The sequence below is a fragment of the Burkholderia sp. AU31652 genome (assembly GCF_002223155.1).
In the GTDB taxonomy this organism is placed as follows: domain Bacteria; phylum Pseudomonadota; class Gammaproteobacteria; order Burkholderiales; family Burkholderiaceae; genus Burkholderia.
On the sequence record NZ_NKFG01000003.1, the window covers coordinates 452,732 to 507,873 of the forward strand.

Below are 55,142 nucleotides of genomic sequence, written 5' to 3' on the forward strand. Positions count from 1 at the left end.
GATGGAAAGCAGATGGGGGCTCGAGATCGAGCGCTTGATGACGAAAGCGTCCTTGGGGCCGACGGACGTGAACAGCGCGGCGCCAAGCAGCAGGCCTTCGGTGAAGGCAGAGGTGTCGAGCACGAGCGGGCCGACAACCTCTTAAGCTGAACCGGTGAGGGTTACGATGAACGAAACGTTAAGGGGCGCCCGGGGGCGTTGTCAATGCCCACTCGGGCCGCTGCCCGAGCGTGTCGAACAGCCGGACGATCTCCGCCTTCACCTTCTGCACCGCGTTGCTGACGAGCGCCGTATCGTGCCAGCACAGCGACAGGTCGCGCGCGAACAGCCGGTGCGCGACCGTCGACAGCTTGAGCTTGCGCTCCTCGATCTCGACGTGCGCGGCCGTCCACGGCAGGATCGTCACGCCGAGCTGCGCCATCACGGCCGCGAACAGCAGGCCGGTCGAGCTCGCCTCGAAGCTGATCTCGTACGACAGCCCGGCCTCGCGCATCGCCCAGTCGACGCGGTTGCGGATCGTGTTCGGCGCGCTCGGCAGCACGAGCGGCATCCGCGCGATCGCGTCGAGCGGCACGGGATCGTCCGGCACCGGGAACCCGGGCCACGTGATCAGGTACAGCGTTTCCGTCAGCAGCCGGTGAACCGCGATGCCGCGCGTGTCGACCGCGTCGACGACGATCGCGAGATCGAGCCGCGTGCGTTCGAGCAGCGTGTCGAGATCGGCGCTCGGCGCCTCGATCAGCTCCAGCATGATGCCGGGAAAGCGGTCGCGCACCGCGCGGGCGAGCGGGATGGCCAGCACGCGCGCGGTGCTCGACGGCATCCCGACCGTCACGCGGCCCTGCGGCGTGTCGGCATCGCGGCGCAGCAGCTCGCGCGTGCCGTCGGCCTGGCGCAGCAGCTCGAGCGCATGCTGGTACAGCGTGCGGCCGGCGGCGGTCGGCGCGACGCCGCGCACGCTGCGTTCGAGCAGCTGCATCCCGAGATCCTGTTCGAGATTGCGCATCTGCTGACTGACCGCCGGCTGCGCGACATGCAGCGCCTCGCTCGCATGCGTGACGTTGCCGCATTCGACGACCTTCACGAAATAGCGCAACTGCCTCAAGTCCATCGTCGCCCCTCCCGATTCGAGCCATAAGCGAATCCGATCGAGCGAGATGAATATCATATTTTTCCCCGATCGATGGTGTTTCTATACTCGTCTCACAAAAGAGCCAGCCTGCCGGCCATCCCGGACCGGACGCGGCAAAAGCGCCGGCCCCGCCGGCAAGGAGACGAAGATGTTCAAGGCGATCGACGCGCCGGCGGCCGGCGCGAAGCCGCGGCGCACGCCGCTCACGCGCGAGCAGGTCAAGGGCTTCTGGGCCGTGTATGCGGGCTGGGTGCTCGACGGCGTGGATTCGGTGATCTACGCACTGGTGCTGATTCCGGCGCTGACCGAGCTGCTGCCGGCATCCGGCATCGCGGCGACGCCCGCGAATCTCGGGATGTACGGCTCGATCCTGTTCGCGCTGTTCCTGATCGGCTGGGGGCTGTCGTTCATCTGGGGGCCGCTCGCCGACCGCTTCGGCCGCGTCCGCACGCTCGCCGCGAGCATCCTGATCTACTCGGTGTTCACCGGCGCAGCCGCGTTCGTGCACGACGTGTGGGCGCTGGCCGCGTGCCGGCTGATCGCCGGGATCGGCGTCGGCGGCGAATGGGCGCTCGCGGGTACCTACGTCGCCGAAAGCTGGCCGGAAGACCGCCGCAAGATGGGCGCCGGCTACCTGCAGACGGGCTACTACTTCGGCTTCTTCATCGCGGCGTGCCTGAACTACACGATCGGCGCGACCTACGGGTGGCGCGCGATGTTCCTGTGCGGCCTCGCGCCCGCGCTGCTCGCGGTGTTCACCGTGATGCGCGTGAAGGAGCCCGGCCAGTGGCGCCGGCATGACGCACGCGACGGCGACGTGGCCGACGCACGGCGCGCCCATCCGCTGCGCGAGATCTTCGCGCCGGCCTTCCTGCGCCGCACGGTGACGAGCGCGAGCCTCGTCGGCGTCGCGATCGTCGGGCTGTGGGCCGGCTCCGTGTACGAGGCGAGCGCGGTCAGCACGCTGGCGGCGCGTGCGGGCATCGACCACATCGGCGCGATGCGGCTCGCATCGATCGGCGCGGCGATCCTGTCGTGCGCGACGATCGTCGGCTGCCTGGTGGCGCCGTGGCTGTCCGAACGGCTCGGCCGGCGCACGGCGCTCGGCGTGTATTTCGCGGGCATGGCCGCATCGATCGTGTTCGCGTTCGGCTGGGCGTTTTACCAGCCGAACGGGCTCGCGGCGTTCATGGTGTCGCTGGCGTTCCTCGGTTTCTTCGGCGGCAATTTCGCGATCTTCTCGCTATGGCTGCCCGAGCAGTACCCGACGCGCGTGCGGGCCACCGCGTTCGCGTTCAACGCGTCGGTCGGCCGTTTCATCGGCGCGGGCGTGAACTTCCTGCTCGGCGCCGCGATACACGGCTACGGATCGCTCGGCGTGCCGGTCGCATGGACCGCGGCCGTGTTCGGGCTCGGCATCCTGATCCTGCCGTTCGCGGTCGAAACGCGTCATCAGACATTGCCCGAATGAGCGGCACGCCGCGATCGTCCGCCAACACGCCACACCTCGTCATCAATATCAGGAGTCCGGAATGCAGGCATTACAAGGAATCAAGGTCGTCGATCTGAGCCGCGCGCTGTCGGGGCCGTTCTGCTCGATGGTGCTCGCCGATCTCGGCGCCGACGTGATCAAGGTCGAGTCGGGGCCGCACGGCGACATGAGCCGCGCATGGGGGCCGTTCGATCGCGGCGTGAGCACGTACTACCTGTCCTGCAACCGTAACAAGCGCGGCATCTGCGTGGATTTCCGGCAGCCGGCCGGCCTCGACGTCGTGCGTCGGCTGATCGCGCAGGCCGATGTCGTGATCGAGAATTTCAAGGCGGGCACGATGGACGCGATGGGGCTCGGCTATGCCGCGCTGAGTGCGCGCGATCCGCGGCTCGTGATGGGCAGCGTCACCGCGTTCGGCCCGCGTGGCCCGTTGCGTGACTGGCCGGGCTTCGACCAGATCGCGCAGGGCTATGCGGGGTTGATGAGCCTCACCGGTTTTCCCGACGGCGAGCCGACCCGCACGGGCACCGCGATCGGCGATCTCAGCTCGGGGATGTGGGTCGCGACCGGCGTGATGGCCGCGCTGTACGAGCGTGAGCGCACCGGGCGCGGGCAGCATGTCGGCACGTCGCTGCTCGAAAGCCTCGTTTCGCTGCTGAGCGTGCACGGGCAACGCTACCTGAGCCTCGGCGACGTGCCGCGGCGCACCGGCAATGCGCACGCGGTGATCGCGCCGTACGGCGTGTTCGAGACGGCCGACGGGCCGCTCAACCTCGCGCCGATCACGACCGACATGTGGCTGCGGCTGTGCCAGTTGCTGGACCTGCCCGAGCTGCCGAACGATCCGCGCTTCGCGACCAACGATGCGCGCGTCGCACACCGCGACGCACTGAAAGCGTTGCTCGAAAGCCGGCTGCGCACGCGCGGCAAGCGCGAATGGACGCAGCGTTTCGTCGAAGCCGGACTGCCGGCCGGGCCGATCAACACGCTCGACGAAGTGTTCGACGATCCGCAGCTCGCGCATTGCGGGCTGGTCGAGCCGGTCGCGCATCCGACGCTCGGCACGCTGCGCCAGGTCGTCACGCCGCTCGGCGGGATGGGCGACGAGATGCCGGCGCCGCGCACGCGTCATGCGCCGCCGCTGCTCGGCGAGCATACGGTCGACGTGCTGCGCGAAGCCGGCTACGGCGACGACGCAATCGACGCGCTGCTGGCCGAGCGCGCGATCTTCCAGGCGGAAGCGGTGGCGGAGGCCGTGCAATGAGCGACACGACGAAACACGAAGGGGCGTCGAACGTGACGGTCGACAGGGTCGGCGAGCGGATCGCGCGCGTGCGGTTCGCGAATCCGGCGCGACGGCATGCGCTCGATGCACCGTTGCTCGATGCACTCGTGGCGCACCTCGATGCACTGGCCGAACAGCGTCCGCCACCCGTCGTGATCCTGTCGAACGACGGCAACGGCGACGTGTGGAGCGCGGGGCACGACCTGCGCGAACTGGCCGACGATCGCGATCCGCTCGCCTACGGCAAGCCGCTCGAACGGGCGCTGCGGCGCGTGCGCACCTATCCGGGTGCGGTGATCGCGGCGGTGTCGGGTTCGGCGTGGGGCGGGGCGGTCGATCTCGTGATGAGCTGCGACCTGGTGGTCGCGGCGCGCGACGCGCGTTTCGCGATGACGCCCGCGAACATCGGCCTGCCGTATTCGATGAGCGGGCTGCTGCGCTTCTACGACAACCTGCCGATCCACGTGCTGAAGGAGATGTTCTTCTGCGCGCAGCCGCTCGATGCGGAGCGCGCCGCGCATCACGGGCTCGTGAACCGGCTGGCCGACGCGGGCGGCGTCGACGATGCGGCGCTCGACGTCGCGCGCACGATCGCCGCGAAGGCGCCGCTCGCCGTGTACGCCGTGAAAGAGCAATTGCGCGTGCTGCAGGACGCGCGGCCGTTGCCGGCCGATGCGGTCGAACGGATTGCCGAGCTTCGCCGGCAAGCGTGCAAAGGCGCGGATTTCGACGAAGGGCTGCGTGCGTTTTCAGAACGTCGCGCGCCAGTGTTTCGCGGCGTCTAGGCGATAGGGTGTGCGAGCGGGGCGCGCGAGCGGTGAAAAGCATGCGGACGCGCGCGTGTCGTTGCGCAGGTATCGGTTGCGTCATGCGCGGCCGCCGTCGCGTGCCGCGTCGCCGCGCGTCACATGCCGAGCGCGTGCACGCCGACGAGCAACAGCGCGCCGATCGCGATCAGCAGCAGCGCGTGAATGCGCGTGTAAATCACGCACAGCGTCGACGCAACCGCGATTGCCCGTGCGGCCCAGCCGCCGTCGAGCGCCTGCAGCAGCACCCACACCGACGCGAGGATCATGCCCGCCGCGACCGGGCGCAGGCCGGCCTCGAGCGCGATCTGCCAGCGTGCGCCCTGGTGCCGCCGCCACAGATGCGCGACGCCGTAGATCAGGAACGCGGTCGGGCCGAACAGCGCGAGCGTCGCGATCACCGCGCCCCAGAAGCCGGCGACCTGCCAGCCGATCAACGTGGCCAGCAGCGAGCCGGGGCCCGGCGCCATCCGTGCGATCGCGAAGTCGTTCACGAATTGCGTGGCGCTCATCCAGTGATGCACGTCGACGACCTGCCGCTGGATGTCGGCGATGATCGCCTGTCCGCCGCCGATCGTCGCGATCGACAGCGGCGCGAACACGCCGAACAGCGCGGCGTAGCGTTGCAATGCGGTCATCGCGTGTCGCTCCCGGCCGGCGTTGCGGCCGCGCGGCGGTATTCGAGCGCGACGCTCAGCGTGCCGCCCACCAGCACGGTCCACACGAGCGGCCAGTGCAGCACGGCCACCGACACGAACGTGAGCGCCATTACCGCGAACGGCAACGTGCGGCGCGGCAATCGGCGCACGGCGGTGATCGCCATCGAGATCGACAGCCCGATCGCCGCGGCTGCCGCGCCGGCGAGCGCGACGTGCGTGAGCGGAAAGCGCGTGAGGGTCGAGAATGCGATGCCGAACAGCACGATCAGCACGGCGGGCGGCGCGATGATGCCGGTGAAGCCGGCCACCGCGCCGCGCCATCCGGCGAGCCGGTAGCCGATCCAGATCGCGAGGTTCTTCACGTTGACGCCCGGCAGCGCCTGCGACAGCGCGAGGCCGTTGAGGAACGCCTCCTCGTCGAGCCAGCGCCGCTCGTAGACGAAGTCGCGCATCATCCGCCCGCTGAGCCCGCCGCCGAAGCTGGTCAGGCCGATCTGCGAGAACGCGATGAACAGCGCGAGGACGCCGGGCGGCTGCGCGTCGCCTGCTGGCGGTGCAGGTGAAGTGGCGGAGGAGGGGGGCGGCATCGGTGGGCGGTGCGTGGCGGTTGGGCGGTCACCCATGTTAGCAAGCGGACCCTGTCAGCACGCTGACAGGGGCTCGGCGGCGATGTGATGAAAGCCTTCGGCCGAGTCGACAAGTGCATTCCGGTGCACTCAGTTCATCCATCGGCCCAGCACATCAGCACATCAAACATCAAGCATCAACGCATCAGCGCATCCCGCGCATTCGCGTGAACGCAACCCTTCGCCGCTACGCGCGCACGACCGTCACCCCGGCCGCCTCGATCGGCTTCGTCAGCGCGGCGTCGGTTTCCTTTTCGACCACGACGGTATGCGCCAGCGTGAGCTCGCCGATCACGAACTGCGACGCCGCGCGCAGCTTCGACTGCGACGCGAGCACGACCGTCTCGGCCGCGCGTTCGGCGAGCGCGCGCTTGATCGCCGCTTCCTCGAAATCGCCGGTGCTGAGCCCCGCGACCGGATGCACGCCCGTGACGCCCATGAAGTACAGGTCCGCATGAATGCGCGCAATGCCCTCCATCGCCGCCGCGCCGACGGCCACGATCGAATGCTTGTAGAGCCGCCCGCCGATCAGGATCACGTCGATCGACGGATGCGCGGCGAGCGCCACCGCGACACTCGGGCTGTGCGTGACGATCGTCGCGCGCAGATCGGCCGGCAACTGGCTGACGAGCAGCGCCGCGGTCGTGCCGCCGTCGACGATCGCCACCTGGCCGGGTGCGATCATCTCCGCGGCCCGCCGCGCGATGCGCCGCTTCTCCGCCGTCTCGAGCGCCTCGCGCTGCGCGAACGGCGCAACGGCGGGCGACGCCGGCAGCGCACCGCCATGCACGCGCTGCAGCAGGCCTTCGGCCGAGAGCTCACGCAGGTCGCGGCGGACAGTATCTTCGGACACGCCGAATTGCGCGCTCAGTTCGACTGCCAGCACCTGGCCGTCGCGCGCGAGTGCGTCGAGGATCGCTTTCTTGCGTTGTGTCGTCAGCATCGTGGTTGCACGAATTTTCTTGAAGTTGCACGAATATGCACGCTACCATGGGCGCCGTCTTTTGTCGAACCGGAGGCTGGGATGGCTGCAACGCGAGACCGTGTCCGCATCGTCGAGACGACGGTGCTGTCCGATGACTGGTATGTGCTGAAGAAGGTGACGTTCGATTTCCTGCGCCGCGACGGAACGTGGCAGCGCCTGAGCCGCGAGACGTACGATCGCGGCCATGGCGCGACCATCCTGCTGCGCAACGCCGGGACGGGCGACGTGCTGCTGACGCGGCAGTTCCGGATGCCGGCGTTCGTCAGCGGGCACGACGGCATGCTGCTCGAGGCCGCCGCCGGCCTGCTCGACGACGCGACGCCCGAAGCGCGCATCCGCGCGGAGGCCGAAGAGGAGACCGGCTATCGCGTGCGCGGCGTGCGCAAGGTGTTCGAGGCATTCATGAGCCCCGGCTCGGTGACGGAGAAGCTGCATTTCTTCGTCGGCGAATACGATGCGTCGCTGCGCACCGGCGACGGCGGCGGCGTCGCGGAAGAGGGCGAGGATCTCGAGGTCGTCGAGATGCCGCTGCAGGCCGCGCTCGACGCGATCGAGCGCGGCGAGATCGTCGATGCGAAGACGATCATGCTGCTCCAGTACGTCGCGCTGCGGGAAACCGCCGGCGCGCGCACGGCATGACGCCGCTGCTCGTGCTGGTCGCCGGCCCCTATCGCAGCGGCACGGACGGCGACCCCGCTCGCATCGCCGCGAACCTGCACCGGCTGGAGGCGGCGGCGCTTGCCGTGTATCGCCGCGGACACGTGTCGCTGCCGCTCGCCGTTGCGGCCGGGTCGCGACAGGTCGGCGACGCGATCAGCGAGACGTTCCTGTATCCGGCCGCGCACCGGCTGCTGCGCCGCTGCGATGCGGTGCTGCGCATCGACGGCGCGTCGCGCGGGGCGGACACGGACGTCGGTCTTGCAAGACAGCTCGGCAAGCCGGTCTATTTCGCGGCCGACGACATTCCGGTCGCGCAGGACGATCCGGATAGCTGATCAGGCGGGGAGGCGGCCAGCCGGAGCGCCGCCGGCCGCCCTCGGTATCGGCCGGCTGACTGCATCACTCTGAGCCGGGCGAGCACCGGGTCAAGCCGTTGCATTGCGCATGCCGCGCCGCGCGCGAACCGGCGTATGATCGCGACGCCACCCGCGCACCGCCCGACGCTACCTCCGTCCCATCATGCCGCTTTCCGATTCCGCTGACGCCACCGCTGCTGCTGCCGCGCAACTGCCCGCCGATCTCGTCGCTGCCGCCGTCGCCGCGCTCGCGCGCGCCGACGCCTTGCTCGTGACGGCCGGCGCCGGTATCGGCGTCGATTCCGGGCTGCCCGATTTTCGCGGCACGGACGGCTTCTGGCGTGCGTATCCGGCGCTGCGCCACGAGCGTTTCGAATTCCACGAGATCGCCTCGCCGCATGCATTCCGGGCACGCGCGCCGCTCGCGTGGGGCTTCTACGGGCACCGTCTGGCGCTTTACCGCGCGACGGAGCCGCATGCGGGCTTCGCGATCCTGCGCCGCTGGATCGACGCGATGCCGAACGGCGGCTTCGTGCTGACGAGCAACGTCGACGGCCAGTTCCAGAAAGCCGGCTTCGATCCGGCGCGGATCGTCGAGATCCACGGTTCGATCCACGCGATGCAGTGCCTGCGTCCCTGTTCGGACGACACATGGGAGGCGGCGCCGTTCGTGCCGGACGTCGACGAAGCCACCTGCCGCCTCGTCGGCGACATGCCGCGTTGTCCGCATTGCGGCGGCCTTGCGCGACCGAACATCCTGATGTTCGGTGACGCCGGCTGGCTCGGGGCGCGCTACGACGCGCAGGAGCGTGCGCTGGAAGACTGGCTCGCGCGGGCCGGGCGCGTCGCCGTAGTCGAGATCGGCGCGGGCACCGCGATCCCGACCGTGCGTCTGCTGAGCGAACGGCTCGGTGCCGACGTGATCCGCATCAACGCACGCGAAGCGCATGCGCGCCGGGCGGACGTGATCGGCCTGAAGGGCGGTGCGCTGGCGACGCTGAGCGTGCTCGACGCAGCCTGGCAACGCGCGTGAGCCTGCGGGCGCGCTCACGACCCGAACGACCCGAACGCCCCGAACGCCCCGAACGCCCCGAACGCCCCGAACGGGCCGAACGGGCCGGCATCCCGCAGGCGGTCGCCGTTGCAGGTGCGCGGCGAATCCGCATACAGTTCAGCGTGTGCCGCCCGCGCACGCGCGATCGGCGTCCGGGAGCGGACCTCGCCCCGGGCAACCGGGGGCCGGCGGCTGACTCCAGCCGCATCTTCGACCGGGAGCGCCCTTGTTCTATTCGATCGTCGCGATCTTCGTCGGCGCCGGGCTCGGCGCGTTGCTGCGCTGGTTCCTGAGTCTCGCGCTCAACGAATTCTTTCCCGCCGTGCCGCTCGGCACGCTCGCCGCGAACCTGATCGGCGGCTACGTGATCGGTATCGCCGCCGTCGTGTTCACGACCCGCGTCGGGCTGCCGCCCGAGTGGCGGCTGTTCGTGATCACGGGCTTTCTCGGCGGCCTCACGACGTTCTCGACCTATTCGGTCGAAGTGATGACGCATGCGGTGCAGGGCGAATTCGGATGGGCGTTTGCGGTGGCTGCCCTACACTTGACTGGATCGTTCGCGCTGACGGCGCTCGGCATGTGGACCGCGCGCGCGTGGCTCGCGGCGGCCTGAGCGCGCCGCCATCGGAGGGTGCGATGGACAAGGTCTTCCTGCGCTTCTATGTGCACGAGAAGCACCGGCTGCACTGGAAGCCGCTGTGGGAATGGCTGCTGGAGGAAGCGAACCGGATGGGCGTCGCGGGCGGTTCCGCGTTTCGCGCGATGGCCGGGTTCGGCCAGCATCGCGTGCTGCACGAGGACCGCTTCTTCGAACTGCAGGGGTCGCTCGCGATCGAGATCGAATTCATCGTCACCGAGGACGAGGCGCAGCGCTTGCTCGAGCGGCTGTCGCACGAGAAGGTGCGCGTGTGCTACGCGATGATGCCGGCGCGCTTCGGCGTGATCGACACGCTCGGCGGACCGCCGGCGCAGGGGCCGGCGGCGTAGGGTGCGACGTTGGCGTCAGATGCCGAACATCGTCAGCGACACGGCGGCGCGCGTGACGACCATCAGCAGCACCTGCACGATCACGAACAGCAGGATCGGCGACAGGTCGATGCCGCCGAGGTTCGGGATGATGCGGCGCAGCGGGTTCAGGAACGGCGCGGTCAGCTGGTAGAGGATCGGCATCGCCGGCGAGCGCGGGTTGAGCCACGACAGTAGCGCCATCAGGATCGTCATCCAGATCACGAGATTGAGCGCCCACTTCACGACGGTGAGCAGCGCGACCACGACGAGCGTCGCGATCACCGCGGCCGGATCGAAGCCGGCCATCACGACCATCAGCACGACGTAGACGAGCGCGGTGAGCAGCGCGGCGACGACGCTGGCCCAGTCGATGCCGCGCACGCCCGCGATCACGCGGCGCAGCGGCAGCACGAGCCAGTTGGTCGCCTGCAGCACGGCCTGCGTGACGGGGTTGTACGGTGGCACGCGGACGGCCTGCATCCAGACGCGCAGGATCAGCGCGGCGCCGAACAGCGTGAAGACGGTATTGAGCAGAAAACGGGCGATCTCGCCGAACATCGTTGGCATCCTTTTTAGTCAGTAGCGTGCGGCCGCCAACGCCGGATGGCGGCGCATCGGCCGACACATTATCACGCCTCGTCTTGCGACGGGGAGGGGTGTGCGGCGGTGCGCGCGAGCGACGTTTCGACGGTTTCGGCGAGCGCCGGCAGCGATGCCGGCGGCGTGGCGCGCTGTGCCGCGAGCGCGATCGCGCGGCGTGTCAGCAGCGCGTACAGCGTCGCGTGATCGCCGCCGCGCGTTTCAAGCAGTGCCAACTGGCGTTCGACGATGCCCGTGTCGCCGCGCGACACCGGGCCGGAGAGCGCGTTCGCGAGCCCCTTGTCGCGGGCGGTCTCGATCGTGCCGGCCAGCATCGGCAGCAGTGCGCGCAGCGCGGCGTCCTCGTCGAAACCGAGGCCGCGCCACAGCTCGACCGCTTCCGCCAGCCCGCACAGCGCGAAGCTCGCCGCGTAGTGCGCGGCTGCGTGATAGAGCATCCGGCCGCCGGCCGGAATCGACAGCGGATGGCAGCCGAGTGCGGCAGCAAGTCGCAGCAGCGTCGCGTGCAACGCGCCGTCGGCTTCGATCGTGACCGAGCAGCCGTCGATGCGGGCGAGGTCGGCGTCGGTGCCGCCGAACAGGTAGAGCGGATGGAAGCCGCCGGTGGCCGCGCCTTGCCGCTTCGCCGGATCGAGCAGGGCGACCGCCGACGCGCCGCTGCAGTGAACGACGGCTTGCTGCGCGGCGCGCGACGTGTCGAAGCGCAGCGCGGCGGCGGCCGACGCGAGATGGTCGTCGGGCACGGTCAGGAAGATCAGGTCGGCGGCGTCGGCAACCTGCTGCGGCGTGTCGACCGCCTGGCAGCCGTCGATGCGCGCGGCGAGCGCCGCGGCCGACGCGGGCGTGCGGCTCGCGATCGCGACGACCGGAAAGCCGGCCCGCGCGAAGCGTTGCGAGACGCAGCGCGCGAGACGGCCGGCGCCGATAAAGCCGAGGCGGGGTGTGTCGGGAACGGACATGGCGGCGGATGTAAGCGAAAACGAAGCAACCGCCAGTATCGCAGGAATGACCGCGGGGCCGTGAAAGGGGGGCTTCTGCCCGGGACGTGACTTGGCTTATCGGTATGCGGCGCTATCTCGGCGCGAGTTTCACCGCCCGGCACCGCGGTCGATTCATGATCGGAGAATCCGACCCCGAAACATATCGCCCCCGTATCCGGCTTGAAATGTCGGCATCTTGTCTCAAATTTGTAATCGTTCATTACGGTTGCGTGCCCGCTGCGCGCGCCGTATCCGGTAAGACTGACCGGTCATGATGTTGCGACCCGATTCGTCGGACGGAGTCGCGCGACCGGCAAGGGGCGCCGCAGGCGCTGCGAGCCACGCCGCGCGGCGGCTCCGGCCACGTGCGATTGCAATTTGCAACAAATGCACGGTACGCGAGGAGCGGGTTTTCGCTACATTGCTTCCATGCGACGTGCACGCCCGCCGTTGCCGACAGGGGCGCATAAAATACCGCTCCAGCAGGAGAATCGAAGTGAAAAAGCTCATTCCGTTCATCGCCGCCGCCGCGCTGGGCCTGGGTGCCGCAAGCGCTGCGCAGGCTCACGTGTCGATCGGGGTCGGCATCGGTATCCCGGTCGCGCCCGCGTATCCCGTCTATGCACCGCCGCCGCCCGTGTACTACGCGCCGCCGCCTCCGCCCGTCTATTACGCACCGGCGCCGGCCTACTACGCGCCGCCGCCCGCCGTGGTCGTCGGCGGCTATGGTGGCTACTACGGTCGCCCGTACTGGCGTCACGGTTACGGCGGCTGGGGCCATCACGGCTGGCGTCGCTGATTCGTGCCGCGCGGCCTGGCCGCGCGTGGCAAAACGGCGCAACGTCCCGCAAGGGGCGCTGCGCCGTTTTTTCTTGGGACCCACCGCCAGACCTCGGTGAGGCCGACTTCGATTACACCGCGTGCACGATCAGGTCCCGGTACCCGCCGACGATCACGCTGTACGAGAAATACGCGAACAGCAGCGCCGACGCGACATGACACGCGCGCATCAGCCCGGCGCCCGCGCGCTTGCGGCCCTGGCTTGCGAGCGTGCACATGAAGAGCGTCCACGCCAGGCCGCCGAGGAAAAAGCCCGACAGGAACACCGACGCGGTGGCCGGCGTGGTCGCGCCGGCTTTCGCGATCAGCGCGCCGCCGACCGCCGCGAACCACAGGATCGCGCTTGGCGACGACATCGCGAGCAGCATCCCGCGCAGGAAGCTGCGCCGTGCGCTGGCGCGCGGCGGCGGCGTGTCCTCGGCATCGTCGCCGGCCGTCTTCGCCGGCGTGAGCGCTTCACGCGCCATCTTCCACGTGAGGAACAGCAGCACGGCGCCGCCGCCGATCCACACGATCCAGCGCACCGGCTCGAACTGCAGCAGCACGGCCATCCCGCCAAGCGCGAGCGCCGCATAGACGAGATCGCCGACGCATGAGCCGATGCCGAGCCAGAAGCCCGGCCGGAAGCCGTGCGACAGCGTCAGCGACAGCATCGCGACATTGACGAGGCCGATGTCGAGGCACAGTGACAGCGACAGAAAGAAGCCGTCGGACAGCATGGAGGCGGGCGGAAAGGTCATCTTCGATGTGCGTGTCGCGATGGCAGTCCACGGGCCGGCAGGCGCCGGCCGCGTGGCATCAGAGGCCGATCTCCTGCCAGAGCCGGTCGACGCGCGCCTTCACGGCCGCATCCATCTCGATCGGGCGACCCCATTCGCGGCTGGTCTCGCCGGGCCACTTGTTGGTCGCGTCGAGGCCCATCTTCGAACCGAGGCCGGCCACCGGCGACGCGAAATCGAGATAGTCGATCGGCGTGCTGTCGACCATCACGGTGTCGCGCACGGGGTCGACGCGCGTCGTGATCGCCCAGATCACTTCCTTCCAGTCGCGGATGTTCACGTCTTCGTCGACGACCACGATGAACTTCGTATACATGAACTGCCGCAGGAAGCTCCACACGCCGAACATCACGCGCTTCGCGTGGCCCGCGTAGCTCTTCTTCATCTGGACGATCGCCATCCGGTAGCTGCAGCCTTCGGGCGGCAGGTAGAAGTCGGTGATCTCGGTGAACTGCTTCTGCAGCAGCGGCACGAACACCTCGTTGAGCGCGACGCCGAGCACGGCCGGCTCGTCAGGCGGCTTGCCCGTGTAGGTCGAGTGGTAGATCGCGTCGCGGCGCATCGAGATGCGCTCGACGGTGAACACCGGAAACCACTCCTGCTCGTTGTAATAGCCGGTGTGGTCGCCGTACGGGCCTTCGAGCGCGTGCTCGTACTTGGCGGACGCATTGCCGGCCGGGCGCGGCGGTGCGCCGGCCGGAGCCGGGGCAGGGCTGCCTTCCTGCGGATAAATGAAGCCCTCGAGCACGATCTCCGCGCGTGCGGGCACCTGCAGCGTGTCGACGCCGGGCGTCAGGCACTTCGCGAGCTCCGTGCGGCTGCCGCGCAGCAGGCCGGCGAACTGGTACTCGGACAGCGAGTCGGGCACCGGCGTCACCGCGCCGAGCGTCGTGGCCGGATCGGCGCCGAGCACGACGGCGACCGGGTACGGCTTGCCGGGGTTCTGCAGCGCGAATTCGCGGAAGTCGAGCGCGCCGCCGCGATGCGCGAGCCAGCGCATGATCAGCTTGTTGCGGCCGATCAGCTGCTGACGGTAAATCCCGAGGTTCTGCCGCGACTTGTTCGGCCCGCGCGTGACCGTCAGCCCCCACGTGACGAGCGGCCCCGCATCGCCGGGCCAGCAGGTCTGGATCGGCAGCCGGTTCAGGTCGACGTCGGCGCCTTCCCAGACGATCTCCTGGCACGGCGGCGACGACACCGATTTCGGCGCCATGTCCCACACGGCCTTCGCGAGCGACAGCAGCTTGCCGGCGTCCTTCAGGCTCTTCGGCGGATCGGGTTCCTTCAATGCGGACAGCAGGCGCCCGAGATCGCGCAGCGAATCGAGCGCGGCGTCGTCGCCCGCATCCACGCCCATCCCGAGCGCGACGCGGCGCGGCGTGCCGAACAGGTTGCCGAGCACCGGGAAGTCGTAGCCGGTCGGCGCGTTGAACAGCAGCGCAGGGCCGCCGGCGCGCAGCACGCGGTCGCACAGCTCGGTCATTTCGAGCACGGGCGACACGGGCTGCGTGACGCGCCGCAGTTCGCCGAGCGCCTCGAGGCGCTGGATGAAATCGCGTAAGTCTTTGTATTTCATGAAGATGGTCCGGGCCACCCGCCAGGCGGGCAGCGATGGGTGGGCGCAGCGGCTGGCTGCGACCCCGAATCGACCGACGATTTTACCCGCGCGGCCGCATGGCCGCCCGGCGGAGAAAAAAGTCGACCGCGCGCAAACCCCCTACGGCACGGGGATTGCGTTCTGAAGAGTGCCGGTAAATTACTTTTTGTTATAATTTCAAGGTTTTATAGTGTTGACGATCTATAAAACCCTGCTAGAATCCGCTCACATTGGCTGCAGGGTAAAAGGCTTCGAGCCGCCAATCACCGATCTTTGACGCAGCGCGTCACCGTCCGCCGAATCCTGCACGGCGTATCCGACGGCCTTAGTCGTAGTCTCAGCCAGCGCCACCAGACGCTGGTTTTTTGCGTGGGTGCCACCGCGTATGCCCGCCTCGCCCAGTGTGCGAAGGTGCCGGCCCTCTTACACCGTGGCCTCGAACGGTACTTATACCGTTTCCCCGATGCTTGCACGCCCCAACCAAAGCGTGCGGCGTCGTGATTCCGCGGCGCGTTACCTGTCTCGCCATCGAGCTGAGCGAGCCGCACGAGTCATGTTCATGGGAGATGATCTGAATGAACGCTTGGTTATCGTGGCGTCCTAGTGAGCAGCATGCGCAATTCGTGCGCAGCATGCTGCGTCGCGGGACGCGTGTCAGTCACCATCTATTCAGCGTTGTCGGCTGTCTCGCTGTCGCAGTGGCGCTTGCACTGTGGCTGCTGCCAACCGTCCGCGGCACGCTGGCCGCGAAGCTGATGCCGGTCGTATCCGCGGCCGTGCAAGCCGGCCCGGCCCGTCTGCTGACCGGCCATCCGCTGCCGAACTTCGCGCCCGCCGGCGCGCAGCCGCAGCAGGAAGAGAACAGTCCCGAAACGGACGCGCTTGCGGTCGGCCTCGACGTCGCACCGGAAGCCGCCGCCGCGCAGGGCGACGCGTCCGACCCGGCCCGCAACGGCCCGTCGCCCGTCGCGCTGGCGAAGCTGATCCCGACCCAGCGCGTGGCGGCCGATGCGCGTGACGACCGTGCGCTCGCATCGAATCGCGAACAGGCGCTCGTCGCGACCTACCTGTCGCGCCGTTACCGCGTCGCACAGGAGCCGCTCGGCCAGCTCGTCAAGGCTGCGTTCCAGACCGGCCGTGACGTCGGCCTCGATCCGCTGCTGCTGCTGTCCGTGATGGCGATCGAATCGGGCTTCAACCCGTACGCCGAGAGCGGCGTCGGTGCGAAGGGCCTGATGCAGGTCATGTCGAAGGTCCATTCCGACAAGTTCGAGTATTTCGGCGGCACCGATACCGCACTGCAGCCGCTCGCGAACCTCCAGGTCGGCGCGCTCGTGCTGAAGGATTGCATCGCACGTGGCGGCTCGCTTGCGAACGGGCTGCGCCTGTACAACGGCTCGACGAACCCCGACGACAACGGCTACGGTTCGAAGGTGATGGCCGAGCGCGGTCGCCTGCGTGACGTCGCGCGGGGTCGTAGCGTGCCGGTCAATGCGCCGCAGGCGCCGGCGAAGCCGATCGTCACGGCCGCCGCCGTGACGGCAGCCGCAGGCGGCGCGAAGCGCGTGCATGCGACGCTCGAAACGTCGGCGAAGTCGACGGCATCGAAGGAAGCCACGTCGCAGGACGACGCGAGCGTCGATACCGCGAAGCAGCCGCACGGCGATCGTTCGGAGCTTGGCGCGTAACTCACGCACGGCTCCAGCCGGCAGGACATGAAAAAGGCACCCGGATCGGGTGCCTTTTTGCTTTTGCGGGGTGCGGAATGGCCGCCGCACCGGTCGCGTGTCAGTGCTGCCCGAACAGCGTCGCGAGCCGGTCGACCGCTTCCTCGAGCCGCGAGTAGGCCGTCGCGTAGGACAGGCGGATATAGTCGCGCGGCGCATGAACACCGAAGTCCATGCCGGGCACCAGCACGACCCCCGCGTCGTGCAGCATCGCCGTGGTGAGCGCGGCGCTGTCGCCGGCCGCCGGGTGAGCGACGCCGCCGCAGTGCGCATACACGTAGAACGCGCCGTCCGGCATCACGGGCACCGTGAAGCCGAGCCGTTCGAGCGCCGGTGCGATGAAATCGCGACGGCGCTTGAATTCGAGCCGGCGGGCTTCGTAGATGTCGAGCGCGGCCGGCTCGAAGCACGCGAGCGCCGCGTGCTGCGCGAGCGCGGACGGGCAGATGAACAGGTTCTGCGCCAGCTTCTCGAACGTGCCGACGAGCGCGGGCGGCACCACCAGCCAGCCGAGCCGCCAGCCCGTCATGCTGAAATACTTGGAGAAGCTGTTCACGGTGACGACGTCGTCGCCGAACGACAGTGCCGACACGGGCGCCGCGTCGTAGCTGAGCCCCTGGTAGATCTCGTCGACGATCGTGAAGCCACCGCGTGCGCGCACGGCTTCGACGATCCGCTTCAGTTCGTCGGGTTCGAGCGACGTGCCGGTCGGGTTCGACGGCGACGCGAGCAGCACGCCGCGCGTGCGGTCGCCCCAGCGTGTGCGGACGTCGTCCTCGGTGAGCTGGAAGCGCGCATCCGGGCCGCTCGGCACGAGCACCGCGCGGCCTTCGGCCGCGGCGACGAAGTGCCGGTTGCACGGATACGACGGGTCGGGCATCAGCACCTCGTCGTCACGCCCGACGAGCGCGAGGCACGCGAGCAGCAGCGCGGCCGACGCGCCGGCCGTCACGACGATCCGTTCCGGACTGATCGTGAGGCCGTAGGCGCGTGCGTAGTGCGCGGCGATCGCCTCGCGCAGCGGTGCGATGCCGAGCGCGCTCGTATATTGGGTGACGCCACGGCGCAGCGCGGCCGCGGCCGCTTCGACGACCGGCTCCGGCGCAGTGAAATCCGGCTCGCCGATGCCCATGTGGATAACATCGCGCCCGGAGGACTCGAGACGCTGTGCCTCCTTCATCAGTTCCATCACGTAGAAGGGCTGGATCGCGTCGACGCGTGCGGCGAGTCTGACGAGCGAATCGGTGGCGGTATTCATCGGGCGGGCAGGGCGAGGGAGGCGGGGCAAAAGAAAAAACGGGCGCATGCGCGCCCGTTCCGGACCAACGGGTTCAGCCGTTGCGGCGCGCCTGCGTTTCGGCGGGGCGCAGCTTCGCGGCGAGCTTGTCGAGCACGCCGTTCACGTACTTGTAGCCGTCGGAGCCGCCGAACGTCTTCGCGAGTTCGACAGCTTCGTTGATGATCACGCGGTACGGCGTTTCGACGTGGTGCGTGAGCTCGAACGTGGCGATCAGCAGCACGGCGCGTTCGACCGGCGACAGCTGCTCGATCGGGCGATCGAGCGACGGCGTCAGCGCTTCGACGAGCGTGGCGTGCTCGCGGATCACGCCGTGCAGGATCGCGTCGAGCAGCTCCTTGTCGGCCTTGTCGTAACCGAGCGCGCCGCGCAGTTGCGCGTCGATCTCACCGGAGGACGCGTTCGACAGCAGCCACTGGTACAGCCCCTGCGTCGCCAGCTCGCGCGATTGTCGGCGGGCGCTCTTCTTCATGCGCGCTCCTCTTCGTCGTCTTCCTCTTCTTCGTCCTCGTCGTCATCGCCGAGCTGGTCGAGGGCCATCGTCAGGTTGGCCATCTCGACGGCGACGCGTGCGGCGTCACGACCCTTTTCGGTCATGCGCGCGACGGCCTGCTCGTCGTTTTCGGTCGTCAGGACCGCGTTCGCGATCGGCAGGTTGAAGTCGAGGCCGATGCGGGTGATGCCCGAGCCGCTCTCGTTCGACACGAGTTCGAAGTGGTAGGTCTCGCCGCGGATCACCGCGCCGAGCGCGATCAGCGCGTCGAACTGGCCGCTTTCCGCGAGCTTCTGCAGCGCGAGCGGGATTTCCAGCGCGCCGGGCACCGACACGAGCAGCACGTCTTCACCGGTGACGCCGAGGCGTTCCAGTTCCTCGACGCACGCGTCGGCGAGGCCGTTGCACACGGGCTCGTTGAAGCGCGATTGCACGATGCCGATACGCAGGCCGTCGCCTTCGAGATTCGGTTGGTATTGTCCGATTTCCATGATCTTGTCCGTGGTGTGGATGAACGGTTATAGGGCGAAAGCGCCGTGGCGGGTTACGCGTGGGACGCCGGGCAGGACTTGGCTTCGCCGCCGGGCATCGGAATGAAGCCCGTGACTTCCAGGCCGTAGCCGGACATGCTGCCCAGCTTGCGCGGATTCGACAGCACCTGCATCTTGCTGACCCCGACCTCGCGCAGGATCTGCGCGCCGATGCCGAACGTCTTGAAATCAACCGGCCGGCGCTTGAGCACAGCGGCCTTTTCTTCCTCGTCGAACGCCTTGAAGACGTCGATCAGGTGTTCCTTCGTGTCGCCGCAGTTGAGCAGCACGATCACGCCGAGGTCGCGCTCCGCGATCTCGCGCATCGCGGCGTCGAGCGTCCACGAGTGCGTCGACACGCCCGTCTCGAGCAGGTCGAGCACCGACAGCGGCTCGTGCACGCGCACCGGCGTATCGACGTCCGGCGACGGCGTGCCGCGCACCAGCGCGATGTGCGGCGAGCCGCTCGGCTGGTCGCGGTACAGCACCGCGCGGAACGTGCCGTGCGCGGTCTGCATCGTGCGCTCGGCGATCCGCTCGATGATCGATTCGGTGCGGCTGCGGTACTGGATCAGGTCGGCGATCGTGCCGATCTTCAGGTTGTGTTCCTGCGCGAACTCGATCAGGTCGGGCAGGCGCGCCATCGTGCCGTCGTCCTTGATGATCTCGCAGATCACCGCGGCCGGCGTGAGGCCCGCCAGCGCGGTGAAGTCGCAACCGGCCTCGGTGTGGCCCGCGCGCACGAGCACGCCGCCCGGCTGCGCCATGATCGGGAACACGTGGCCCGGCTGCACGATGTGCTCGGGGCGCACGTCATGCGCGACCGCCGTGGCGATCGTGTGCGCACGGTCGGCGGCCGAGATGCCGGTCGTCACGCCTTCGGCCGCTTCGATGCTGACCGTGAACGCGGTGCCGTACTGCGTGCCGTTGCGGTAGGTCATCAGCGGCAGGTGCAGCTGCTTGCAGCGTTCCTGCGTCAACGTCAGACAAACCAGGCCGCGGCCGTACTTGGCCATGAAGTTGATCGCTTCCGGCGTGACGAATTCGGCGGCGATCACGAGGTCGCCCTCGTTTTCGCGGTCTTCTTCGTCGACCAGGATCACCATCCGGCCGGCTTTCAGCTCGGCGATGATGTCGAGCGTGGAGGCGAGCGTCATAAGGGGGCGTGAAAGAGGAAAGTGCGTATTTTACGCCAGCCGGACGACGTTTCGGCTGGCGTGGACCGCGCGCGACCGGCGAGCGCTCCGGAAAGCGCTGCGGCCGGCCTGCGCGTCAGGCCTGGCGGGTCCGCCGCGCATTGGCTGCATGCGCGTGCGGACGGTGGCGGGCAGGGTTTTTCCCGGCCGCGCGTCACGCGTGCTGGTCGCGCCCGCCCAGGTAGTCGAGCTTGCCGAGCTCGACGCCGCTGTGGCGCAGGATGTCGTACGCGGTCGTCACGTGGAAGAAGAAGTTGGGCAGCACGAAGTTCAGCAGGTACGACTGGCCGGTGAACTCGATCGGGCCGACGCGCATCTTCAGCACGATCGGGCGCGCCTCGCTGCCGTCGATCTGCGCGGCGTCGAAGCTTTTCAGGTAGTCGATCGTCTTCTGGATACGGGCGTGCAGTTCGTCGAAGCTCTGCTCGACGTCCGGGTAGCTCGGGATTTCGACATCGGCGAGGCGCGCGGCGCAGCCCTTGGCCGTGTCGGTCGCGATGTAGACCTGGCGGACGAGCGGCAGCATGTCCGGGTACAGGCGGGCGCCGACGAACACCGACGGATCGATCTGCTTTTCGGCCGCATGCGCCTGCGCCTTGCCGAGAATGTGCTGAAGATTGGTCAGGCCACGAATCAGGACAGGCACCGAGGCCTGATACATCGAAATGGACATGGGGACGACTCCTTGAGGAAGAGGGTGACCAATACGCGGTCGCACCGTGCGTTGCGGCGCCGGAACCGCTGTCGACGCATCTTAGCGCGGCGGCATGACCCGTGCGCGTCGTTGGCCATTCGGCCAGCCGTCGGGGCAGGTGGGCGAGCGTCGAGCGCAGGCGTCGTGGCGTCGACCGGCGACGGCGGCGCGGCGCGAAATGGGGCGGGAGCAATCCGCGTCGTCCCGACGCGATGGGCAACATGCATCGCGCGGCGGGTTCGACGGGCGGCCGACCGAACGAGGTGGCGCGAGGGCGGCGCCCCGGCCACGACGGGCCGAATCGCCCGTCCGTGGCTGACGATCAGTCCTGACGCACGCCTTGCGAAGACGAGAGCATCCGCTCCACATACCGCGCGATCATGTCGACTTCGAGATTGATCTTGCCGCGACAACGCCGGCAAACATCGTGACGATCCCGTTCAGTGCGCGGCGTCGGGCGGCGCGAAGCGCGCGAGGATCCGCAGGTCGTCGCCGACCCGCTCGAACCCGTGGAACGACAGTCGCGTACGCGCGTCGAGGTTCGCCGGCGCGGCGAGGTCGAACATGCCGGCCGCATCGGCGCCCAGCAGGCTCGGCGCGAGGTAGACAAGCAATTCGTCGACGCACTGCTCGCGCAGCAGCGAGCCATTGAGCTTGTGACCGGCCTCGACGTGCAGCTCGTTGACGCCGCGCGCGCCGAGCGCCGCCAGCATCGCGGGCAGGTCGACCTTGCCTTGCGCATTCGCGATCGGCACGATTTCCGCGCCACGGGACTTCAGCACGTTCGCGCGCACTTCGCCGGCGGCGTCGAGCCGGCCGCAGAAGATCAGCAGCGGCGCGCCTTCGAGCAGCCGCGCGTCGAGCGGCAGGTCGAGGCGGCTGTCCACCAGGATGCGCTGCGGCTGGCGCGGCGTGTCGATGCCGCGCACGGTCAGCAGCGGGTTGTCTTCACGCACGGTGCCGATGCCGGTGAGGATCGCGCAGGCGCGCGCACGCCATGCGTGGCCGTCGAGGCGCGCGGCCTCGCCGGTGATCCACTGGCTTTCGCCGGACGGCAGCGCAGTGCGGCCGTCGAGTGACGCGGCGGTCTTCATCCGCACCCACGGGCGGCCGCGCGTCATCCGCGACACGAAGCCGACGTTCAGTTCACCCGCTTCGTGCGCGAGCAGCCCGCAGCGCACGTCGATGCCCGCGTCGCGCAGCATGCCGAGACCGCGCCCCGACACCTGCGGGTTCGGGTCTTCCATCGCGGCGACGACCTTCGCGACGCGCGCTTCAATCAGCGCGTTCGCGCACGGCGGCGTGCGGCCGAAATGGCTGCACGGCTCGAGCGTGACGTAGACGGTTGAACCGGCGACGTCGTAGCCGCGTGCGCGTGCATCTTTCAGCGCCTGCACTTCCGCGTGATCCTGGCCGGCCGGCTGCGTGAAGCCTTCGCCGATCACGTCGCCGTCCTTGACGATCACGCAGCCGACACGCGGGTTCGGCGCCGTCGTATACATGCCGCGCGCGGCGAGCGCGAGCGCGCGCTGCATGTGGGCGAAATCGATATCCGAGAACATGCGCGCGGCCCCGGGTCAGGCAGCGAGTGCCGCGAATGCGCGGCGCGCGGCCGCGAGCGTCGCGTCGATCACCGCGTCGTCGTGCGTGCTCGACACGAAGCCGGCTTCGTACGCGGACGGCGCGAAGTACACGCCTTCGTCGAGCATCAGGTGGAAGAAGCGGTTGAAGCGCTCGGTGTCGCTCTTCGTCACTTCGGCGAAGCTGGTCGGCACGCGTTCGGCGAAGTAGAGGCCGAACATCGCACCGATCGAGTCGGCCGCGAACGGCACGCCGGCCGCACGCGCTTCGGCCGCGAGGCCGTCGGCGAGGCGCTTGGTCTGCGCGGTGAGCGCGTCGTAGAAGCCGGGCGCCTGGATCAGCTGCAGCGTCTTCAGGCCCGCGGCGACCGCGATCGGATTGCCCGACAGCGTGCCGGCCTGGTAGACGCCGCCGAGCGGCGCGAGGTGGGCCATGATGTCGCGGCGGCCGCCGAACGCGGCAGCCGGCATCCCGCCGCCGATCACCTTGCCGAGGCAGGTGAGGTCGGCCGTGATCCCGTAGTAAGCCTGCGCGCCGCCGAGCGCGACGCGGAACCCGCACATCACTTCGTCGAAGATCAGCACGGCGCCGTGCTTCGTGCACAGTGCGCGCAGCGCGTTCAGGAATTCCGGCGTGCCGCGCACGAGGTTCATGTTGCCCGCGACCGGTTCGACGATCACGGCGGCGATCTCGTCGCCGAACGCGCCGAACGCTTCTTCGAGCGCGGCGACGTTGTTGTATTCGAGAACGGTCGTGTGCTTCGCGATGTCGGCGGGCACGCCGGCCGACGTCGGGTTGCCGAACGTCAGCAGGCCCGAGCCGGCCTTGACCAGCAGGCTGTCCGCGTGGCCGTGGTAGCAGCCCTCGAACTTGACGATGCGGCTGCGGCCCGTGAAGCCGCGCGCGAGACGCAGCGCGCTCATCGTGGCCTCGGTGCCGCTCGACACCATCCGCACCTGCTCGATCGACGGCACGAGCTTGCAGATTTCCTCGGCGATCTCGATCTCGGCTTCGGTCGGCGCGCCGAACGAGAAGCCGTCGGCGAGCACGTTCTGCACGGCCGACAGCACTTCCGGATGGACGTGACCGACGATCATCGGGCCCCACGAGCCGATGTAGTCGATGTACTGCTTGCCGTCGGCATCCCAGAAATACGGGCCTTGTGCGCGCGCGACGAAGCGCGGCGTGCCGCCGACCGAACGGAAGGCGCGCACCGGCGAGTTGACGCCGCCGGGAATGGTCTTCTGGGCGCGTTCGAAGAGGATCTGATTGTTGGACATGAGCGAAACCTGCGAGAGAAGGGCGCGGGGGCCTGTGCACGGGCCGCGGCGCCTGGGCGGAACGATCGTCTGATTGTACCGGAGACGCGCGCGGCGGGCCCGCGGCACGGTCTGCGGCGTATCGGCGCGCGAGGGATCGCGCGGGCCGGGAAGGACGAGCGGGCGATTCGGCCCCGTTATCGATCCGGCAACGGCGGCGGCTTGCGCTTGCCGGTCAGCTCGGCCCAGCGCTTCTCGAGCGGGCCTTCGACCATCGGCTTGATCACCGTGCCGGAGCTCTGGGCATCCCAGGTCTGCACCGAATACGGATGGACGCGCAGCGCGTCGCGCGCGATCACGACGTCCTGGTGCGCGTCGACCAGCCAGTCGTATACGAAGTCGATGCACAGCCGGTAGCCGCGTTTCGTCGCCGCATCGGGCACCTCGTACGGCGCGCGCGTCACGTAGCCTGAGCCGAACACGCCCTTGGGCTCCTTCGCGACGCGGTGCAGGAACACGCGGTCGCCCGGCAGGATGCCGCGCGCGAAGCCGCAGCCCCACACGTCATGCACGGCCTCGCCGGCCTTCACGCGCGCGGCGACGTCGGGCAGGTCGGGCCACGGCCATTTCTTGGGGCTCCAGATCAACAGGAAAGCGGTCATCGGTTCGGGCGGGCGTTGAATTGGTCAGACAAGTGGGGCGAGGAGCTGCAAGCTTAATCGAATCCGCTCGTGCGCTCGTTCGGCGCACGACGAGCGTGGGCGTGTTCCCGCCCGCGGCCCGAGGCACGCAAAAAAGTTGCGCGTACAATCATGGGCCAGAACGCGCCGTTCGCGGCGCGGCCTCCCGTCTTCACCGCCACGCGCGCCACGATGCGCGCGGGCTCCATTCCGGATACCCATGTCTCACGTCATCCGACGCCGGCCCGATGCCCGGCTGATCCTGTTGCTCGGCGCGCTCGCCGCTTGCGGGCCGATCGCTACCGACATGTACCTGCCGAGCCTGCCGTCGATCGCCGCCGGCTTCTCCGTCAGCCCCGGCGCCGCGCAGCGCACGCTGACGAGCTTCATGGCCGGCTTCTCGGTCGGCATGCTGCTGTACGGCCCGCTGTCCGACACGTGGGGCCGCCGCCCCGTGCTGCTCGGCGGCATCGCGCTGTTCACGCTCGCGAGCATCGGCTGCTTCGTGTCGACGTCGATCGACATGCTGATCCTCGTGCGCTTCCTGCAGGCGCTCGGCGCCGGCGCGGCGTCGGTGCTGTCGCGTGCGATCGCGCGCGACGCGCACGAGCCGACCGACGCGGCGAAGGTGCTGTCGATGGTGGCGATCGTCACCGCGGTCGGGCCGCTGCTCGCGCCGCTGATCGGCGGGCAGATCCTGCGCTTCTCCGGCTGGCGCGGCGTGTTCGTCGTGCTGGCCGTGTTCGGCGCGGTGTGCGCGGCGACCGCGTACCTGCGCGTGCCCGAAACCTGGCCGAAGGAGCGGCGCAAGAGCGCGGCCGTGCTCGCGTCGTTTGCGTCGTACGGGCGCATCCTGTCCGATCCCGTTGCCTGGGGGCACATGCTGTGCGGCGGGATGGCGTTCGCGTCGATGTTCTCGTACATCACCGCCACGCCGTTCGTGTACATCGAGTATTTCCACGTGTCGCCGCAGCACTACGGGCTGCTGTTCGGCCTGAACGTCGTCGGCATCATGATCGGCAACTTCACGAACACGCGGCTCGTCGGCCGCCTCGGCTCGCTGCGCATCATCGCGGCCGCGTCGCTCGTGAGCTGCGTCGCGTCGCTCGCGGTCGCGCTCGTCGCGCTGACGGGGTGGGGCGGGTTGTGGTCGATCGTCGTGTGCCTGTTCTTCGTCGTCGGCGTGGTCGGGATCCTGTCCGCGAACTGCACGACCGACCTCATGCATCGCTATCCGCACAACGCGGGCGCGTCGGCGGCCGTGTTCGGCGCGATGCAGCTGGCGCTCGGCGCGCTCGCGAGCGTCGCGATCGGCGCACTCGCGGACGGCACGCCGTTCGCGATGGGCGTGACGATCGGTGTGTCGGGCGTGCTGTGTTTCGCCGGGCGTTATCTGGTCCTGCGCTGGCATGGCCGGCCGGTGAAAGCGGGCGCTTGAGCCGCGGGGCGGGACAGGTGGGCGAGGGGGCCGTGGATGCGCGAACGCGCCGGGCCGCGGTTTGCTTCGGAACACCTCGCGGGCAGCCCCGTCGCGTGGAGCAGCAATTTCGTGGTGTCGGGGCGTGCGTGTAGTCAATGCGGGCCATGCATTCGACTTCTCACGTCAGCGTCATTTGGAACGGTCAGACGAGCGATTGTCGAGTTCGTAGCTGCGCTTTGGGTTGATCACGAACCGCTTGGCTTGGGCGTCGAGTTCCTTGCTGTGGTACAGATCCAGGCATTTCAAAAAATCGAACTTCACGCCTTTGAGTTCGGATTCGACGATCGGATTGCGATAGTCCCGTGCGAGAAAGCGATTGACCAGCGATTTGCCCGCGTCGGGGTTCCGCTCCAGATCGAAGTATGTCCAGTCCATCAGGGCGCTGGCGCTGCTTCCCGCATCCATCGCGGCAGAAGGTTGATCCCGATAAGCGGTTGCGACACATTCCGCGAGCATCATGTCCTTGTAGTTCTGCGCATAGGACCGGGCGCTTGCTTGCGGTGACGACGTCGTATCCGCGGCGTGGCCGGACTGTGCCGCGAACGTCAATGCCCAGAACATCACACACCGGAGCAGCGGATTTTGTCTCATGGCTGACACCCAGAGATGTGCACGGATCCAACACATCGCCTAAAAATAAACCGGCCTATTCGGCGAGATGCGATCAGCGCGGCAGACTTTCCAAGCGCTGATTGTTCCACTCTCCATCTAAAATAGCCTGATAGAGCATACCTAGAGTCAATGGCACTTTTTCATATTTTTTTCGGCGTTTTCTGGAGAAAGCCATCCGCGCAACTTCAATCAAGCTAAAGCCCTCTCCTGAGAAATAGCGACTGAACTCAAAATCTCCAACTTGCACCGGAAATTTATCGAAAAACCTCTCCATAAACTCGACCGCATCGTCGCCAGTGATATCCAAATCACCCTCGACGGCATGGCCTTTTGTGAGATTTTTTTTAGGACTAACATCGGCCACCCTTCTCACAAAATCCTCAAACTCGTTCCATGTAAACTGGCTCATCAGAACACCTTGTCCTCAGGCTTAACAAGCGCGTTATAGCGCGACACGGAACGGATGCTGATCATCGTGACATTGTTGGCAGCAATGACCCAGCCAACGACAGGAACCGCGCGCCCAACGAAAACCCCAATGTTTCTTACCATAATGAACTTCAATCGCTTAACGCTGGCGTTGGTCAGCGTCGGGAGGATCTTCTTCTTCAAATCGTAGTCCAGATACTTGCGACTCGATATCGACGCAACAGAAGTACCCGGCGTGGTACCAAAGGGCTTTGCTCGTGTTGGCATCCAATTTTGACCCGCCACAATGGCAACTACTGCCGCTACATCGTCAACGCCAAGCTCCTTGCATGTCTCCATCGATAAAGACAAGGAAAAACAGCTCCATCGGCGTGAGATCTCGATGTGTACCAAAGTCATAGGTATTGTTCATTATAGTGTTCTTCTCTCAGGCTATCGACGAGGCTGAAACCTCGAAGAGAACGATCCCGTGCCTATCGTCCCGGGTGCAGCCTCCCGGCGAAGGCGGGAATTTGATCACTTCTGCTTTGCCCCGTCGCTGGATATGGGTGCCACGTTGCCCCAATCGCTCGCGCAACCTTTTCCGCGGAATTTATCGGCGCGTAAATGCGCTTTACATGCTGCCCATGCGGCTGAAAAACGTGGTCTAGGCATATCCCTCTCCACAAACTGGATGAACGTGATGCCGTCGATGCCAATCGGGGTTCTGTGAGAAACGCGTCATTTCTCGCGTCGGACCGGGATGGCGGCATCAGCGGAGTGAAGGAAGTTACGGAGCTTGGGCAACGGCTGACAATTGGACGTGTTCGAAAATGGGAGCGCGTACGAACACGTGAAGTCACGTGCAGCTCTCGGCAGACGTCATGGTGGATGCTTGTCGAGCCGCCGTGGTTCGGCGCGGCTCCCCAATGCAAAACACCCCGAACGCTGGACGGCTGATCCAGCGTTCGGGGTGTCATTCACCCGTGACGTTCCTTTACCGCCGCGTCAATCCCGCGCGACGTCCTTCGCCGCCGGCGATGCACCGTGGCTCAGCCAGTCGAGCACGTCGGCCGTTTCGTCGTCGCTCGCGCGCGCCTTCGCCTGCGCGACAGCCTCGGGCAGTTCGCCGTTCGTCGACGCACGGCGGATCGCGACGCCGACCGCGAGGATGTCGATCATCAGCAGATGCAGGATCCGCGAGATCATCGACAGCTGCGATTCGCGCATCTCGATGTGGTCGGTTTCGAGCGCGACGGTCGCGCGCTTCGCGAGCGGCGTGTTGCTCGACGTGATCGCGATCACCTTCGCGCCGGCCTGCATCGCGACGTCGAGCACGCGCAGCAGCTCGGGCGCGCGCCCCGACTTCGACACCGCGACGATCACGTCGCCCTTGCCGAGCAACGCGGCCGATGCGGCCTGCATGTACAGGTCGCCGTACGCGATCGTCGGGATCCCGAAGCGGAAGAACTTGTAATGCGCGTCCTGCGCGACGATGTTCGAATTGCCGAGCCCGTAGAACTCGATGCGCCGTGCGCCGTTCAGGATCTCGATCGCGTTCTCGACGTGCTCGAAATTCAGGTGCTCGCGCAACTGCAGGATCGCGGACACCGTGTTGTCGAGCACCTTCGCGCCGAAGTCGGTGGCCGTGTCGCCGAGATGCACCTGGCTGTGGCTCATCGGGATCGTGCCGGTGAGGCCGGTGGCGAGCTTCAGCTTGAAGTCGGACAGCCCCTGGCAGCCGAGCGAGCGGCAGAAGCGGATCACGGTCGGCTGGCTCACGTCGGCCTTGCGCGCGATGTCGACGATCGGATCGTTGATGATCGAGCGCGGATGGTTCAGCGCGAGATCGGCGACGCGGCGCTCGGCCGGCGTCAGCGCGTCACGCATCTGGCGGATCCGTTCGAACACGGCCGACGACGCACCGCCCGAGCGGTTCGACAACTGCTCCGCGAGGATCGCCGACACGCCGAGGAACGCCGGGTATTCGGCGGTGATCAGGTAGGTCGGGATGTTCTCGAGGTAGTGCGTGAAGCGGCCCTTCGCCTCGAAGCGCGCGCGGAACGACGAGCGCGTGAACAGTTCGCCGAGCTTCAGCGCGACGCCGCCGCCGATGTACACGCCGCCGAGCGCGCCGAGCGTCAGCGCGACGCTGCCCGCGAACGCGCCGAGAATCCCGCAGAAGCATTCGACCGTCTCGAGCGCGAGGGCGTCGCCCGCATGCGCGCGCTCGACGATCTCGACCGTGTCGACGGTCGCGGCCACGCGCTTCTTGTCGCGCGCGGCGAGCGCGCGATAGATGATCTCCATGCCGGGGCCCGCACACACGCGTTCGAACGACACGTGCGGAAACTTCTTGCGCGCATACTGCAGCACCAGGTCCTCGCGCTCGTCCTGCGGCGCGAACGACGCGTGGCCGCCTTCGCTGCCGAGCGCGATCCAGCGGTCGTCGGCCGGAATCAGCCCCGACACGCCGAGCCCGGTGCCGGGCCCGAGCAGCCCGATCACGCTGTTCTGGCGGCGCGCGCCGCCGCCGACCTGCACGCGTTGCGCATCGGTCAGGCCCGGCAGCGCCATCGCGAGCGCGGTGAAATCGTTGACGACGAGCAGCGTGTCGAAGCCGAGCGCACGGCGCGTCGCCTCGATCGAGAAGCTCCAGTCGTGGTTGGTCATCGTGACCTGGTCGCCGTCGACGGGATTGGCGATCGCGATCGCCGCGTGGTTCACGCGGCTGATCTTCACATCCTTCAGATACTTGCGGATCGCGTCGGTGATCGTCGGATAGTCGGCGCCGGGATAGACGCGAATCTGCGTGATCTCGCCCGGGCCGGTTTCCAGCGCGAAGCGCGCGTTGGTGCCGCCGACGTCCGCGAGCAGGCGCGGGCCGTCGGCATGCTGACCCGCGACGACCGCCTTACTTTGCGCACCAGTAGACATCGAGCTGGGTCCCCTTGTCGTTGGCCAGTTGGGAAATCGCGTTCTTCTGCAGCGATGCGGCCGCGGCGTCGAGCACCGCGCGTTTGCGTTCGCCCGCGATCAGCAGGAACAGCCGGTCGACGCGCTTGAGCGCATCGAGCGAGAAGCTCACCCGCGCATGCGGCGCGGCGCCGGGATGGACGGCGACGAAACGCTCGGGCGTCGTGATCGCGTGATCCCATTCGGGCGCATCGGCGAAGATCGACGCGGTATGGCCGTCCTCGCCCATGCCGAGCACCGCGACGCTCGGCACGCGGTAGTCGGCGTTCGCGTTCAGCGCGGCGACGTGCGCGTCGAGCGCGGCGCGCGTGTCGACGAGCGGCAGGAAGCGGGCAGGGGCGGCGGCGTGCTGCAGCAGCGTGTCGCGCACGAGCTGCGCGTTGCTGGCTGCATCGTCCTCCGGCACCCAGCGGTCGTCGACCAGCGTCACGTCGACGCCGGCCCAGTCGAGCGCCGCGTGCGACAGCGTGTGCAGGAACGGGCGCGGGCTCGTTCCGCCGGACACCGCGAGCGTCGGGCGCGCGGGGCCGGCGAGCGCGGCGCGCAGCGCATCGCCGACGGCGCGCGCGAGCGCTTCGCTTTGCGCTTCCTGGGTGTCGAAAGCGTGAATCTCGATCACATCTCCTCCGGACTGCTTTGTCTGTTCAAATCGTACGAATCGTGGGGCACGTTGCCGCGTACGGTGGCGTGCGCGGCAACGGTTTGCATCAGTTCTCTTCTTCGAGCCAGCAGGTGTCGTGCTGCGCGAGCATCGCGCTCGCCGCGGCCGGCCCCCACGTGCCCGCCGCATACGGCTTCGGCGGCTTCAGCGTGCGTGCCCATTCGTTCAGGATAGGCTCGACCCAGCGCCATGCGGCTTCCTGTTCGTCGCGGCGCACGAAGAGGGCGAGGCGGCCGTTGATCACGTCGAGCAGCAGGCGCTGGTACGCCTCCATCTGCCCTTCCTTGAAGAACTGGTCGAACGCAAGGTCGAGGTGCACGCTCGCGAGGTTCATCCCTTCGCCGGGCTGCTTCGCGAGGCAGTACAGGCGGATCGTCTCGTTCGGCTGCAGCCGGATCACGAGGCGGTTCGAACCGGGACGCAGCGCGGTGGGCCCGAGCGCCGAATGCGGCACCGGGCGGAAATTGACGACGATCTCCGCGACGCGATCGGCAAGCCGCTTGCCGGTGCGCAGGAAGAACGGCACGCCGGCCCAGCGCCAGTTCTCGATCTCGACCTTCAATGCGACGAAGGTTTCGGTCTGGCTATCGGGCTTCACGCCCGGTTCGGTCGCGTAGGCCGGCACCTGCGCGCCCTTGATCACGCCCGCATGATACTGGCCGCGCACGGCCACCTTGCCGATGTCGCGCGGATCGACCGGCTTCAGCGCGCGCAGCACGCGCAGCTTTTCGTCGCGCACCGAATCCGAATCCATCGAATGCGGCGGCTCCATCGCGACGATCGACAGCAGCTGCAGCAGGTGGTTCTGCACCATGTCGCGCAGCGCGCCGGTATTGTCGTAGAAATCGCCGCGTGCCTCGACGCCGAGCTCCTCGGCGATCGTGATCTGGATGCTCTCGACCCATTCGCGGCGCCACAGCGGCTCGAACAGCGCATTGCCGAAGCGCAGCGCAAGCAGGTTCTGCACCGGTTCCTTGCCGAGGTAGTGGTCGATCCGGTAGATCTGGCCTTCCGCGAAGATCTCGCCGACCGCGTCGTTGATCGCATTCGACGACTTCAGGTCGTAGCCGAGCGGCTTCTCGAGCACGATGCGCGAGCCTTCGCTCAGGCCGACCGACGCGAGCGCCTTGCAGATCGGCACGAACAGCGACGGGCCCGTCGCGAGATAGAACACGCGAATGCCGGGCAGCGCTGCCACCGCGTCGCGCAGCACGACGTAGTCTTCCGCGCGGCCGAGATCGAGGTGCACGTACTCGATGCGATCGAGGAAGGACTTCCACGCAGCTTCGTCGAACGCGTTGCCGGCGGCCTTGGCCGCGTGCGGCTTCACGTGGGTGTCGACCCATTCGAGATAGGACGCCCGATCCGATTCATGACGCGCCACGGCGACGATCCGGCCGCTCTCCGCCAGCATGTTCGCACGGTGCGCTTCGAACAGCGCGGGCAGGATCTTGCGCATCGACAGATCGCCGGTGCCGCCGAAAAGTACGAAGGTAAAGCTGGAATCGGTATGCATGTGTCTCCGCCGGGTTGGGGTGCTCGGAAGCGATCCGTAGTGCGATAAAAATATTTTTGACACTGAATTGTAGTTTAACTACAATCCGCCGCAAGGGGTAGCACCTGGGTGAAGAAAAAAAGAAGTGCGGTCGATGAACTGCGCGAGCTTCGCCTTCGGGAACGCCTTGTGCCGAATGTTATCGGACATTGACGGCGCGCATCGTCCGCGCGACGTCGGCCCCGGGCTCGCGCCGCATCATCGCGGCGGGCCAGAAACACCAAGAGGAGACACGCCGTTGAATCTCGATTCACGCTTTCTGTAAGAGCCCGGCCGGTCATCGGCCCCGTACGCTGCATGCGTCCCGCGGCTCGATTTCCCCGTCGTTATCAAGAAGCCGGTTCCCGCTCAAGGGAACCTCACGAGTTGATTCAGTCTGGAGGAGATAAGTAATGAAAGTTCGCTCGATCATGGGCGCGCTCTGCGCCGCAGGTCTGATGGCCGGCGCCGTGGCGGCGCAGGCAGCCGAGAACGTGACGGTGCTGCACTGGTGGACCTCGGGCGGCGAGTCGAAGGCCGTCGGCGTGCTGAAGGACGACGTGCAGAAGCAGGGCTACGTGTGGAAGGACTTCGCGGTCGCGGGCGGCGCCGGCGCCGCGGCGATGACCGCGCTGAAGACCAAGGTGATCAGCGGCGATTCTCCGTCTGCCGCGCAGATCAAGGGCCCGCTGATCCAGGACTGGGCCGACCAGGGCGTGCTCGTCAACATCGATTCCGCTGCCGGCGACTGGAAGCAGAACCTGCCGCCGGAAATCGACAAGATCATCAAGTACAAGGGCCACACCGTCGCGGCGCCGTTCTCGGTGCACCGCGTGAACTGGCTGTACATCAACAAGGCCGCGCTCGACAAGGTCGGCGCGAAGGTGCCGACCACCTGGCCTGAATTCTTCGCGGTGGCCGACAAGCTGAAGGCCGCGGGCATCCAGCCGGTCGCGATGGGCGGCCAGCCGTGGCAGGACCTGACGCTGTGGGAAGACGTCGTGCTGTCGCAGGGTCCGGCGTTCTACAAGAAGGCGCTGGTCGACCTCGACCAGGCGACGCTGACCTCGCCGCAGATGCTGTCCGTGTTCGACACGGTGCGCAAGATCCAGGGCTACTTCGACACCGGCCGTAACGGCCGCGACTGGAACCTCGCGACCGCGATGGTCATCAACGGCAAGGCCGGCATGCAGTTCATGGGCGACTGGGCGAAGGGCGAGTTCGAGAACGCCGGCAAGAAGGCGGGCAAGGACTACGTCTGCGCACCGGTGCCGGGCACCGCGAATTCGTACACGTTCAACGTCGACTCGTTCGTGTTCTTCCAGCAGAAGGGCGAGAAGAACGCGACGCCGGGCCAGCTCGCGCTCGCGAAGACGATCATGACGCCGGACTTCCAGGAGCAGTTCAGCCTGCTGAAGGGTTCGGTGCCGGTCCGCCTCGGCGTGAAGATGGACAAGTTCGACGACTGCGCGAAGAAGTCGTATGCCGACGAGCAGACCGCGATCAAGTCGGGCGGCTTCGTCCCGTCGCTCGCGCACGGGATGGCGCAGAGCGACGCGACCGCCGGCGCGATCACGGACGTCGTGACGAAGTTCATGAACTCGCAGCAGGATTCGAAGAGCGCGGTCGCCGCGCTCGCGAAGGCCGCGAAGGTCAAGTAACGCGCGACAGGCGCCCGGCCGGAAACGCTTCATCGGCCGGGCGTTTTTGCATGTGCAGCAAACGGGCTCGCCCGCGAAGCCCGTGCCGTACCCGGCGCCGGCCCGGCCTGCGTCGCCCTCGTTCCAGGAGTCGAATCAAGTGGCTGCCCCTCTTAGCGGAAACGGATCCGGCGCTGCCGCCGCACGGCGTACGTCGCCGATGTCGGCCTTCGCCGACCGCTGGATCCCGAAGCTCGTGCTTGCGCCGAGCGTCGCGATCGCCGTGGTGTTCATCTACGGCTTCATCCTGATTACCGGCTATCTGTCGCTGACCAACTCGCGGCTGTTGCCGAACTACGAATTCGACGGCTTCGGCCGTTACTCGGACCTGTTCCAGAACGACGTGTGGTGGACCTCCGCCGCGAACCTCGGCTGGTTCGGGATTCCGTTCATCGTGATCTGTGTCGCGCTCGGGCTGTTCCTCGCGATCCTGCTCGACCAGCGGATCCGCAACGAAGGCGCGCTGCGCGCGGTCTTCCTGTACCCGATGGCGCTGTCGTTCATCGTCACCGGCACCGCGTGGCAGTGGATCCTGAACCCGGGCCTCGGCCTCGAGAAGGTGATGCACGACTGGGGCTGGACGAGCTTCTCGTTCGGCTGGCTCGACGATCCGGACAAGGCGATCTTCTGCGTGGTGATCGCGGCCGTGTGGCAGTCGACCGGCTTCGTGATGGCGCTGTTCCTCGCGGGGCTGCGCGGTGTCGATGCGGAGATCTTCAAGGCCGCGCAGGTGGACGGCGCGACGCTGCCGACCATCTACCGCAAGATCGTGATCCCGAGCATGCGCCCGGTGTTCTTCTCGGTGCTGCTGATCCTCTGCCACATCACGATCAAGACCTTCGACCTCGTCGTCGCGCTGACGGCGGGCGGCCCGGGCACGTCGTCGTCGCTGCCGGCCATGTTCATGTACACGTTTTCGTTCAACCGCGGCCAGCTCGGGCTCGGCGCGGCGTCCTCGGTGATGATGCTCGCGACCGTGGTCGCGGTGCTGGTGCCGCTGATGTATATGGAATCGAGGAGCACCCGCAATGCAGCCTAAGATGACGATCAGCCGGGCAGTGATCTATGCGGCACTGATCCTGTTCGCGCTGTATTTCCTGTTCCCGATCTACGTGATGCTGTCGACGTCGTTCAAGGATCTCGACCAGCTGCGCACCGGCAACCTGCTGACGCCGCCCACCACGTGGACCGTCGACCCGTGGGTGAAGGCCTGGAGCGGCGCGTGCACCGGCGTGCGCTGCGACGGCATGAAGCCGTTCTTCCTGAACTCGCTGCAGATGGTGATCCCGGCCGTGCTGATCTCGTCGCTGATCGGCGCGTTCAACGGCTACGTGCTCACGCACTGGCGCTTTCGCGGCGCCGACGCGCTGTTCACGATGATGCTGGTCGGCTGCTTCATCCCGTTCCAGGTGATCCTGCTGCCGATGGCGCGCCTGCAGGGGATGCTCGGCCTCGCCAACACGATTCCGGGCCTCGTGTTCGTGCACGTCGTGTACGGCATCGCGTTCACGACGATGTTCTTCCGCAACTTCTACGTGAGCGTGCCGGCCGAACTCGTGAAGGCCGCGCGCATCGACGGCGCGGGCTTCTTCACGATCTTCACGAAGATCCTGCTGCCCGTGTCGCTGCCGATCTTCATGGTGTGCCTGATCTGGCAATTCACGCAGATCTGGAACGACTTCCTGTTCGGGATCGTGTTCTCCGGCGTCGATTCGATGCCGATCACGGTTGCGCTGAACAACCTCGTCAACACGTCGACGGGCGTGAAGGAATACAACGTCGACATGGCCGGCGCGATCATCGCCGCGCTGCCGACGCTGCTCGTCTACATCGTCGCCGGCCGCTACTTCGTGCGCGGGCTGACTGCGGGGGCGGTGAAGGGGTAAGCGCGGCTTCATCCGATACGACGAACCGGCCGCGCCTCGCGCGCGGCGCATCGAAACGAACCCGACGCGGCGCCGGAGTGCGCCGCGCGAGACGAGACAGAGGATTCACAGCATGGCAAGCCTTTCCATCCGTGACGTGTACAAGACCTACCCGAACGGGGTGCCGGTCCTGAAGGGTGTCGACATCGAGATCGAGGACGGACAGTTCCTGATCCTGGTCGGCGGGTCGGGCTGCGGGAAGTCGACGCTGCTCAACATGATCGCCGGGCTCGAGACCGTGACGAGCGGCGAGATCTGCATCGACGGCAAGGTCGTCAACGACCTGTCGCCGAAGGATCGCGACATCGCGATGGTGTTCCAGTCGTACGCGCTGTATCCGTCGATGACGGTGCGCGAGAACATCTCGTTCGGCCTGAACATCCGCAAGGTGCCGAAGAGCGAACAGCAGCAGATCGTCGACCGCGTGTCGCAGATGCTGCAGATCCAGCACCTGCTCGACCGCAAGCCGGGCCAGCTGTCGGGCGGCCAGCGCCAGCGTGTCGCGATGGGCCGTGCGCTCGCGCGCGATCCGTCGCTGTTCCTGTTCGACGAGCCGCTGTCGAACCTCGACGCGAAGCTGCGCATCGAGATGCGCGCGGAAATCAAGCTGCTGCACCAGCGCCTCGGCACGACGATCGTCTACGTGACGCACGACCAGATCGAGGCGATGACACTCGGCGACCGGATCGCGGTGATGAAGGACGGCGTGGTCCAGCAGTTCGGCGCGCCGCAGGAGATCTACGATTCGCCGTCGAACCTGTTCGTCGCGGGCTTCATCGGCGCGCCGCCGATGAACTTCATCAACGGCAAGCTGGTCGAGCAGGGCAGCGGGATCGCGCTCGAAGTCGACACGGGCGTCAAGCGCGGCGCGCTGAACCTGCCGTTCGACGCGGCGAAGCTGAAGTCGCACGTCGGCCGCGAGGTGATCCTCGGCCTGCGTCCGGAGCGCATCACCGACGTGCGCCATGCGCACAACGGCGACGCGTCGCACCTGCAGCCGTTCGACGTGCGCGTCGACGTGACCGAGCCGACCGGGCCGGACACGCACGTGTTCGCGCAGGTCAACGGCAAGCGCATCGTGAGCCGCGTGCATCCGGCCGCGAATCCGCAGCCCGACCAGACGCTGTCGCTGCTGTTCGACGTGTCGAAGGCGGTGCTGTTCGATCCGGCGTCGGAAGAGCGGATCGCGTGAGATCGCGCGAGCGCTGAACGAAGCAAGAAGGGGCCGTCTTCGGACGGCCCCTTTGTTTTGGCGCGACGGTCGATGCCGCGGCGGCGCTCAGTGCGGCAGCCGCACGTCGAACTTGAACGTCGCCAGCCGCGCGACGAGGATGAAGCCGGTCGCGAGCAGCACGCTGTAGACGGAATCGAACTGCAGCCACACGAGCAGCAGGTAGAACCAGCAGCCGACGAACGCGCAGGTCGCGTAGGGCCGCGAATCGCGCAGGATCAGCGGGATGTCGTTGCACAGCACGTCGCGGATGATCCCGCCGACCACGCCCGTGATCACGCCCATCATCACCGCGATGAAGCGCGGCATCTCGGCATCGAGCGCGATCGCCGTGCCCGAGATGCTGAAGATCCCGAGCCCGATCGCATCGGCCACGAGCAGCAACCGCTCGGCCGACAGCCGCGACAGCATCCGCAGCACGAACGGCGCGAACAGCGCGAGCACGAAGATCGCGATCACGTAGTCGTCGTGCACGACCCAGTAGAACGGCCGGCGCTCGAGCAGGATGTCGCGCAGCGTGCCGCCGCCGAACGCGGTGGCGAGCGCCACCACGAACGTGCCGACCGAGTCGAGGCGGTTCTTGCGCGCCTCGATGAAGCCCGAGATCGCAAAGGCCAGCGTGGCGATCGCCTCCAGTACCGCGATCGCGAGCGTCAGCCTAGGATGCGGCACGCGGCCCCCGGTCCCCGGGTGCCGCGAACGGCTGCAGCAGCACCAGCACCGCGCCCGCGCCGCCGTCGTGGCCGCGCGCCTCGCAGAACGCGATCACTTCTTCCTTCTGCACGAGCCACGCACGCACCTTGCCTTTCAGCACCGGCTCCTTGCCGATCGAGCCGAGCCCCTTGCCGTGGATCACGCGCAGGCAGCGCAGCCCCTTCTTGCCGGCTTCGCGGATGAACTCGGCGAGCGCGTCGCGCGCCTCGTCGCGCCGCATTCCATGCAGGTCGATCTGCGCCTGCACGATCCACGCGCCGCTGCGCAGCTTGCGCACGACGTCGCGGCTGATGCCGGGGCGGTGGTAGTACAGCGAGTCGTCGCTGTCGAGCAGCGTCTCGGGATCGAATTCGTCGGACAACGTCGCGTTCAGCACGGCTTCCTCGTCGCGCTGCGTCTGCTTCGGCACGGGGTCGGGCGGTGTGCGGCCGGCCGCCGCGCGCGGCGGCGCGTTCAGCGGGCGGATCGCGCCGATCTCGTTGCGGAACAGGTTCGCGTCGGCTTCCGCCTTGCGCTCGGCCTTGGCCGCTTCGACGCGCTCGCGGTCGCGGCGATCGGCTTCGCCTTGCAGCGACTTGCGCAGCGCGCCGAGGCCCGCGAGCCCCTGGCCGCGCAACGCGGCGGGATCGGGCGCGGGCGCCGGCGCGACGGGCGCGGGGTTCGCGGGACGGGCGGCGATCTGCCGCTTCGCGGGATCGCTCGGATGGGGCTGGTTCTTCGCCATGATTCGGTACGCAGGGCAGGCGCGTTCGGGCGCGCGGGCAAAAAAAAGCCGCTGCACGGCGGCAGCGGCTTGTCCGGCCAGACCCGCTTCGCGGCAGCGGACGCCATTGTAGCGCCCGGCGCGACAGGTCTCGCGGGTTACTTCTTGTCGTGCAGGCTTTCGAGGTAGCGCTGCGCGTCGAGCGCGGCCATGCAGCCCGTGCCGGCGCTGGTGATCGCCTGGCGGTACACGTTGTCCTGCACGTCGCCCGCGGCGAACACGCCCGGCACGCTCGTCGACGTCGCGTTGCCGTGCAGGCCGCTCTTCGTCAGGATGTAGCCGTCCTTCATCTCGAGCTGGCCCTGGAACAGGTCGGTGTTCGGCTTGTGGCCGATCGCGACGAACACGCCCTGCACGTTGAGGTCTTCGGTCGCGCCGGTCTTCACGTTCTTGATGCGCAGGCCCGTGACGCCCGAATCCTCGCCGGTCACTTCATCGAGCACGTGATCCCACTTGATCACGACCGCGCCTTCCTTTTCCTTCTCCAGCAGGCGGTCGATCAGGATCGGCTCCGCGCGGAACTTGTCGCGGCGGTGGATCACCGTGACCTTCTTCGCGATGCCGGTCAGGTAGAGCGCTTCCTCGACGGCCGTGTTGCCGCCGCCGATCACCGCGACTTCCTGGTTGCGATAGAAGAAGCCGTCGCAGGTCGCGCAGGCCGACACGCCCTTGCCCATGAACGCTTCTTCGGACGGCAGGCCGAGATACTGCGCGGACGCGCCGGTCGCGATGATCAGCGAGTCGCACGTGTATTCGCCCGAATCGCCGATCAGGCGGATCGGCTGCTCGTGCAGCTTCGCGGTGTGGATGTGGTCGAACACGATTTCGGTGTTGAAGCGTTCCGCGTGCTCCTGGAAGCGCGCCATCAGCTCCGGACCCTGCACGCCTTTCGCGTCTGCCGGCCAGTTTTCGACGTCGGTCGTGGTCATCAGCTGGCCGCCCTGCGCGATGCCGGTGATCAGCACCGGGGACAGGTTGGCGCGTGCCGCGTAGACGGCAGCCGTGTAGCCGGCGGGGCCGGAACCGAGAATCAGGACTTTGGCGTGTTTGGGCGTGGACATGTGCGAATCCGTAAAAGGCGGCCGCGGCGGGCGGGGTAGGGCTCGCCGTACGATCCGGGTTGACCGGGATGCCGTCATAGATGGGTATCAGACGCGCATTATAAAGGCCCCGTTGCTGCGTTGCCGAACGAGAGTTTCAATCGTCGCGATAGTGTCGGGCAGTGCAACGGCCGCGCACGCGGGGTGGGCAGGGCGCCCGGCGGCGCGTTGCCGCACGTGTGCAGCGGGGCCTGGCACCGGCTCGAGGGGCATCGCGGCGGTGCCCGACGGGGCCGCCCGTACCACGGCGAAAGGGCTGCCGGGAAATGCACCCGCGGGGTCGTCGGGACCCCGGCCCTGTTATGTAACCGTCATTTACACTTGGCGGCCCGGTGCAGCGTTTACAATAAGCGGGATCGAACGACAGGCGGGCGCACGGCCCGTCCTCTTTATACGGATTCATGGCAAAAGCTCCTTATTCCGCCCAGGCACAGGCGTTGCCGCACCGGATGTCGAAGCTCCTCACGGAGATCCGCTGGATTCTCCAGGTCGCGCTCTGCGCATTTCTGGTGATGGCCCTGCTGAGCTACAGCCGGCGCGATCCGAGTTGGACGCACGCCGCCCAGGTGGATCACATCACGAACTGGGCCGGCCGCGTCGGCGCGTGGACGGCCGACATCATCCTGCTGCTGTTCGGCCTGTCGGCCTACTGGCTGATCGTGCCGCTCGCGCGGCGCATCGCCGTCAACTATCGCCGCATCACGCGCCACGAGGCGGTCTCGGACGAACCCGAGCGGCCGATCGGCTGGCTCACCGAAATCCTCGCGTTCGTGCTCGTCGTGCTGGCGTGCGACGGCATCGAGGCGCTGCGCATGTGGTCGCTGAAGGTGCAGTTGCCGCGCGCGCCGGGCGGCGTCGTCGGCGAGGCCGTCGCGGGTGCGATGTCGCATGCGTTCGGCTTCACGGGCGGCACGCTGCTGCTGCTGATCGCGCTCGCGATCGGCCTGTCGCTGTATTTCCGCTTCTCGTGGCTGTCGGTCGCCGAGCGTGTCGGCGGCGCGATCCTGTCCGCCGTCAACGTCGCGAAGCTGCGCCGCGAGGCCGAGCGCGACCGCAAGCTCGGCGAGGCCGCGGCCGTGCGCCGCGAAGGCAAGGTCGAAGAGGAGCGCGTGCGCATCGAGGATCACGAGCCGGTGACGATCGTGCCGCCGGTCGTCACGCCGGCGAAGTCCGAGCGCGTCGAGCGCGAGCGCCAGGTGCCGCTCTTCACCGACCTGCCGGGCGATTCGACGCTGCCCGCGGTATCGCTGCTCGATCCCGCGCCGAAGGCGCAGGAGGCGATTTCCGCCGACACGCTCGAGTTCACGTCGCGCCTGATCGAGAAGAAGCTGAAGGATTTCGGCGTCGAGGCGAGCGTCGTCGCCGCCTATCCGGGCCCGGTCGTCACACGCTACGAGATCGAGCCGGCCACCGGCGTGAAGGGCAGCCAGATCGTCAACCTCGCGAAGGATCTCGCACGTTCGCTGTCGCTCGTGTCGATCCGCGTCGTCGAGACGATTCCCGGCAAGAACTACATGGCGCTCGAGCTGCCGAACCAGCGCCGCCAGACGGTGCACCTGTCCGAGATCATCGGTTCCGAGGTGTACGCGGCCGCGTCGTCGGCGCTGACGCTGAGCCTCGGCAAGGACATCGGCGGCAAGCCGGTGTGCGCGGATCTCGCGAAGATGCCGCACCTGCTGGTGGCCGGCACGACCGGCTCGGGCAAGTCGGTCGGGATCAACGCGATGATCCTGTCGCTGCTGTACAAGGCGACGGCTGACCAGGTGCGCCTGATCCTGATCGATCCGAAGATGCTCGAAATGAGCGTCTACGAAGGCATTCCGCACCTGCTGTGCCCGGTCGTCACCGACATGCGCCAGGCCGGCCACGCGCTGAACTGGACGGTCGCCGAGATGGAGCGCCGCTACAAGCTGATGAGCAAGCTCGGCGTGCGCAACCTGGCGGGCTACAACAACAAGATCGACGAGGCCGCGAAGCGCGAGGAGAAGCTGCCGAATCCGTTCAGCCTGACGCCGGACGATCCGGAGCCGCTCGGCCGCCTGCCGAACATCGTCGTGGTGATCGACGAGCTGGCCGACCTGATGATGGTCGTCGGCAAGAAGGTCGAGGAACTGATTGCACGGATCGCGCAGAAGGCGCGCGCGGCCGGCATCCACCTGATCCTCGCGACGCAGCGTCCGTCGGTCGACGTGATCACGGGCCTGATCAAGGCCAACGTGCCGACCCGGATCGCGTTCCAGGTGTCGTCGAAGATCGACTCGCGCACGATTCTCGACCAGATGGGCGCCGAATCGCTGCTCGGGATGGGCGACATGCTGTACCTGGCGCCGGGCACCGGGCTGCCGGTGCGCGTGCATGGCGCGTTCGTCGCGGATGACGAAGTGCACCGCGTCGTCGAGAAGCTCAAGGAGCAGGGCGAGCCGAACTACGTCGAGGGCCTGCTCGAAGGCGGCACCGCCGACGGCGACGAGGGCTCGGCCGGCGCGGGAACCGGCGAAGGCGGCGAGGAGTCTGATCCGCTGTACGACCAGGCGGTCGAGATCGTCATCAAGAACCGCCGCGCATCGATCTCGCTCGTGCAGCGCCACCTGCGGATCGGCTACAACCGCGCGGCGCGGCTGCTCGAGCAGATGGAGCAGTCGGGGCTCGTGTCGGCGATGTCGTCGAGCGGCAACCGCGAAATTCTTGTGCCGGCGCGCGACGCGGAATGAGTCCGCGGCGTTCGCAGCGCCGGCCACCCAGGGAGAAAACCGCAATATGCAGCAACATTCGTTCGCAATGTCCCTTCGTTCGACGCGGCGCTGGCTCGGCGCGGCGCTCGCCGGCGCGTCGCTGATGCTCGCGGCGACGCACGCGTTCGCGGGCGGCACCGAGCAACTGAAGGCGTTCGTGTCGCAGGTGCGTTCGGCGAAGGGCGACTTCACGCAGCAGATCGTCAAGGCCCCGGCGAAGGGCGCGAGCGCCGCGCAGGCCGTGCCGAAGCCCACCGACAATTCGAGCGGCACGTTCGTGTTTGCGCGCCCCGGCAAGTTCATCTGGACGTACCAGAAGCCGTACCAGCAGGTGCTGCAGGCTGACGGAGACAAGCTCTACGTGTACGACCGCGACCTGAACCAGGTCACCGAGCGCAAGCTGAACGGCGCGCTGGGCGCGAGCCCCGCCGCGATCCTGTTCGGCAGCAACGATCTGGAGAAGAACTACACGCTGCGCGATGCCGGCGAAAAGGGCGGCATCGAGTGGCTCGAAATGCTGCCGAAGGCGCAGGACACGCAGTTCCAGCGGATCGGCATCGGCTTCAAGAACGGCACGCTCGCCGCGATGGAACTGCACGACGTGTTCGGCAACGTCACGCTGCTGACGTTTACGAACATCCAGACGAATCCGCCGCTGAAGGGCGATACGTTCAAGTTCGTCGTGCCGAAGGGCGCCGACGTGATTACCGGCTGACCGGCGCCCGCGCGCTGCTGTTTCACCGAAGGGCCTGCCGGCGACGGCAGGCCCTTGTTGTTTCTGGGCGCGGGCACCGGGCGCCGGGTACCAGGCGCGGCGGTGCTTTCGCGCGGCTGTCATAATGTCGGGTCCGGCGGCCGGTTCGGCCGCCATCGTTTGATGTGGAGCGAGGGTTCATGTCCGACCTGTTTCAAGTCGAGCCGCGCCGCCCGCTCGCCGAGGCGCTGCGGCCGAAGACGCTCGCCGAGGTGATCGGCCAGACGCATTTGCTGGGCGAAGGCAAGCCGCTGCGGCTCGCGTTCGAATCGGGCAAGCCGCATTCGATGATCCTGTGGGGGCCGCCCGGCGTCGGCAAGACGACGCTCGCACGGCTCACCGCGCTCGCGTTCGACTGCGAGTTCATTGCGCTGTCCGCGGTGCTCGGCGGCGTGAAGGACATCCGCGAGTCGATGGAGCAGGCGAAGGACACGCTGAACCGCACCGGCCGCCACACGATCCTGTTCGTCGACGAAATCCACCGCTTCAACAAGGGGCAGCAGGACGCGTTGCTGCCGTTCGTCGAGTCGGGGCTCGTGACCTTCATCGGCGCGACGACCGAGAACCCGAGCTTCGAGGTCAACTCGGCGTTGCTGTCGCGTGCGCAGGTGTACGTGCTGAAGTCGCTGGACGACGACGAGATGCGGCAGTTGCTGAAGCGCGCACAGGAAATCGCACTCGACGGCCTGTCGTTCGACGACAAGGCAATCGATACGCTGGTCGGCTATGCGGACGGCGACGCGCGGCGCTTCCTGAACCTGCTCGAGCAGGCGCAGACGGCGGCCACGTCGGCCGGCACCGCGACGATCGATGCCGAATTCGTCAGCAGCGCGATGACGCTGAACGCACGGCGTTTCGACAAGGGCGGCGACAACTTCTACGACCAGATCTCGGCGCTGCACAAGTCGGTGCGCGGTTCGAGCCCGGACGGCGCACTGTACTGGTTCTGCCGGATGATCGACGGCGGCGCGGATCCGAAGTATCTCGCGCGGCGGATCGTGCGGATGGCGTGGGAAGACATCGGCCTCGCCGATCCGCGCGCGCTGCAGGTGGCGAACGACGCGGCCGAAACCTACGAGCGCCTCGGCTCGCCGGAAGGCGAGCTCGCGCTCGGGCAGGCGGTGATCTATCTCGCGTGCGCGGCGAAGAGCAACGCGGGCTACAACGCGTTCAACCAGGCGATGGCGTTCGTGAAGCAGGACAAGTCGCGCGAGGTGCCCGTGCATCTGCGCAACGCGCCGACCAAGCTGATGAAGGAACTCGGCTACGGTCACGCCTACCGTTACGCGCACGACGAGCCGAATGCGTATGCGGCCGGCGAGACGTACCTGCCGGACGGGATGCGCGAGCCGCGCTGGTACAAGCCGGTGCCGCGCGGGCTCGAATCGAAGATCGCCGACAAGCTCGCGTGGCTGCGCGAACTCGACCGCGAGGCCGGCAAGAAGGACTGACCGGGCAACGTCCGGCGCGGCCTGCGCCGGTGTCGCGAACGCGTCAGCGCTTGCGGGCCGGCTGCTTCTTCCAGTAGCCGAACGGCTCCTGATGGCACTCGATGTCGAGTTCGGTGACGCGGGCGTGCAGGCTCTGCTGCGCATCCGCGATCGCGAGGTTGTAGATCGCGGGCGCGATTTCCTCGACGAAGAAGTGCAGCAGTGCACCCGCCTGGATGTTGCCGATCGGCTCATCCATGTTTTCTGTGAAATAGCGTTGCAGCGACGCGATCGCGCGGTCGCGTACGTCCTTCTCCAGTTCGATGGCCATCGGGGTCCTTGAGTCGTTGTGACGGGGGGCGCGTGCCTTGTTCGATGCGTTGCGGCGGGCACGCCCGGGTGTTTCGCGATCCGCGGCGCGTCGATGCCGCGCGATTTCGCGGGCGCCGACGGGCGGTCCGGCACTGCGATACTGCCATGGCCGTCGCGCCGCGGTCATCGCCCGTTTGCAGCATTGTCCGTCCGGCCAGTGCCGTGGCAGCCCCGCGGTGCGTTAGAATTCCCGTCTTACACAACGATTCTCCAAGTCCTCCCATGCTCGACATCCAGTTGCTGCGCAAAGACCTCGACGGCGTCGCCCAGCGCCTCGCCGATCGCGGCTACACCCTCGACATCGCCGCCTTCTCCGCGCTCGAAGCGGAACGCCGCGCGATCCAGACCCGCACCGAAGAGCTCCAGGCGCGCCGCAACAGCCTGTCGAAGCAGATCGGCGCGATGAAGGGGAAGGGCGAGGACACGTCGGCCGTGATGGCCGAGGTCGGCGGGATCGGCGACGAAATGAAGGCGGGAGAAGCCAAGCTCGGCGAGATCCAGGCGCGCCTGTCCGACCTGATGCTGGGCATGCCGAACGTCGCGCATGAAAGCGTGCCGGTCGGCAAGGACGAAGCCGACAACGTCGAGGTGCGCCGCTGGGGCACGCCGCGCCAGTTCGATTTCGAGGTGAAGGATCACGTCGACGTCGGCACGCCGCTCGGCCTCGATTTCGAGACCGGCGCGAAGCTCGCCGGCGCGCGCTTCACGATGCTGCGCGGCTCGATCGCGCGCCTGCACCGCGCGCTCGCGCAGTTCATGATCGACACGCACACGCAGCAGCACGGCTACACCGAGACGTATACGCCGTACATCGTGAACCCCGAGATCCTGTACGGCACGGGCCAGCTGCCGAAGTTCGCGGACGACATGTTCCGCGTCGAGAAGGGCGGCGAGGACAACAAGGTCACGCAATACCTGATCTCCACGTCGGAAATCTCGCTGACCAACACCGTGCGCGAGTCGATCGTCGACGCGTCCGCCCTGCCGATCAAGCTGACCGCGCATTCCCCGTGCTTCCGCTCGGAAGCCGGTTCGTACGGCCGCGACACGCGCGGCATGATTCGCCAGCACCAGTTCGACAAAGTCGAGATGGTGCAGGTCGTCGCGCCGGAAACGTCGTACGCCGCGCTCGACGAGATGGTCGGCCATGCGGAAGCGATCCTGCAGAAGCTCGGCCTGCCGTACCGCGTGATCACGCTGTGCACGGGCGACATGGGTTTCTCGGCCGCGAAGACGTTCGATCTCGAAGTGTGGCTGCCTGCGCAGAACACCTATCGCGAGATCTCGAGCTGCTCGAACACCGAAGCGTTCCAGGCGCGCCGGATGCAGGCGCGTTTCCGCAACGCGCAGGGCAAGCCGGAGCTCGTGCATACGCTGAACGGCTCGGGTCTCGCCGTCGGCCGCACGCTCGTCGCGGTGCTGGAGAACTACCAGAACGCGGACGGCTCGGTCACGGTGCCGGAAGCGCTGCGTCCGTACATGGGCGGCATCGAGCGTATCGACGCGCCGGCACAGGCGTCGTAACGCGGCCTTCAAAGCCCTCGCAAAAAAAATTGCAGAAAGGGCTTGTCAGCTGCGAAGCGATCGTCTTATAATCTTTTTCTCGCGGAAACGACCAGCCGCGAGATGCAGCAAGGAAGGAGAGGTGGCAGAGTGGTCGAATGTACCTGACTCGAAATCAGGCGTACGGTTTCCCCGTACCGTGGGTTCGAATCCCACCCTCTCCGCCAAAATACGAAGCCCCTTGATCCGGAAGGATCAAGGGGTTTTTCGTTTTGGGTTCGCGGTGCGTGCGTCGAGTCGCAAGCGGTTGTAGTGGCAACAGCTCGACCTTCGGCAATTCGGATCGTGCAGATGCGGGGGCGCCCACCGCATGCATGATCGTGCCGCGTCCTCGATACAGCCGCGCTGAATGGCAAACGCAGCATCGATCGTGCTGAATGCCGCGACGATCGTGCCGACGCCGACCCAAGGTGGCCGCGCCACTACCTGTCCAACGCGACCGCAAGGATCGTACTCGGCGTACCGTCGATCGTCGTCGTGCGCTGCTGGATGGCGGCCCGCGCAGGGGCGCGACAATCGGGCCGCGCGCCACGCATCCCACCTGAGCGCACTGGCCTGCCTCGATACACGCGTCCGGCCTTTGCCGCTTTCTTCAGCTTTAAGCCCGCGCTTCCCGGGCCGTTAACACGGGGCGGCGGCCGGCGCTCGTGCCGGATCGCATCGTTCCCCGTCGATTCAAGGTCCCATGAAGCTGAGCTACAAGATTCCCCTCGCATTCGCTGTCGCGCTGCTGCTGATGTTCTGTGGCGCGCTGTACGGTATCCACATTCTCAATCGGTCGATCGATACGTTCGCCGACGACGTGCAGACGAACGTCGGCGAGGAGCGGCTCGTGTCGGCCACGCTCGTCCAGTTCAAGCTGCAAGTGCAGGAATGGAAGGACACGCTGTTGCGCGGCAAGCAGCCCGACAAGCTCGACAAGTATTGGCAGGCGTTCCAGACGCGCGAGCGGACGGTCGACATGCTCGCCGCGCAGCTCGTTCACCAGTTGCCGCCCGGCGAGAGCCGCTCGCTCGTCGAGCAGTTCATGCGCGCGCACACGGCGATGGGCGAGGGTTACCGGCGCGGGTTCGACGCGTTCAAGGCGGCCGGCTTCGAGCCGTCGGCGGGCGATGCCGCGGTGGCGGGCGTGGACCGCGAGCCGGCGGCGCTGCTGGAGCGGGCCGCGAAGTCGATCGCCGACGAGAGCGCCGCGGTGTCGGCGCAGGCGAGCCGCGACGCGCAGCACGCCACGACCGCGAGCCTCGTGCTGATGCTGGTCGTGCTCGGCGTCGCGATGGTCGGCGCATTCCTGTTCAGCCGCGCGATCCTGCGTCCGCTCGACCGTGCGGTGGCGTGCGCGCAGGCCGTCGCCGAAGGCGACCTGACGCGCGACGTCGACGCGGCCGGCCGCGACGAGATCGCCGATCTGCTGCGCGCGTTGCAGACGATGCAGACGAGCCTGTCGGGCGTCGTGCTCGAAGTGCGCACGCATGCCGAAGCCGTCGCGACGGCGAGCGCCCAGATCGCGTCGGGCAATCACGACCTGTCGGCGCGGACCGAGGCGCAGGCCGCGTCGCTCGAAGAGACGGCTGCCAGCATGACCGAACTCACGGGCATCGTCCGCCAGTCGGCCGAGCACGCGCAGCACGCGGCGCAGCTGGCGCACGACGCGTCGAACATCGCGGCGGCGGGCGGCGGCGTGATGACGGATGCCGTCGGCACGATGAACGGCATCGCCGACAGCTCCGCCAAGGTCGGCGAGATCATCGCGGTGATCGACGGCATCGCGTTCCAGACCAACATCCTCGCGCTGAACGCAGCGGTCGAGGCGGCCCGCGCGGGCGAACAGGGGCGCGGCTTCGCGGTCGTCGCGGCGGAAGTGCGCACGCTCGCGCAACGCAGCGCCGCGGCTGCGAAGGAGATCAAGGGGCTCATCGAGCAGTCGACGAAGCGGGTCGACGAGGGCGCCGTGCTGATCGGCCGGGCGGGCGAATCGATTCACGAGATCGTCGGCGCGGTGCAGCGCGTCACGACGATCGTCGGCGAGATCTCGTCCGCGTCGCAGGAGCAGAGCGGCGGCATCCAGCAGGTGAACATCGCGGTGACGCAGATGGACGAAGCGACGCAGCGCAACGCGGCGCTCGTCGAGCAGGCCTCGGCCGCGACGCAGGCGCTGGCCGAGCAGGCGAGCGCGCTGCGCCATGCGGTGGCCGTGTTCAGGCTGCCGGAAATGGCGTGACGGCGGCGGCCGTCGCGCCGGACTTCGATGGAACCGGGGCCGGCGCGGCGCCGGCTTTCAGCGGCGCGCCTGTGCCGATCGACCCCGGCCCGTCCTCCGCGATCACGCCGCGGCCGGATACTGCGCGAGCACCCGGGCGCGGATCGACGGCTTGATGTTCGACTGCGCCATGTTGCCGCCGTAGTGCGCGACGACGCGCGGATTCATCACGCGATACCAGAGCGGCGGCACGTACGCGAACAGGATCATCGTCGCGTAGCCGGCCGGCAGTTGCGGCGCATCGTCGAAGTGGCGCAGCGCCTGGTACGAGCGCGTCGGATTCGCATGGTGGTCGGCGTGCCGCTGCAACTGGTACAGGAACAGGTTGGTGACGACGTGATTGCTGTTCCACGAATGCTGCGGCGTGCAGCGTTCGTAGCGGCCGTTCGGCAGCTTGCGGCGGCCGAGCCCGTAATGCTCGACGTAGTTCACGACTTCGAGCAGCGACGCGCCGTAGACGGCCTGGATCACGAGGAACGGAATCACGACCTTGCCGGCCATCGCGATCGCGATGGCCCACACGACGACGGTCATCGCCCACGCGTGCAGCACTTCGTTGCGCCAGGTCCACGGCGAATGCCCGAGCCGTTCGAGGCGCGCCTTCTCGAGCCGCCACGCCGAGCGGATGCTGCCGGTCACGGTGCGCGGCAGGAAGGCCCAGAACGATTCGCCGTAGCGCGCGCTCGCCGGATCCTCCGCCGTCGCGACGCGCACGTGGTGCCCGCGGTTGTGCTCGACGTAGAAGTGGCCGTATGCGACCGGCGCGAGCGTGATCTTCGCGAGCCAGCGCTCGAAGCGGTCGGTCTTGTGCCCGAGTTCGTGCGCGGTATTGATCGAGATGCCCGTCGCGGCGCCGAGCGACAGCGCGAAGCCGACGTAGTCGTACCAGGCGAGCGCATGCGTGCCGACGATCCAGACGCACGCGAAGAACGCGACGTATTCGACGAGGGTCGCGAGATAGACGATCAACCGGTAGTAGCGCTCCCGTTCGAGATGCGGCACGACGTCCTCGGGCGGGTTGTCGCGATCGTCGCCGATCAGCGTGTCGAGGATCGGGATCACGCCGAACGCGAACAGCGGGCCGAACCACCAGAACACGTGCAGGCCCGTCGACAGCGCGAGCTGGGCGGCGAGGATCGGCAGCGTGATCGTCAGCGCGCCGAGCAGCCACAGGTAACGCTTGCCATCCGACCAGCCCGAAGCCGATCCGTGGGTCATTGCCATTGTCTCCCTCCTGCCGGCCGGCCCGAGGGCGGCCGCCTGCACGGTTGTTCGAATTCTCGTGGGTCCGCGAAGCACGCGCGGTCGAGCCGGATCGTCACCCGGTTCTGCCTGTTATACGACCCACGCGCACGGTTGCCAAACTCCGGCACTAGGCGCGCGGCTCCAAACGGGCGAGTGTGTGTGGCGCAGGCAGGGAAGGGGTCGCGCACGCTGATTGAAACATGCGGGGAACGCCGGATCGACCCGTACGGCCGACTGGTTTGTCAGACGGATGGCGTGTCGTGACGCGTGCGGGTGGTGACGCCACGGGCTCGCAACAAATGTTGCGATGCAATATGCGGAGGGCGGCAGGTACTCTTGATACCGATTTTAGGGTTGCCAATCTTACGGATCATTACGACATCCATGCTGAAATCCGCAGGGCCGGACGGGCGATTGCCTGATGTCGCAAGGCGACGGGCGCCATGCGTCGAACGAGGCCGTCGCAACCGTCTTTCGGCGGCACGCATCGGCATCGCGATGCTGCACCTGCACACGAACGGGCCGACTGGCCGCCGGCGGTGCGTGCTGCCTTTCGATTCGCGCTGTCATTTGAAAATAACGATTTGACTCATGCCCCGCTTTCGGTTGAAGCTAGTAGCTTGCTGTCCGAAGGGGGCTGTGCCTGCATGAGTTCGACCTTGACCGTTCGTCGTATCGTTGCCGACCAGGGCGGCGTGTATCGCGAACTCCGCGCCGCATCGCTGCGCGAGCCCTACGCGCCCGGCGAAGCGCCGGAGGCCGAATTGCTGAACGTCGAAACGGACGCGGCGTCGGCGATTGCCGCGCAGCGCGCCGTGTCCGACGAGTCGACGACTTTCCTGCTGTATACCGAAGGCCATCCGGCCGGCATGATCGGCGCGTATTTCGACAATACGCCCGATCGGCGTGCGTTCGTCAGCGAGCTGTGGGTGGCGCATGCGGTGCGTCATCTGCGCGGCGGCGTGCTGCTGCTGGAGACGGCCACCGCCTGGCTCGCCGAGCGCGGTGCCCAGGACGTCTACGCGTGGATTGCCGATGCGAACCGCAACGCGATCCGCTTCTACGAGCGGGCGGGTTTCGGCAATACCGGCGAACACGCACCGATCGCACGGATGCCCGGCGCGATGAAATCGCTGTACGTATCGCAGATGAAGCACTGACGTGACGTCAGAACGCGGGCCGCACGGCGCGATGAGGATGGGGTCGCCCGCTTGCCTGCCCGCCTGCCGGTTGCGCGCCCGCCCGGGCCGCCGCCACCCGGTTCCCCAAAAATAATGGCCGCGCGCGTGGACGCCTGTAAAATACGCAAAAAATTTTTGCAGAGTGTCCATGTCGCTTAAAAAATCGCCATTCTTCGAGCTGCGCAGCGGATCGGTCGATACGTTGCTGTTCACCGTGAAGACGACCGATCTCGATGCGTTGCGTACCGAACTGGTCAAGCGCTTCGAAGCGACTCCCGAGTTTTTCGCCGACGATGTCGTCGCGATCGACGTCCGCCGCCTGGCTGACGGCGAACGCGTCGCGCTCGCGGACATCCGCCAGATGCTGAACGACGTGCGGATGCGTCCGGTGGGCGTCGTCGCACTGGCAACGCAGGGCTGGGCGGGGGAAGCCGGCCTGCCGTTGCTGGAGGCGCGCGATCGCCGCGCGCCGGCCGCAAAACCTGCCGACGAAGCGGAGCCGGCGGCTGTGCCAGCCGTCGAGCCCGCCGCCGCTGCGGCAGCCGCAGCGGCGCCCGAACAGCCGTCGGAGCCCGCGCCGACGCCTGTGCAGGCCGGCGGCCAGACGCTGGTGATCGACCGGCCGTTGCGTTCGGGGCAGCAGATTTACGCGAAAGGAGACCTCGTGGTGCTCGCGCCGGTCAGTCACGGCGCGGAGATCATCGCGGAAGGCAATATCCACATCTACGCGCCGTTGCGCGGCCGCGCACTCGCGGGCGTGCACGGCAATCACGACGCGCGCATTTTCTGCACGTGTCTCGAGCCGGAACTGATTTCGATCGCGGGTATCTATCGAACAACCGAGAACCCGTTGCCCGCCGAAGTACTGGGCAAATCGGTGCAGATCCGGCTCGAAGAGGAAAAACTGATGATCGAACCGCTGCGCCTGACGTAAGACACGCGGTGCGCTCCGGATCGATCGGCTCTCATTGACGAACACAGGGTATTGGGTAAATGGCAAAAATCATCGTGGTGACCTCGGGCAAGGGCGGCGTGGGCAAGACGACGACGAGCGCGAGCTTTGCGTCCGGTCTCGCGCTGCGCGGCCACAAGACGGCCGTGATCGACTTCGACGTCGGCCTGCGTAACCTCGATCTCATCATGGGCTGCGAGCGCCGCGTGGTGTACGACCTCGTGAACGTGATCCAGGGCGAAGCGAACCTGAACCAGGCGCTGATCAAGGACAAGAAGTGCGAGAACCTGTTCATCCTGCCGGCGTCGCAGACGCGCGACAAGGATGCGCTCACGCGTGACGGCGTCGAGAAGGTGCTGAACGACCTGGTCGCGATGGACTTCGAATACATCGTCTGCGATTCGCCGGCCGGTATCGAGGCGGGCGCACTGCACGCGATGTACTTCGCGGACGAAGCGCTGATCGTCACGAACCCGGAAGTGTCGTCGGTGCGTGACTCGGATCGCATTCTCGGCATCCTGTCGTCGAAGACGAAGCGCGCGACCGAAGGCAAGGATCCGATCAAGGAACACCTGCTGATCACGCGCTACAGCCCCAAGCGCGTCAGCGAAGGCGAGATGCTGTCGCTCGAGGACATCAGCGAGATCCTGCGCATCAAGCTGATCGGCGTGGTGCCCGAGTCGGAAGCCGTGCTGCATGCATCGAACCAGGGTCTGCCGGCCGTGCATATCGACGGTACTGACGTGGCGGAAGCGTACAAGGACGTCGTCGCGCGTTTCCTCGGCGAAGACAAGCCGCTGCGCTTCACTGATTACCAGAAGCCGGGCCTGCTGCAGCGCCTCTTCGGCAGCAAGTAACGGAGGCCGCCCATGTCCATCCTTTCGTTTCTCCTCGGCGAGAAGAAAAAGTCCGCATCGGTCGCGAAGGAGCGCCTGCAGCTCATCATCGCGCACGAGCGCGTCGGCGGCCGGCCGCCGGCCGATTACCTGCCGGCGCTGCAGAAGGAGCTGGTCGCGGTCATCTCGAAGTACGTCCATATTTCGGACGATGACATCCGCGTGAGCCTCGAGCGCCAGGACGATCTCGAAGTCCTCGAAGTGAAGATCGAGATCCCGCAAGCCTGACCGTTGCAGGTATCCCTCCGCACGGCGGCACTCGCCGCCGTGCGCGTCTTACGCCCTGTTGCACTTTCGGGCATGCCGTAACACGGCGTCTGTCGGCCGTTACCGCGCCTCCCGCATTGAACGAATACGCTCGCGTAACTTGTTCAACCAGGAGGTTGTGATGGCTGTCTCTACCGTTCAACGTCGTATCGTTTCGCTCGCATTGCTTGCCGCGAGCCTGTCAGCCGTCGTCGCGCCGCTTGCCGCGCATGCGGACGAGATTCTCGTCGGCACCCCCGTGGTCGTGCCGCAGGGCCGCGTGGTCGTCGCCGAGCCGGTCGCCGTGCGCACCGAGGAAGTCGTGATCGTCGCGCCGAACGCGCCGCCGCCGGTGCGCTACGAGGTCGTGCCGGCCTCGCGCGTGGGCTACGTGTGGGATCGCGGGCACTGGCACTGGGAGCATGGCCGCTACGTGTGGATCGGCGGTCACTGGGAAGCCGAGCGCGTCGGTATGCAATGGGTGCCGGGCCACTGGGACCAGCGCGGTCCGAACTGGTTCTGGACCCGTGGTCACTGGGCCTGATGGAGCCGGACGATGAAAAGAACCGCAATCGCCATCGCGCTCGTCGCGATCACGCTGGCCGGATGCATCGTCGTGCCGGCGCGGCCCGTGTACTACCGGCCGGCGCCCGTCGTGATCTATTGAGCGTCGCGCGGGCCGCGCTGTGCCGGGTCGTGCGTCCCGGCTGCGGCCGGCTCGTCGTCGTGCGGCGCCGGTGCATGTGCTGCGCCTTCGGCCGGCACGGTGGCGGGGGACGCTTCGTCGCCCTTGCCGCCTTCGTCGCGCAGCGTGTCGAGCGGATCGGCGGGCGCCGCGGCCGCATCCTGCGGCTCGGTGACGCCGGTTGCCGCCGTCGCGCTCGCGGCGGTTGCCGCAGCCGGTTCAGCGGCCGCGGCGGGCGGCGCGAGATAGCGCAGGGCGAGCGTTTCGTAGAGCGGTGGCGCGAAGAAGCGCGACACGCGGCTCGACACCAGCGCGGTGGCCATCAGCGAAATCACGAGCGCGTGACCGTTGATCATCTCCATCACGATCACGAACGACGTGATCGGCGACTGCGTGACGGCCGCCATGTAGCCGACCATCGCGAGCGCGATCAGCATCGGGAGGCTCATGTTGCTGAACACGAGATGCAACAGGTTGCCGAACCCGGCGCCGATCGACAGCGACGGCGCGAAGATCCCGCCCGGGATGCCCGGCAGGTACGACGCCACCATCGAAATCATCTTCAGGAACGGATAGAACACCGACAGATGCTGGCTGCCGTCGAGCAGGCCGCGCGCCTCGGCATAGCCGCTGCCGAAGGTCGTGCCGCCCGATACGAGGCCGACGACGGCAATCGCGAAGCCGCACAGCGCGGCGAACGTGATCGGCCGCTCGCGATACAGGCCCAGCAGCTGCGCGGGCAGCCAGCGTCCTGTGTTGAGCAGCAGCCAGCAGAACAGGCCGCCTGCGATCCCCGTGACGATCGCGGTGACCAGCACGGCGAGCGCGAGCAGTTTCGGGAAATGGGGGCCGGCATCGATCGTGCCGAAATACGTGTAGTTGCCGTTCAGGCCGAGCGCGACGACGCCGGCGAGGATGATCGCGGTGATCAGCACGCCGCTCGCGCGCGCGGAGAAGCTGCGCGTCAGTTCCTCGATCGCGAACACGATTCCCGCGAGCGGCGTATTGAACGCGGCCGACAGCCCGGCCGCCGCGCCGGCGAGCACCAGTTGGCGTTCGATCTGCGCGTTCGAGCGCGGGTAGAAGCGTCGCAGGTTGAACATCAGCGCCGCGCCGACCTGCACGGTCGGCCCTTCGCGGCCGATCGTGAAGCCGCCCAGGATGCCGAGGAACGACACCAGCACCTTGCCGAACAGGATGCGCAGCGTCAGCAGCCGGGAGCCGAACGCGCTCGGGCGCGCATGCAGCGTCGCGATCACCTGCGGGATGCCGCTGCCCTCGGCGCCGCGGAAGAAGCGCCGCGTGATCCATACCGACAGCGCGGCGATGGCCGGCGTCAGCAGCAGCGGCAGCCACGCGGCGTGATCGCGCATCGTGCGGAAGGTTTCGTAACCCCAGTCGATCAG

53 protein-coding genes, 1 tRNA gene and 2 pseudogenes (2 of these 56 running past the window's edge) are annotated in these 55,142 nt (G+C 67.4%); 26 read left to right on the forward strand and 30 right to left on the reverse strand.

Going from position 1 to position 55,142, the window contains the following annotated elements:
• On the reverse strand, positions 1-123 hold the 5' portion of the coding sequence (locus tag CFB40_RS04715; protein ID WP_089430723.1) for a LysE/ArgO family amino acid transporter. 522 nt of this gene lie to the left of the window's left edge; 123 of the gene's 645 nt are visible here — the first part of the coding sequence; the start codon lies at positions 121-123; the stop codon falls past the left edge of the window.
• 55 nt (positions 124-178) lie between these two features.
• Complete coding sequence (locus CFB40_RS04720) at positions 179-1,111, reverse strand: LysR substrate-binding domain-containing protein (RefSeq protein ID WP_089430724.1); 933 nt, start codon at positions 1,109-1,111, stop codon at positions 179-181.
• Positions 1,112-1,280: 169 nt separating this feature from the next.
• On the opposite strand from CFB40_RS04720, the gene CFB40_RS04725 reads away from it, so the two are divergent.
• From CFB40_RS04725 to scpB, 3 genes are all read left to right on the forward strand, one after another.
• Positions 1,281-2,603 (forward strand): MFS transporter, encoded by a 1,323-nt coding sequence (locus CFB40_RS04725; RefSeq protein ID WP_089424702.1) that lies wholly within the window; start codon positions 1,281-1,283, stop codon positions 2,601-2,603.
• Positions 2,604-2,664: 61 nt separating this feature from the next.
• Entirely contained in the window at positions 2,665-3,888 is a 1,224-nt protein-coding gene (locus CFB40_RS04730) for a CaiB/BaiF CoA transferase family protein (protein ID WP_089424703.1), read from the forward strand.
• Entirely contained in the window at positions 3,885-4,694 is an 810-nt protein-coding gene (scpB, locus tag CFB40_RS04735) for a methylmalonyl-CoA decarboxylase (RefSeq protein WP_089430725.1), read from the forward strand. Before CFB40_RS04730 ends, scpB begins: the two co-directional genes overlap by 4 nt.
• A gap of 119 nt (positions 4,695-4,813) precedes the next feature.
• Here the strand turns inward: scpB and CFB40_RS04740 are convergent, their stop codons facing one another.
• The 3 genes from CFB40_RS04740 to CFB40_RS04750 form a co-directional block, all read right to left on the reverse strand.
• Positions 4,814-5,353 (reverse strand): chromate transporter, encoded by a 540-nt coding sequence (locus CFB40_RS04740; protein ID WP_089430726.1) that lies wholly within the window; start codon positions 5,351-5,353, stop codon positions 4,814-4,816.
• Positions 5,350-5,961, reverse strand: a complete 612-nt coding sequence (locus CFB40_RS04745; protein WP_089430727.1) for a chromate transporter — start codon at positions 5,959-5,961, stop codon at positions 5,350-5,352. The genes CFB40_RS04740 and CFB40_RS04745 overlap by 4 nt, the downstream gene beginning before the upstream one ends.
• A 226-nt stretch (positions 5,962-6,187) precedes the next feature.
• Entirely contained in the window at positions 6,188-6,943 is a 756-nt protein-coding gene (locus CFB40_RS04750) for a DeoR/GlpR family DNA-binding transcription regulator (RefSeq protein WP_089430728.1), read from the reverse strand.
• Positions 6,944-7,024: 81 nt separating this feature from the next.
• On the opposite strand from CFB40_RS04750, the gene CFB40_RS04755 reads away from it, so the two are divergent.
• The 5 genes from CFB40_RS04755 (at position 7,025) to CFB40_RS04775 (ending at position 10,042) form a co-directional block, all read left to right on the forward strand.
• A complete protein-coding gene (locus CFB40_RS04755; RefSeq protein WP_089424708.1) occupies positions 7,025-7,624 on the forward strand; it encodes an NUDIX domain-containing protein in 600 nt (199 codons plus the stop codon).
• The gene (locus CFB40_RS04760; RefSeq protein WP_089430729.1) at positions 7,621-7,980 is read left to right on the forward strand and encodes a DUF4406 domain-containing protein; all 360 of its coding nucleotides are present in this window, start codon (positions 7,621-7,623) and stop codon (positions 7,978-7,980) included. Before CFB40_RS04755 ends, CFB40_RS04760 begins: the two co-directional genes overlap by 4 nt.
• A 184-nt stretch (positions 7,981-8,164) precedes the next feature.
• Positions 8,165-9,034 carry an SIR2 family NAD-dependent protein deacylase gene (locus tag CFB40_RS04765; RefSeq protein ID WP_089424710.1) on the forward strand — a complete coding sequence of 290 codons (870 nt, stop codon included), beginning with the start codon at positions 8,165-8,167 and terminating at the stop codon, positions 9,032-9,034.
• Positions 9,035-9,281: 247 nt separating this feature from the next.
• Complete coding sequence (gene crcB, locus CFB40_RS04770; protein WP_011351225.1) at positions 9,282-9,668, forward strand: fluoride efflux transporter CrcB; 387 nt, start codon at positions 9,282-9,284, stop codon at positions 9,666-9,668.
• Positions 9,669-9,691: 23 nt separating this feature from the next.
• Complete coding sequence (locus CFB40_RS04775; RefSeq protein WP_089431365.1) at positions 9,692-10,042, forward strand: DUF190 domain-containing protein; 351 nt, start codon at positions 9,692-9,694, stop codon at positions 10,040-10,042.
• A gap of 15 nt (positions 10,043-10,057) precedes the next feature.
• Here CFB40_RS04775 and CFB40_RS04780 read toward each other — a convergent pair whose 3' ends face one another.
• Both CFB40_RS04780 and CFB40_RS04785 read right to left on the reverse strand, forming a co-directional pair.
• Positions 10,058-10,621, reverse strand: a complete 564-nt coding sequence (locus CFB40_RS04780) for a YggT family protein (protein WP_089425861.1) — start codon at positions 10,619-10,621, stop codon at positions 10,058-10,060.
• 71 nt (positions 10,622-10,692) lie between these two features.
• Entirely contained in the window at positions 10,693-11,622 is a 930-nt protein-coding gene (locus CFB40_RS04785; RefSeq protein WP_089424711.1) for a Rossmann-like and DUF2520 domain-containing protein, read from the reverse strand.
• 517 nt (positions 11,623-12,139) lie between these two features.
• Between CFB40_RS04785 and CFB40_RS04795 the strand changes: the two genes are divergently transcribed.
• Positions 12,140-12,442, forward strand: a complete 303-nt coding sequence (locus tag CFB40_RS04795; protein WP_021157078.1) for a hypothetical protein — start codon at positions 12,140-12,142, stop codon at positions 12,440-12,442.
• A 112-nt stretch (positions 12,443-12,554) separates the two neighbouring features.
• Here the strand turns inward: CFB40_RS04795 and CFB40_RS04800 are convergent, their stop codons facing one another.
• Complete coding sequence (locus tag CFB40_RS04800) at positions 12,555-13,223, reverse strand: LysE family translocator (RefSeq protein WP_089430730.1); 669 nt, start codon at positions 13,221-13,223, stop codon at positions 12,555-12,557.
• A 58-nt stretch (positions 13,224-13,281) separates the two neighbouring features.
• Positions 13,282-14,838 carry a UbiD family decarboxylase gene (locus CFB40_RS04805; RefSeq protein WP_089430731.1) on the reverse strand — a complete coding sequence of 519 codons (1,557 nt, stop codon included), beginning with the start codon at positions 14,836-14,838 and terminating at the stop codon, positions 13,282-13,284.
• A gap of 596 nt (positions 14,839-15,434) precedes the next feature.
• Here CFB40_RS04805 and CFB40_RS04810 point away from each other — a divergent pair.
• The gene (locus CFB40_RS04810) at positions 15,435-16,547 is read left to right on the forward strand and encodes a transglycosylase SLT domain-containing protein (protein WP_089424715.1); all 1,113 of its coding nucleotides are present in this window, start codon (positions 15,435-15,437) and stop codon (positions 16,545-16,547) included.
• 100 nt (positions 16,548-16,647) lie between these two features.
• Here CFB40_RS04810 and CFB40_RS04815 read toward each other — a convergent pair whose 3' ends face one another.
• The 9 genes and pseudogenes from CFB40_RS04815 to CFB40_RS04850 form a co-directional block, all read right to left on the reverse strand.
• A complete protein-coding gene (locus CFB40_RS04815) occupies positions 16,648-17,844 on the reverse strand; it encodes a pyridoxal phosphate-dependent aminotransferase (protein WP_039371039.1) in 1,197 nt (398 codons plus the stop codon).
• A gap of 73 nt (positions 17,845-17,917) precedes the next feature.
• The gene (nusB, locus tag CFB40_RS04820; protein WP_089430732.1) at positions 17,918-18,355 is read right to left on the reverse strand and encodes a transcription antitermination factor NusB; all 438 of its coding nucleotides are present in this window, start codon (positions 18,353-18,355) and stop codon (positions 17,918-17,920) included.
• Positions 18,352-18,867, reverse strand: coding sequence for a 6,7-dimethyl-8-ribityllumazine synthase (gene ribH, locus CFB40_RS04825; RefSeq protein WP_089430733.1), 516 nt, complete (start codon positions 18,865-18,867; stop codon positions 18,352-18,354). Before ribH ends, nusB begins: the two co-directional genes overlap by 4 nt.
• A 53-nt stretch (positions 18,868-18,920) precedes the next feature.
• On the reverse strand, positions 18,921-20,063 hold the full coding sequence (gene ribBA / locus CFB40_RS04830) for a bifunctional 3,4-dihydroxy-2-butanone-4-phosphate synthase/GTP cyclohydrolase II (protein WP_089430734.1): 1,143 nt from the start codon (positions 20,061-20,063) through the stop codon (positions 18,921-18,923).
• Positions 20,064-20,256: 193 nt separating this feature from the next.
• Positions 20,257-20,775 carry a DUF1993 domain-containing protein gene (locus CFB40_RS04835; RefSeq protein WP_089430735.1) on the reverse strand — a complete coding sequence of 173 codons (519 nt, stop codon included), beginning with the start codon at positions 20,773-20,775 and terminating at the stop codon, positions 20,257-20,259.
• A gap of 343 nt (positions 20,776-21,118) precedes the next feature.
• Positions 21,119-21,199 (reverse strand): annotated as a pseudogene (locus CFB40_RS38985) (riboflavin synthase); the annotation flags it as partial.
• A 37-nt stretch (positions 21,200-21,236) separates the two neighbouring features.
• Complete coding sequence (gene ribD, locus CFB40_RS04840) at positions 21,237-22,358, reverse strand: bifunctional diaminohydroxyphosphoribosylaminopyrimidine deaminase/5-amino-6-(5-phosphoribosylamino)uracil reductase RibD (RefSeq protein ID WP_089424718.1); 1,122 nt, start codon at positions 22,356-22,358, stop codon at positions 21,237-21,239.
• A 15-nt stretch (positions 22,359-22,373) separates the two neighbouring features.
• Positions 22,374-23,657, reverse strand: coding sequence for a glutamate-1-semialdehyde 2,1-aminomutase (gene hemL, locus CFB40_RS04845; RefSeq protein WP_014897811.1), 1,284 nt, complete (start codon positions 23,655-23,657; stop codon positions 22,374-22,376).
• A 176-nt stretch (positions 23,658-23,833) separates the two neighbouring features.
• A complete protein-coding gene (locus tag CFB40_RS04850; RefSeq protein WP_089430736.1) occupies positions 23,834-24,298 on the reverse strand; it encodes a hypothetical protein in 465 nt (154 codons plus the stop codon).
• Positions 24,299-24,536: 238 nt separating this feature from the next.
• Between CFB40_RS04850 and CFB40_RS04860 the strand changes: the two genes are divergently transcribed.
• Positions 24,537-25,754 (forward strand): Bcr/CflA family multidrug efflux MFS transporter, encoded by a 1,218-nt coding sequence (locus tag CFB40_RS04860; protein WP_089424720.1) that lies wholly within the window; start codon positions 24,537-24,539, stop codon positions 25,752-25,754.
• A 171-nt stretch (positions 25,755-25,925) separates the two neighbouring features.
• Here CFB40_RS04860 and CFB40_RS04865 read toward each other — a convergent pair whose 3' ends face one another.
• The 6 genes and pseudogenes from CFB40_RS04865 to zwf all read right to left on the reverse strand — a co-directional run bounded on the left by CFB40_RS04865 (position 25,926) and on the right by zwf (position 31,969).
• Positions 25,926-26,387: a type VI secretion system amidase immunity protein Tai4 gene (locus tag CFB40_RS04865; protein ID WP_089430737.1), complete on the reverse strand. Its 462-nt coding sequence runs from the start codon at positions 26,385-26,387 to the stop codon at positions 25,926-25,928.
• A 73-nt stretch (positions 26,388-26,460) separates the two neighbouring features.
• On the reverse strand, positions 26,461-26,817 hold the full coding sequence (locus tag CFB40_RS04870) for a DUF1493 family protein (RefSeq protein ID WP_089424722.1): 357 nt from the start codon (positions 26,815-26,817) through the stop codon (positions 26,461-26,463).
• Positions 26,817-27,249 (reverse strand): annotated as a pseudogene (locus CFB40_RS04875) (STM2901 family protein). Before CFB40_RS04875 ends, CFB40_RS04870 begins: the two are co-directional and overlap by 1 nt.
• A gap of 575 nt (positions 27,250-27,824) precedes the next feature.
• On the reverse strand, positions 27,825-29,753 hold the full coding sequence (locus CFB40_RS04880) for a bifunctional transcriptional regulator/glucokinase (RefSeq protein ID WP_006476653.1): 1,929 nt from the start codon (positions 29,751-29,753) through the stop codon (positions 27,825-27,827).
• The gene (gene pgl, locus CFB40_RS04885) at positions 29,731-30,411 is read right to left on the reverse strand and encodes a 6-phosphogluconolactonase (RefSeq protein ID WP_089424724.1); all 681 of its coding nucleotides are present in this window, start codon (positions 30,409-30,411) and stop codon (positions 29,731-29,733) included. The genes CFB40_RS04880 and pgl overlap by 23 nt, the downstream gene beginning before the upstream one ends.
• Positions 30,412-30,499: 88 nt before the next feature.
• The gene (zwf, locus tag CFB40_RS04890) at positions 30,500-31,969 is read right to left on the reverse strand and encodes a glucose-6-phosphate dehydrogenase (RefSeq protein WP_089424725.1); all 1,470 of its coding nucleotides are present in this window, start codon (positions 31,967-31,969) and stop codon (positions 30,500-30,502) included.
• A gap of 431 nt (positions 31,970-32,400) precedes the next feature.
• On the opposite strand from zwf, the gene CFB40_RS04895 reads away from it, so the two are divergent.
• The 4 genes from CFB40_RS04895 to CFB40_RS04910 all read left to right on the forward strand — a co-directional run bounded on the left by CFB40_RS04895 (position 32,401) and on the right by CFB40_RS04910 (position 36,804).
• Positions 32,401-33,648, forward strand: coding sequence for an ABC transporter substrate-binding protein (locus CFB40_RS04895; RefSeq protein WP_069247370.1), 1,248 nt, complete (start codon positions 32,401-32,403; stop codon positions 33,646-33,648).
• A 139-nt stretch (positions 33,649-33,787) separates the two neighbouring features.
• The gene (locus CFB40_RS04900) at positions 33,788-34,726 is read left to right on the forward strand and encodes a carbohydrate ABC transporter permease (RefSeq protein WP_039343490.1); all 939 of its coding nucleotides are present in this window, start codon (positions 33,788-33,790) and stop codon (positions 34,724-34,726) included.
• The gene (locus CFB40_RS04905; RefSeq protein ID WP_011544828.1) at positions 34,716-35,573 is read left to right on the forward strand and encodes a carbohydrate ABC transporter permease; all 858 of its coding nucleotides are present in this window, start codon (positions 34,716-34,718) and stop codon (positions 35,571-35,573) included. The genes CFB40_RS04900 and CFB40_RS04905 overlap by 11 nt, the downstream gene beginning before the upstream one ends.
• Positions 35,574-35,685: 112 nt before the next feature.
• Positions 35,686-36,804, forward strand: coding sequence for an ABC transporter ATP-binding protein (locus tag CFB40_RS04910; protein ID WP_046545128.1), 1,119 nt, complete (start codon positions 35,686-35,688; stop codon positions 36,802-36,804).
• Between the two features lie 87 nt (positions 36,805-36,891).
• Here CFB40_RS04910 and CFB40_RS04915 read toward each other — a convergent pair whose 3' ends face one another.
• The 3 genes from CFB40_RS04915 to trxB all read right to left on the reverse strand — a co-directional run bounded on the left by CFB40_RS04915 (position 36,892) and on the right by trxB (position 39,381).
• Positions 36,892-37,515 carry a trimeric intracellular cation channel family protein gene (locus CFB40_RS04915; protein WP_027788121.1) on the reverse strand — a complete coding sequence of 208 codons (624 nt, stop codon included), beginning with the start codon at positions 37,513-37,515 and terminating at the stop codon, positions 36,892-36,894.
• Complete coding sequence (locus CFB40_RS04920; RefSeq protein WP_089424726.1) at positions 37,502-38,281, reverse strand: Smr/MutS family protein; 780 nt, start codon at positions 38,279-38,281, stop codon at positions 37,502-37,504. Before CFB40_RS04920 ends, CFB40_RS04915 begins: the two co-directional genes overlap by 14 nt.
• A gap of 137 nt (positions 38,282-38,418) precedes the next feature.
• Positions 38,419-39,381, reverse strand: coding sequence for a thioredoxin-disulfide reductase (trxB, locus tag CFB40_RS04925; protein WP_089430738.1), 963 nt, complete (start codon positions 39,379-39,381; stop codon positions 38,419-38,421).
• Between the two features lie 440 nt (positions 39,382-39,821).
• On the opposite strand from trxB, the gene CFB40_RS04930 reads away from it, so the two are divergent.
• From CFB40_RS04930 to CFB40_RS04940, 3 genes are all read left to right on the forward strand, one after another.
• Positions 39,822-42,131, forward strand: coding sequence for a DNA translocase FtsK (locus CFB40_RS04930; RefSeq protein ID WP_089430739.1), 2,310 nt, complete (start codon positions 39,822-39,824; stop codon positions 42,129-42,131).
• A gap of 46 nt (positions 42,132-42,177) precedes the next feature.
• Positions 42,178-42,867, forward strand: coding sequence for an outer membrane lipoprotein chaperone LolA (gene lolA / locus CFB40_RS04935; protein ID WP_089424729.1), 690 nt, complete (start codon positions 42,178-42,180; stop codon positions 42,865-42,867).
• Positions 42,868-43,046: 179 nt separating this feature from the next.
• The gene (locus CFB40_RS04940; protein WP_089424730.1) at positions 43,047-44,357 is read left to right on the forward strand and encodes a replication-associated recombination protein A; all 1,311 of its coding nucleotides are present in this window, start codon (positions 43,047-43,049) and stop codon (positions 44,355-44,357) included.
• A gap of 43 nt (positions 44,358-44,400) precedes the next feature.
• On the opposite strand, the gene CFB40_RS04945 is transcribed toward CFB40_RS04940, so the two are convergent.
• On the reverse strand, positions 44,401-44,667 hold the full coding sequence (locus CFB40_RS04945) for a DUF2164 domain-containing protein (protein WP_047850576.1): 267 nt from the start codon (positions 44,665-44,667) through the stop codon (positions 44,401-44,403).
• Positions 44,668-44,930: 263 nt separating this feature from the next.
• Between CFB40_RS04945 and serS the strand changes: the two genes are divergently transcribed.
• The 3 genes from serS to CFB40_RS04960 all read left to right on the forward strand — a co-directional run bounded on the left by serS (position 44,931) and on the right by CFB40_RS04960 (position 48,492).
• Entirely contained in the window at positions 44,931-46,232 is a 1,302-nt protein-coding gene (serS, locus tag CFB40_RS04950; protein ID WP_089424732.1) for a serine--tRNA ligase, read from the forward strand.
• A gap of 115 nt (positions 46,233-46,347) precedes the next feature.
• Positions 46,348-46,438, forward strand: a tRNA-Ser gene (locus CFB40_RS04955).
• A 518-nt stretch (positions 46,439-46,956) separates the two neighbouring features.
• The gene (locus CFB40_RS04960; protein WP_089430740.1) at positions 46,957-48,492 is read left to right on the forward strand and encodes a methyl-accepting chemotaxis protein; all 1,536 of its coding nucleotides are present in this window, start codon (positions 46,957-46,959) and stop codon (positions 48,490-48,492) included.
• Positions 48,493-48,594: 102 nt separating this feature from the next.
• Here the strand turns inward: CFB40_RS04960 and CFB40_RS04965 are convergent, their stop codons facing one another.
• On the reverse strand, positions 48,595-49,755 hold the full coding sequence (locus CFB40_RS04965; protein WP_089430741.1) for an alkane 1-monooxygenase: 1,161 nt from the start codon (positions 49,753-49,755) through the stop codon (positions 48,595-48,597).
• 668 nt (positions 49,756-50,423) lie between these two features.
• Here CFB40_RS04965 and CFB40_RS04970 point away from each other — a divergent pair.
• The 5 genes from CFB40_RS04970 (at position 50,424) to CFB40_RS04990 (ending at position 53,595) form a co-directional block, all read left to right on the forward strand.
• Complete coding sequence (locus CFB40_RS04970) at positions 50,424-50,936, forward strand: GNAT family N-acetyltransferase (protein WP_174968547.1); 513 nt, start codon at positions 50,424-50,426, stop codon at positions 50,934-50,936.
• 169 nt (positions 50,937-51,105) lie between these two features.
• On the forward strand, positions 51,106-51,891 hold the full coding sequence (minC, locus tag CFB40_RS04975) for a septum site-determining protein MinC (RefSeq protein ID WP_089424736.1): 786 nt from the start codon (positions 51,106-51,108) through the stop codon (positions 51,889-51,891).
• A 59-nt stretch (positions 51,892-51,950) separates the two neighbouring features.
• Positions 51,951-52,766 (forward strand): septum site-determining protein MinD, encoded by an 816-nt coding sequence (gene minD, locus CFB40_RS04980; protein WP_046545140.1) that lies wholly within the window; start codon positions 51,951-51,953, stop codon positions 52,764-52,766.
• 12 nt (positions 52,767-52,778) lie between these two features.
• Entirely contained in the window at positions 52,779-53,033 is a 255-nt protein-coding gene (gene minE / locus CFB40_RS04985; protein ID WP_006476634.1) for a cell division topological specificity factor MinE, read from the forward strand.
• A gap of 160 nt (positions 53,034-53,193) precedes the next feature.
• Complete coding sequence (locus CFB40_RS04990) at positions 53,194-53,595, forward strand: YXWGXW repeat-containing protein (RefSeq protein ID WP_089424737.1); 402 nt, start codon at positions 53,194-53,196, stop codon at positions 53,593-53,595.
• A gap of 116 nt (positions 53,596-53,711) precedes the next feature.
• Here CFB40_RS04990 and CFB40_RS04995 read toward each other — a convergent pair whose 3' ends face one another.
• Positions 53,712-55,142, reverse strand: the 3' portion of a protein-coding gene (locus tag CFB40_RS04995) for a chloride channel protein (RefSeq protein WP_089430742.1). 129 nt of this gene lie beyond the right edge of the window; only the last 1,431 of its 1,560 coding nucleotides appear in the window; the start codon falls outside the window, past its right edge; the stop codon is at positions 53,712-53,714.

What these genes read in the sequence shown, in the direction of transcription:
- CFB40_RS04905 (WP_011544828.1), top strand. Translation starts at nt 34,716, where the DNA reads ATGCAGCCTAAGATGACGATCAGCCGGGCAGTGATCTATGCGGCACTG.
- CFB40_RS04800 (WP_089430730.1), bottom strand. Translation starts at nt 13,223, where the DNA reads ATGACCTTTCCGCCCGCCTCCATGCTGTCCGACGGCTTCTTTCTGTCG.
- CFB40_RS04740 (WP_089430726.1), bottom strand. Translation starts at nt 5,353, where the DNA reads ATGACCGCATTGCAACGCTACGCCGCGCTGTTCGGCGTGTTCGCGCCG.
- CFB40_RS04970 (WP_174968547.1), top strand. Translation starts at nt 50,424, where the DNA reads ATGAGTTCGACCTTGACCGTTCGTCGTATCGTTGCCGACCAGGGCGGC.
- CFB40_RS04745 (WP_089430727.1), bottom strand. Translation starts at nt 5,961, where the DNA reads ATGCCGCCCCCCTCCTCCGCCACTTCACCTGCACCGCCAGCAGGCGAC.
- trxB (WP_089430738.1), bottom strand. Translation starts at nt 39,381, where the DNA reads ATGTCCACGCCCAAACACGCCAAAGTCCTGATTCTCGGTTCCGGCCCC.
- CFB40_RS04895 (WP_069247370.1), top strand. Translation starts at nt 32,401, where the DNA reads ATGAAAGTTCGCTCGATCATGGGCGCGCTCTGCGCCGCAGGTCTGATG.
- CFB40_RS04860 (WP_089424720.1), top strand. Translation starts at nt 24,537, where the DNA reads ATGTCTCACGTCATCCGACGCCGGCCCGATGCCCGGCTGATCCTGTTG.
- CFB40_RS04880 (WP_006476653.1), bottom strand. Translation starts at nt 29,753, where the DNA reads ATGTCTACTGGTGCGCAAAGTAAGGCGGTCGTCGCGGGTCAGCATGCC.
- CFB40_RS04785 (WP_089424711.1), bottom strand. Translation starts at nt 11,622, where the DNA reads ATGTCCGTTCCCGACACACCCCGCCTCGGCTTTATCGGCGCCGGCCGT.
- CFB40_RS04930 (WP_089430739.1), top strand. Translation starts at nt 39,822, where the DNA reads ATGGCAAAAGCTCCTTATTCCGCCCAGGCACAGGCGTTGCCGCACCGG.
- serS (WP_089424732.1), top strand. Translation starts at nt 44,931, where the DNA reads ATGCTCGACATCCAGTTGCTGCGCAAAGACCTCGACGGCGTCGCCCAG.
- CFB40_RS04805 (WP_089430731.1), bottom strand. Translation starts at nt 14,838, where the DNA reads ATGAAATACAAAGACTTACGCGATTTCATCCAGCGCCTCGAGGCGCTC.
- CFB40_RS04920 (WP_089424726.1), bottom strand. Translation starts at nt 38,281, where the DNA reads ATGGCGAAGAACCAGCCCCATCCGAGCGATCCCGCGAAGCGGCAGATC.
- CFB40_RS04780 (WP_089425861.1), bottom strand. Translation starts at nt 10,621, where the DNA reads ATGTTCGGCGAGATCGCCCGTTTTCTGCTCAATACCGTCTTCACGCTG.
- CFB40_RS04755 (WP_089424708.1), top strand. Translation starts at nt 7,025, where the DNA reads ATGGCTGCAACGCGAGACCGTGTCCGCATCGTCGAGACGACGGTGCTG.
- CFB40_RS04815 (WP_039371039.1), bottom strand. Translation starts at nt 17,844, where the DNA reads ATGAATACCGCCACCGATTCGCTCGTCAGACTCGCCGCACGCGTCGAC.
- CFB40_RS04965 (WP_089430741.1), bottom strand. Translation starts at nt 49,755, where the DNA reads ATGGCAATGACCCACGGATCGGCTTCGGGCTGGTCGGATGGCAAGCGT.
- zwf (WP_089424725.1), bottom strand. Translation starts at nt 31,969, where the DNA reads ATGCATACCGATTCCAGCTTTACCTTCGTACTTTTCGGCGGCACCGGC.
- CFB40_RS04725 (WP_089424702.1), top strand. Translation starts at nt 1,281, where the DNA reads ATGTTCAAGGCGATCGACGCGCCGGCGGCCGGCGCGAAGCCGCGGCGC.
- CFB40_RS04730 (WP_089424703.1), top strand. Translation starts at nt 2,665, where the DNA reads ATGCAGGCATTACAAGGAATCAAGGTCGTCGATCTGAGCCGCGCGCTG.
- nusB (WP_089430732.1), bottom strand. Translation starts at nt 18,355, where the DNA reads ATGAAGAAGAGCGCCCGCCGACAATCGCGCGAGCTGGCGACGCAGGGG.
- CFB40_RS04865 (WP_089430737.1), bottom strand. Translation starts at nt 26,387, where the DNA reads ATGAGACAAAATCCGCTGCTCCGGTGTGTGATGTTCTGGGCATTGACG.
- scpB (WP_089430725.1), top strand. Translation starts at nt 3,885, where the DNA reads ATGAGCGACACGACGAAACACGAAGGGGCGTCGAACGTGACGGTCGAC.
- lolA (WP_089424729.1), top strand. Translation starts at nt 42,178, where the DNA reads ATGCAGCAACATTCGTTCGCAATGTCCCTTCGTTCGACGCGGCGCTGG.
- CFB40_RS04870 (WP_089424722.1), bottom strand. Translation starts at nt 26,817, where the DNA reads ATGAGCCAGTTTACATGGAACGAGTTTGAGGATTTTGTGAGAAGGGTG.
- ribD (WP_089424718.1), bottom strand. Translation starts at nt 22,358, where the DNA reads ATGTTCTCGGATATCGATTTCGCCCACATGCAGCGCGCGCTCGCGCTC.
- CFB40_RS04765 (WP_089424710.1), top strand. Translation starts at nt 8,165, where the DNA reads ATGCCGCTTTCCGATTCCGCTGACGCCACCGCTGCTGCTGCCGCGCAA.
- CFB40_RS04810 (WP_089424715.1), top strand. Translation starts at nt 15,435, where the DNA reads ATGAACGCTTGGTTATCGTGGCGTCCTAGTGAGCAGCATGCGCAATTC.
- minC (WP_089424736.1), top strand. Translation starts at nt 51,106, where the DNA reads ATGTCGCTTAAAAAATCGCCATTCTTCGAGCTGCGCAGCGGATCGGTC.
- CFB40_RS04910 (WP_046545128.1), top strand. Translation starts at nt 35,686, where the DNA reads ATGGCAAGCCTTTCCATCCGTGACGTGTACAAGACCTACCCGAACGGG.
- ribBA (WP_089430734.1), bottom strand. Translation starts at nt 20,063, where the DNA reads ATGACGCTCGCCTCCACGCTCGACATCATCGCCGAGCTGAAAGCCGGC.
- CFB40_RS04775 (WP_089431365.1), top strand. Translation starts at nt 9,692, where the DNA reads ATGGACAAGGTCTTCCTGCGCTTCTATGTGCACGAGAAGCACCGGCTG.
- CFB40_RS04850 (WP_089430736.1), bottom strand. Translation starts at nt 24,298, where the DNA reads ATGACCGCTTTCCTGTTGATCTGGAGCCCCAAGAAATGGCCGTGGCCC.
- ribH (WP_089430733.1), bottom strand. Translation starts at nt 18,867, where the DNA reads ATGGAAATCGGACAATACCAACCGAATCTCGAAGGCGACGGCCTGCGT.
- CFB40_RS04835 (WP_089430735.1), bottom strand. Translation starts at nt 20,775, where the DNA reads ATGTCCATTTCGATGTATCAGGCCTCGGTGCCTGTCCTGATTCGTGGC.
- CFB40_RS04945 (WP_047850576.1), bottom strand. Translation starts at nt 44,667, where the DNA reads ATGGCCATCGAACTGGAGAAGGACGTACGCGACCGCGCGATCGCGTCG.
- CFB40_RS04960 (WP_089430740.1), top strand. Translation starts at nt 46,957, where the DNA reads ATGAAGCTGAGCTACAAGATTCCCCTCGCATTCGCTGTCGCGCTGCTG.
- CFB40_RS04990 (WP_089424737.1), top strand. Translation starts at nt 53,194, where the DNA reads ATGGCTGTCTCTACCGTTCAACGTCGTATCGTTTCGCTCGCATTGCTT.
- CFB40_RS04720 (WP_089430724.1), bottom strand. Translation starts at nt 1,111, where the DNA reads ATGGACTTGAGGCAGTTGCGCTATTTCGTGAAGGTCGTCGAATGCGGC.
- CFB40_RS04940 (WP_089424730.1), top strand. Translation starts at nt 43,047, where the DNA reads ATGTCCGACCTGTTTCAAGTCGAGCCGCGCCGCCCGCTCGCCGAGGCG.
- minE (WP_006476634.1), top strand. Translation starts at nt 52,779, where the DNA reads ATGTCCATCCTTTCGTTTCTCCTCGGCGAGAAGAAAAAGTCCGCATCG.
- CFB40_RS04760 (WP_089430729.1), top strand. Translation starts at nt 7,621, where the DNA reads ATGACGCCGCTGCTCGTGCTGGTCGCCGGCCCCTATCGCAGCGGCACG.
- CFB40_RS04750 (WP_089430728.1), bottom strand. Translation starts at nt 6,943, where the DNA reads ATGCTGACGACACAACGCAAGAAAGCGATCCTCGACGCACTCGCGCGC.
- minD (WP_046545140.1), top strand. Translation starts at nt 51,951, where the DNA reads ATGGCAAAAATCATCGTGGTGACCTCGGGCAAGGGCGGCGTGGGCAAG.
- hemL (WP_014897811.1), bottom strand. Translation starts at nt 23,657, where the DNA reads ATGTCCAACAATCAGATCCTCTTCGAACGCGCCCAGAAGACCATTCCC.